54 protein-coding genes, 1 pseudogene and 1 riboswitch (2 of these 56 running past the window's edge) are annotated in these 56,233 nt (G+C 64.3%); of the genes and pseudogenes, 33 read left to right on the top strand and 22 right to left on the bottom strand.

The features are described from left to right. Positions 1-549, top strand: partial view of a TetR/AcrR family transcriptional regulator gene (locus CK227_RS07715; protein WP_095772032.1) — the 3' portion only. 81 nt of this gene lie to the left of the window's left edge; 549 of the gene's 630 nt are visible here — the last part of the coding sequence; the start codon falls outside the window, past its left edge; it ends in the stop codon at positions 547-549. A gap of 238 nt (positions 550-787) precedes the next feature. Here the strand turns inward: CK227_RS07715 and rpmE are convergent, their stop codons facing one another. Then, the gene (rpmE, locus tag CK227_RS07710; protein ID WP_010912060.1) at positions 788-1,009 is read right to left on the bottom strand and encodes a 50S ribosomal protein L31; all 222 of its coding nucleotides are present in this window, start codon (positions 1,007-1,009) and stop codon (positions 788-790) included. A 203-nt stretch (positions 1,010-1,212) separates the two neighbouring features. Between rpmE and CK227_RS07705 the strand changes: the two genes are divergently transcribed. After that, positions 1,213-3,015: an ABC transporter transmembrane domain-containing protein gene (locus CK227_RS07705; protein WP_095772033.1), complete on the top strand. Its 1,803-nt coding sequence runs from the start codon at positions 1,213-1,215 to the stop codon at positions 3,013-3,015. 36 nt (positions 3,016-3,051) lie between these two features. Here the strand turns inward: CK227_RS07705 and CK227_RS07700 are convergent, their stop codons facing one another. Beyond that, positions 3,052-4,539 carry a carboxypeptidase M32 gene (locus tag CK227_RS07700; RefSeq protein WP_095772034.1) on the bottom strand — a complete coding sequence of 496 codons (1,488 nt, stop codon included), beginning with the start codon at positions 4,537-4,539 and terminating at the stop codon, positions 3,052-3,054. A 141-nt stretch (positions 4,540-4,680) separates the two neighbouring features. Here CK227_RS07700 and CK227_RS07695 point away from each other — a divergent pair, with 141 nt between their 5' ends. Then, positions 4,681-5,034, top strand: coding sequence for a DUF1304 domain-containing protein (locus CK227_RS07695; RefSeq protein WP_095772035.1), 354 nt, complete (start codon positions 4,681-4,683; stop codon positions 5,032-5,034). A 92-nt stretch (positions 5,035-5,126) separates the two neighbouring features. Here CK227_RS07695 and CK227_RS07690 read toward each other — a convergent pair whose 3' ends face one another. From CK227_RS07690 to CK227_RS07660, 7 genes are all read right to left on the bottom strand, one after another. Next, complete coding sequence (locus CK227_RS07690; protein ID WP_095772036.1) at positions 5,127-5,552, bottom strand: hypothetical protein; 426 nt, start codon at positions 5,550-5,552, stop codon at positions 5,127-5,129. Between the two features lie 248 nt (positions 5,553-5,800). Further along, positions 5,801-6,829, bottom strand: coding sequence for a peptidoglycan -binding protein (locus tag CK227_RS07685; protein WP_095772037.1), 1,029 nt, complete (start codon positions 6,827-6,829; stop codon positions 5,801-5,803). Position 6,830: 1 nt separating this feature from the next. Continuing rightward, entirely contained in the window at positions 6,831-7,856 is a 1,026-nt protein-coding gene (locus CK227_RS07680) for a MotA/TolQ/ExbB proton channel family protein (RefSeq protein ID WP_095772038.1), read from the bottom strand. Between the two features lie 103 nt (positions 7,857-7,959). Continuing rightward, a complete protein-coding gene (locus tag CK227_RS07675) occupies positions 7,960-8,646 on the bottom strand; it encodes a hemolysin III family protein (protein ID WP_095772039.1) in 687 nt (228 codons plus the stop codon). A gap of 101 nt (positions 8,647-8,747) precedes the next feature. Beyond that, on the bottom strand, positions 8,748-9,548 hold the full coding sequence (locus CK227_RS07670) for an inositol monophosphatase family protein (protein ID WP_095772040.1): 801 nt from the start codon (positions 9,546-9,548) through the stop codon (positions 8,748-8,750). A gap of 24 nt (positions 9,549-9,572) precedes the next feature. After that, on the bottom strand, positions 9,573-10,139 hold the full coding sequence (gene efp / locus CK227_RS07665; protein ID WP_032932086.1) for an elongation factor P: 567 nt from the start codon (positions 10,137-10,139) through the stop codon (positions 9,573-9,575). Positions 10,140-10,255: 116 nt separating this feature from the next. Beyond that, the gene (locus CK227_RS07660; RefSeq protein ID WP_095772041.1) at positions 10,256-11,113 is read right to left on the bottom strand and encodes a LysR family transcriptional regulator; all 858 of its coding nucleotides are present in this window, start codon (positions 11,111-11,113) and stop codon (positions 10,256-10,258) included. A 106-nt stretch (positions 11,114-11,219) separates the two neighbouring features. On the opposite strand from CK227_RS07660, the gene CK227_RS07655 reads away from it, so the two are divergent. Continuing rightward, a complete protein-coding gene (locus tag CK227_RS07655; RefSeq protein ID WP_095772042.1) occupies positions 11,220-12,236 on the top strand; it encodes an NAD(P)-dependent alcohol dehydrogenase in 1,017 nt (338 codons plus the stop codon). 14 nt (positions 12,237-12,250) lie between these two features. On the opposite strand, the gene CK227_RS07650 is transcribed toward CK227_RS07655, so the two are convergent. The 3 genes from CK227_RS07650 to CK227_RS07640 all read right to left on the bottom strand — a co-directional run bounded on the left by CK227_RS07650 (position 12,251) and on the right by CK227_RS07640 (position 14,979). After that, entirely contained in the window at positions 12,251-13,291 is a 1,041-nt protein-coding gene (locus CK227_RS07650; RefSeq protein ID WP_095772043.1) for a tetratricopeptide repeat protein, read from the bottom strand. 1 nt (position 13,292) lies between these two features. Then, entirely contained in the window at positions 13,293-13,940 is a 648-nt protein-coding gene (locus tag CK227_RS07645; protein WP_095772044.1) for a thiamine phosphate synthase, read from the bottom strand. 133 nt (positions 13,941-14,073) lie between these two features. Further along, entirely contained in the window at positions 14,074-14,979 is a 906-nt protein-coding gene (locus tag CK227_RS07640; protein ID WP_095772333.1) for a DMT family transporter, read from the bottom strand. Positions 14,980-15,112: 133 nt separating this feature from the next. On the opposite strand from CK227_RS07640, the gene CK227_RS07635 reads away from it, so the two are divergent. From CK227_RS07635 to CK227_RS07625, 3 genes are all read left to right on the top strand, one after another. Next, positions 15,113-15,571 (top strand): Lrp/AsnC family transcriptional regulator, encoded by a 459-nt coding sequence (locus CK227_RS07635; RefSeq protein ID WP_095772045.1) that lies wholly within the window; start codon positions 15,113-15,115, stop codon positions 15,569-15,571. A gap of 82 nt (positions 15,572-15,653) precedes the next feature. Continuing rightward, positions 15,654-16,382 carry a class I SAM-dependent methyltransferase gene (locus CK227_RS07630; protein ID WP_095772046.1) on the top strand — a complete coding sequence of 243 codons (729 nt, stop codon included), beginning with the start codon at positions 15,654-15,656 and terminating at the stop codon, positions 16,380-16,382. A 114-nt stretch (positions 16,383-16,496) separates the two neighbouring features. Next, entirely contained in the window at positions 16,497-17,267 is a 771-nt protein-coding gene (locus tag CK227_RS07625; RefSeq protein ID WP_095772047.1) for a sulfite exporter TauE/SafE family protein, read from the top strand. 41 nt (positions 17,268-17,308) lie between these two features. On the opposite strand, the gene CK227_RS07620 is transcribed toward CK227_RS07625, so the two are convergent. Continuing rightward, positions 17,309-17,860 carry a DUF2269 family protein gene (locus tag CK227_RS07620; RefSeq protein WP_095772048.1) on the bottom strand — a complete coding sequence of 184 codons (552 nt, stop codon included), beginning with the start codon at positions 17,858-17,860 and terminating at the stop codon, positions 17,309-17,311. 322 nt (positions 17,861-18,182) lie between these two features. Here CK227_RS07620 and CK227_RS07615 point away from each other — a divergent pair, with 322 nt between their 5' ends. From CK227_RS07615 to CK227_RS07590, 6 genes are all read left to right on the top strand, one after another. Continuing rightward, positions 18,183-18,563, top strand: a complete 381-nt coding sequence (locus CK227_RS07615) for a hypothetical protein (RefSeq protein ID WP_095772049.1) — start codon at positions 18,183-18,185, stop codon at positions 18,561-18,563. 369 nt (positions 18,564-18,932) lie between these two features. Next, positions 18,933-19,466, top strand: a complete 534-nt coding sequence (locus tag CK227_RS07610) for a DUF1465 family protein (protein ID WP_095772050.1) — start codon at positions 18,933-18,935, stop codon at positions 19,464-19,466. A gap of 93 nt (positions 19,467-19,559) precedes the next feature. Continuing rightward, positions 19,560-20,072, top strand: coding sequence for a crossover junction endodeoxyribonuclease RuvC (ruvC, locus tag CK227_RS07605; protein ID WP_095772051.1), 513 nt, complete (start codon positions 19,560-19,562; stop codon positions 20,070-20,072). Positions 20,073-20,085: 13 nt separating this feature from the next. Continuing rightward, positions 20,086-20,706, top strand: coding sequence for a Holliday junction branch migration protein RuvA (gene ruvA, locus CK227_RS07600; protein WP_095772052.1), 621 nt, complete (start codon positions 20,086-20,088; stop codon positions 20,704-20,706). Between the two features lie 43 nt (positions 20,707-20,749). After that, complete coding sequence (gene ruvB, locus CK227_RS07595) at positions 20,750-21,787, top strand: Holliday junction branch migration DNA helicase RuvB (protein ID WP_010912034.1); 1,038 nt, start codon at positions 20,750-20,752, stop codon at positions 21,785-21,787. A 158-nt stretch (positions 21,788-21,945) separates the two neighbouring features. After that, complete coding sequence (locus CK227_RS07590) at positions 21,946-22,842, top strand: metallophosphoesterase (RefSeq protein ID WP_095772053.1); 897 nt, start codon at positions 21,946-21,948, stop codon at positions 22,840-22,842. A 15-nt stretch (positions 22,843-22,857) separates the two neighbouring features. On the opposite strand, the gene CK227_RS07585 is transcribed toward CK227_RS07590, so the two are convergent. Then, the gene (locus tag CK227_RS07585) at positions 22,858-24,108 is read right to left on the bottom strand and encodes a cellulase family glycosylhydrolase (protein WP_095772054.1); all 1,251 of its coding nucleotides are present in this window, start codon (positions 24,106-24,108) and stop codon (positions 22,858-22,860) included. Between the two features lie 134 nt (positions 24,109-24,242). On the opposite strand from CK227_RS07585, the gene ybgC reads away from it, so the two are divergent. The 9 genes from ybgC (at position 24,243) to ftsH (ending at position 34,339) form a co-directional block, all read left to right on the top strand. After that, on the top strand, positions 24,243-24,713 hold the full coding sequence (gene ybgC, locus CK227_RS07580) for a tol-pal system-associated acyl-CoA thioesterase (protein WP_095772055.1): 471 nt from the start codon (positions 24,243-24,245) through the stop codon (positions 24,711-24,713). A gap of 417 nt (positions 24,714-25,130) precedes the next feature. Next, positions 25,131-25,841 carry a protein TolQ gene (tolQ, locus tag CK227_RS07575; protein WP_019861737.1) on the top strand — a complete coding sequence of 237 codons (711 nt, stop codon included), beginning with the start codon at positions 25,131-25,133 and terminating at the stop codon, positions 25,839-25,841. A gap of 10 nt (positions 25,842-25,851) precedes the next feature. Beyond that, positions 25,852-26,304 carry a protein TolR gene (tolR, locus tag CK227_RS07570; RefSeq protein ID WP_027023582.1) on the top strand — a complete coding sequence of 151 codons (453 nt, stop codon included), beginning with the start codon at positions 25,852-25,854 and terminating at the stop codon, positions 26,302-26,304. A 7-nt stretch (positions 26,305-26,311) separates the two neighbouring features. Then, positions 26,312-27,469 (top strand): TonB family protein, encoded by a 1,158-nt coding sequence (locus CK227_RS07565; protein WP_019861736.1) that lies wholly within the window; start codon positions 26,312-26,314, stop codon positions 27,467-27,469. 92 nt (positions 27,470-27,561) lie between these two features. After that, the gene (gene tolB / locus CK227_RS07560; protein ID WP_245318095.1) at positions 27,562-28,821 is read left to right on the top strand and encodes a Tol-Pal system beta propeller repeat protein TolB; all 1,260 of its coding nucleotides are present in this window, start codon (positions 27,562-27,564) and stop codon (positions 28,819-28,821) included. Between the two features lie 234 nt (positions 28,822-29,055). Next, complete coding sequence (gene pal / locus CK227_RS07555) at positions 29,056-29,562, top strand: peptidoglycan-associated lipoprotein Pal (RefSeq protein WP_013892538.1); 507 nt, start codon at positions 29,056-29,058, stop codon at positions 29,560-29,562. Between the two features lie 212 nt (positions 29,563-29,774). Then, positions 29,775-30,887, top strand: coding sequence for a tol-pal system protein YbgF (gene ybgF, locus CK227_RS07550; protein ID WP_095772334.1), 1,113 nt, complete (start codon positions 29,775-29,777; stop codon positions 30,885-30,887). A gap of 33 nt (positions 30,888-30,920) precedes the next feature. Next, complete coding sequence (tilS, locus tag CK227_RS07545) at positions 30,921-32,288, top strand: tRNA lysidine(34) synthetase TilS (RefSeq protein ID WP_095772057.1); 1,368 nt, start codon at positions 30,921-30,923, stop codon at positions 32,286-32,288. 122 nt (positions 32,289-32,410) lie between these two features. After that, positions 32,411-34,339 (top strand): ATP-dependent zinc metalloprotease FtsH, encoded by a 1,929-nt coding sequence (gene ftsH / locus CK227_RS07540; protein WP_019861731.1) that lies wholly within the window; start codon positions 32,411-32,413, stop codon positions 34,337-34,339. Positions 34,340-34,425: 86 nt separating this feature from the next. Here the strand turns inward: ftsH and CK227_RS07535 are convergent, their stop codons facing one another. Together CK227_RS07535 and CK227_RS37185 are read right to left on the bottom strand one after the other, a co-directional pair. Further along, on the bottom strand, positions 34,426-34,884 hold the full coding sequence (locus tag CK227_RS07535) for a hypothetical protein (protein WP_095772058.1): 459 nt from the start codon (positions 34,882-34,884) through the stop codon (positions 34,426-34,428). A 295-nt stretch (positions 34,885-35,179) separates the two neighbouring features. Beyond that, entirely contained in the window at positions 35,180-36,016 is an 837-nt protein-coding gene (locus CK227_RS37185; RefSeq protein WP_095772059.1) for a hypothetical protein, read from the bottom strand. 369 nt (positions 36,017-36,385) lie between these two features. Here CK227_RS37185 and glmM point away from each other — a divergent pair, with 369 nt between their 5' ends. From glmM to serA, 5 genes are all read left to right on the top strand, one after another. After that, entirely contained in the window at positions 36,386-37,738 is a 1,353-nt protein-coding gene (glmM, locus tag CK227_RS07525) for a phosphoglucosamine mutase (RefSeq protein ID WP_095772060.1), read from the top strand. Positions 37,739-38,022: 284 nt separating this feature from the next. Then, positions 38,023-38,856 (top strand): outer membrane protein, encoded by an 834-nt coding sequence (locus tag CK227_RS07520; RefSeq protein ID WP_095772061.1) that lies wholly within the window; start codon positions 38,023-38,025, stop codon positions 38,854-38,856. A 241-nt stretch (positions 38,857-39,097) separates the two neighbouring features. Further along, complete coding sequence (locus CK227_RS07515; protein WP_095772062.1) at positions 39,098-39,862, top strand: outer membrane protein; 765 nt, start codon at positions 39,098-39,100, stop codon at positions 39,860-39,862. Between the two features lie 201 nt (positions 39,863-40,063). After that, positions 40,064-41,239, top strand: coding sequence for a phosphoserine transaminase (locus CK227_RS07510; protein WP_095772063.1), 1,176 nt, complete (start codon positions 40,064-40,066; stop codon positions 41,237-41,239). A gap of 63 nt (positions 41,240-41,302) precedes the next feature. After that, entirely contained in the window at positions 41,303-42,904 is a 1,602-nt protein-coding gene (serA, locus tag CK227_RS07505; protein WP_095772064.1) for a phosphoglycerate dehydrogenase, read from the top strand. Between the two features lie 56 nt (positions 42,905-42,960). Here the strand turns inward: serA and CK227_RS07500 are convergent, their stop codons facing one another. Next, on the bottom strand, positions 42,961-43,872 hold the full coding sequence (locus CK227_RS07500) for a DMT family transporter (protein ID WP_095772065.1): 912 nt from the start codon (positions 43,870-43,872) through the stop codon (positions 42,961-42,963). Positions 43,873-44,085: 213 nt separating this feature from the next. On the opposite strand from CK227_RS07500, the gene CK227_RS07495 reads away from it, so the two are divergent. Together CK227_RS07495 and CK227_RS07490 are read left to right on the top strand one after the other, a co-directional pair. Continuing rightward, a complete protein-coding gene (locus CK227_RS07495) occupies positions 44,086-45,384 on the top strand; it encodes an adenylosuccinate synthase (RefSeq protein WP_095772066.1) in 1,299 nt (432 codons plus the stop codon). Between the two features lie 75 nt (positions 45,385-45,459). Next, positions 45,460-47,175, top strand: coding sequence for a hypothetical protein (locus CK227_RS07490; RefSeq protein ID WP_095772067.1), 1,716 nt, complete (start codon positions 45,460-45,462; stop codon positions 47,173-47,175). A 26-nt stretch (positions 47,176-47,201) separates the two neighbouring features. Here the strand turns inward: CK227_RS07490 and CK227_RS07485 are convergent, their stop codons facing one another. The 4 genes and pseudogenes from CK227_RS07485 to CK227_RS07470 all read right to left on the bottom strand — a co-directional run bounded on the left by CK227_RS07485 (position 47,202) and on the right by CK227_RS07470 (position 50,267). Then, on the bottom strand, positions 47,202-47,504 hold the full coding sequence (locus CK227_RS07485) for a CcdB family protein (RefSeq protein ID WP_095772068.1): 303 nt from the start codon (positions 47,502-47,504) through the stop codon (positions 47,202-47,204). Then, positions 47,501-47,743 (bottom strand): annotated as a pseudogene (locus CK227_RS07480) (type II toxin-antitoxin system CcdA family antitoxin). Before CK227_RS07480 ends, CK227_RS07485 begins: the two are co-directional and overlap by 4 nt. Before the next feature lie 57 nt (positions 47,744-47,800). Continuing rightward, complete coding sequence (locus CK227_RS37795) at positions 47,801-49,621, bottom strand: ABC-F family ATP-binding cassette domain-containing protein (protein WP_095772069.1); 1,821 nt, start codon at positions 49,619-49,621, stop codon at positions 47,801-47,803. A 1-nt stretch (position 49,622) separates the two neighbouring features. After that, positions 49,623-50,267 carry a thiamine diphosphokinase gene (locus CK227_RS07470; RefSeq protein ID WP_095772070.1) on the bottom strand — a complete coding sequence of 215 codons (645 nt, stop codon included), beginning with the start codon at positions 50,265-50,267 and terminating at the stop codon, positions 49,623-49,625. Positions 50,268-50,355: 88 nt separating this feature from the next. Next, positions 50,356-50,470, top strand: a riboswitch (TPP riboswitch). Between the two features lie 43 nt (positions 50,471-50,513). On the opposite strand from CK227_RS07470, the gene thiB reads away from it, so the two are divergent. The 4 genes from thiB to CK227_RS07450 all read left to right on the top strand — a co-directional run bounded on the left by thiB (position 50,514) and on the right by CK227_RS07450 (position 55,872). Further along, entirely contained in the window at positions 50,514-51,512 is a 999-nt protein-coding gene (thiB, locus tag CK227_RS07465) for a thiamine ABC transporter substrate binding subunit (RefSeq protein ID WP_095772071.1), read from the top strand. A 246-nt stretch (positions 51,513-51,758) separates the two neighbouring features. Further along, the gene (thiP, locus tag CK227_RS07460) at positions 51,759-53,375 is read left to right on the top strand and encodes a thiamine/thiamine pyrophosphate ABC transporter permease (protein WP_179296391.1); all 1,617 of its coding nucleotides are present in this window, start codon (positions 51,759-51,761) and stop codon (positions 53,373-53,375) included. Then, entirely contained in the window at positions 53,368-54,144 is a 777-nt protein-coding gene (thiQ, locus tag CK227_RS07455) for a thiamine ABC transporter ATP-binding protein (protein WP_095772072.1), read from the top strand. Before thiP ends, thiQ begins: the two co-directional genes overlap by 8 nt. A 258-nt stretch (positions 54,145-54,402) precedes the next feature. Then, positions 54,403-55,872 (top strand): M48 family metalloprotease, encoded by a 1,470-nt coding sequence (locus CK227_RS07450; protein ID WP_095772073.1) that lies wholly within the window; start codon positions 54,403-54,405, stop codon positions 55,870-55,872. A 17-nt stretch (positions 55,873-55,889) separates the two neighbouring features. Here the strand turns inward: CK227_RS07450 and CK227_RS07445 are convergent, their stop codons facing one another. Beyond that, positions 55,890-56,233, bottom strand: partial view of an RNA polymerase factor sigma-32 gene (locus CK227_RS07445; RefSeq protein WP_095772074.1) — the end only. Its footprint extends 520 nt past the window's final position; only the last 344 of its 864 coding nucleotides appear in the window; its start codon lies off the right edge, out of view — the gene reads right to left on this strand; its stop codon occupies positions 55,890-55,892.

Here is a 56,233-nt window from a genome sequence, read left to right as displayed (position 1 = left end):
CGCATGCTGGCCGCGGCCTCAACGCTGATCACCGAGCAAGGCAGCGACGCCATGCGCATGGGCGAGGTCGCGGAACGGGCAGGGGTGTCGATCGGCTCGCTCTACCAGTTCTTCCCCGACAAGCGGGCGATCATCTGGGCACTGGCCGAGCGCTACACGGCCGAAAGCCAGGCCTGTATCTCGGCGGCGCTCAGGGATGTCAGCGACGCCGAAGGCCTGCGGCAGGCTTTCTCGGAGCTGGTCGATATCTACTACGGGCTGTTCCTGGCCGAGCCGGTGATGCGCGACATCTGGTCGGGCACGCAGGCCGACAAGGCGCTGCGCCAGCTCGAACTCGCCGACAGCCGGGCCAATGCGGAGTTCCTGGTCGCGGTGCTGAAGCGCTTGCGGCCCGGCGCCGACCCCCTCGCCCTGGAAACCACGGCGCTTCTCGTCTGGCAAATGGGCGAGGCCGCGGTACGGCTGGCCATCTCGGTCGAGCGGCAGGAAGGCGACAGGCTGGTCGCCGCCTACAAGCGCATGGCGCTGCGGGAGTTGGTGGACGGGTAGAATGCCTCCCATCCTCCCCCGCGTGGGGTCGAAGGAAGGGCAAGCCCCGTGGCTCGCCCCGACAAGTCGCTGCGAAGCAGCAGGGTGGGGCCGGCGCCAGACCCCCACCCGGACCTTCGGTCCGACCTCCCACAAGGGGGAGGTAGGGGTGGGCGCCAGCTCGAGGCGCGTCATCTCATCGCAACAAAAAACCCGCCACAAGGGCGGGTTTTTGATCTGCGACAATGCCGAAATGGGCTTAGAGGCCGAAACCTTCGAAACGCTTCTTGAACTTGGAGAGGCGGCCGCCGCGGTCGAGCAGGGTCTGCTGGCCGCCGGTCCAGGCCGGGTGGGTGGTCGGGTCGATATCGAGGTTCATCGTATCGCCTTCCTTGCCCCAGGTCGAACGGGTCGTGTATTCGGTGCCGTCGGTCATGACGACCTTGATGGTGTGGTAGTCGGGATGAATAGCGCTCTTCATGGTTCGGTTCCTGGCTTGCCGGCGCGGCTGACGGGCATGAGCCTGCGTCGATGCGCCTCTTTTTAAAACTCGAAGCCGTAGCTATTGAGGAGCCACGGCTTCTAAAACGGTCGGCGAGCCTATACATCAGCCGAAATTGAATCACAAGGCCGCGTCAAACGCATATTGATGGCGCGCACGAAAAGGGCCAGAGGAAAACGGTCATGGCGGACATCAGTGGCGATGCGGACGAGCGTCGGCGCTCGCTCAAGCCGCTCAGGCGCCTGTTCCCCTATCTTGGCCGCTACCGGAAACTGGTCATCGGCGCCGTGATCTCGCTGACGGTCGCGGCGGCGACGACACTGGCCCTGCCGCTGGCGGTGCGGCGCATGATCGACCACGGCTTTTCGGCATCGGATTCCCGCTTCATCGCCGAATATTTCGGCATGCTGGTGGTGATGGCCGCCGTGCTGGCGGCGGCGTCGGCCTGCCGCTACTATTTCGTCATCACGCTCGGCGAACGTGTTGTTACCGACATCCGCAATGACGTGTTCAGCCATGTGACGACCCTCTCGCCATCCTTCTTCGATACGTCGCAGTCGGGAGAGATCGTATCGCGGCTCGCGGCCGATACGACGCAGGTCAAGTCGGCCGTGGGGGCGACCGCCTCGGTTGCGCTGCGCAACGTCATCCTCGGCCTCGGCGCCGTGGCAATGATGGTCTTCACCAGCCCGAAACTGTCCGGCCTGGTCATCGCGGCCATCCCCGTCATCGTCTTGCCGCTGGTCGCCTTTGGGCGCTCGGTGCGTCGCAAGTCGCGGCTGGCGCAAGACACGCTGGCCAATGCGACCGCCTATGCCAGCGAGCAGATCGGCGCGGTGCGGACGCTGCAGGCTTTCACCAACGAAAGACTGGTCACCGGTCGCTTTTCGTCCGCCGTGGAGGCCGCCTTCGAGGCGGCGCGCGCCTCGATCTTCGCTCGCTCCTTCCTCACCTTCTTCGCCATCTTCATGATCTTTTCCTCCGTCGTGGCGGTGCTGTGGTTCGGATCGCGCGACGTGCTCGAAGGCACGCTGTCGCCGGGCACGCTTGGCCAGTTCCTGCTCTATTCGGTGTTCGCCGCAGGCGCGCTCGGCGCGCTGTCGGAGGTCTGGGGCGAACTTGCCCAGGCAGCGGGCGCGGCCGAGCGGCTGACCGAGATCCTGGCCGAAAAGCCGGCGATCCAGGCGCCGGCCGAGCCGAAGCCGCTGCCGGCGGTCGCCAAGGGCGCGATCGTCTTCGACGACGTCTCCTTCTCCTATCCGGCGCGGCCCGACCGGGCCGCCGTCCACGGCCTGAGTTTCCATGTCATGCCCGGCGAGACAGTGGCCATCGTCGGCCCTTCGGGGGCGGGCAAGAGCACGGTCTTTTCGTTGATCCTGCGCTTCTACGATCCCGAAACCGGCAAGATCATGATCGATGGCGTCGATGTGCGCGAAGCCGATCCGGCTTCGGTGCGCGAACGCATAGCCATCGTGCCGCAGGACGTCACCATCTTCGCGGCGAGCGCGCGCGACAATATCGGCTTCGGCCGGCCGGGCGCAGGCAATGCCGAGATCGAGGCGGCGGCGAAGGACGCGCTGGCCGACGAATTCATCCTCAAGCTCGAGAACGGCTATGACAGCCAGGTCGGCGAACGCGGCGTGACGCTGTCCGGCGGCCAGCGCCAGCGCGTGGCGATCGCCCGCGCCATCCTGCGCGACGCGCCGATCCTGCTGCTCGACGAAGCCACCTCGGCGCTGGATGCCGAAAGCGAGACACTGGTGCAGACGGCGCTGGAGCGGCTGATGCAAGGCCGCACCACCATCGTCATCGCCCACCGGCTGGCAACGGTGCTGAAGGCCGACAGGATCCTGGTCATGGATGGCGGCCGCATCGTCGAGGAAGGCACGCATCAGAGCCTGGTCGCCAAGGGCGGCATCTATGCCAGGCTTGCCAAGCTGCAGTTCGAGACCGGCGCCAGCGCCTTCAGAGGGGCGGCGGAGTAGACAGGCGCTTCTGCCCTGTCGGTTCCCTCGATGGCTTCACGCGGTTCCATACCGTTTGCGCAGGTGATCGACGAAATACACGGCGTTGAGCTTTTCGCCGGTGGCGCGTTCGAGCAGGTCCGGCGTCGACCAGCGCGAGCCCTGCGACCATATCTTCTTGCGGCGCCAGTCATTGATATCCGTGAAATTCCCTTTCGCCAGGTCGTCATCTGCGGAAGGATGTTCGCGCGTCAGCGCGGCCCATTGCTGCGCCGCCATCATCGCGCCCAGCGTGTAGGACGGGAAGTAGCCGAAGGCGGCACCCGGCCAGTGCACGTCCTGCATCGGCCCGTCGGCCGGATTGTCCAACGTGGAGAGGCCGAGATAGTCGCGCATCTTGGCGTCCCAGGCTTCGGGCAAATCGGCAACCTCCAGCCTGCCCGAGACCAGCTCCTGCTCCAGCTCGTAGCGCAGGATGACATGCAGGGGATAGGTCACCTCGTCGGCATCGACGCGGATCAGGCCGCGCTCGACGCGATGCACATGCGGCAGGAGATCGTCGAGCGACCAGGCCTCGCCGAGATGCTTTTCCACCACCGGTAGCGCCCAGCGCCAGAAGGCGGGATTGCGGCCGATCTGCTTTTCGACGAACAGGCTCTGGCTTTCATGCACGGCCATGCCGCGCGCCTTGCCGAGCGGCCAGTGCGACCACGCCTTCGGCAGGTTCTGTTCATAGAGCGCATGGCCGGTCTCGTGCAGCACGCCCATCAGCGCCGACAGGAAATCCGATGTCTTGTAACGGGTGGTGATGCGCACGTCGCTGGGCACGCCGCCGCAGAAGGGATGGTGCGATACCGACAGCGAGCCGTGCGTCAGGTCGAAACCGACGGCCGCCATCATGGCAAGGCCAAGCTCGCGCTGCTTGTCGATCGCGTAGGTGCCTGAGAGCGGCTTCAGCGGATGCTTGCGCAGCCGCGCCTCCTGGATTGCCAGCGCCTCCGGCACGAATCCCTTGAGGAAGGCTTTCAGGTCGGCGAAGACGGGGGTGATGTCGGCGGTACGGTTGCCGGGATCGAATTGCTCCATCAGCGCATCGTAAGGGGCGAGGCCGAGCACGTCGGAACGCAGGGCCGCCTCTTCGCGCACCAGCGCCACCACGCCCTCGAGCGCCGGCTGGAAACCCGCCCAATCGTTCTTGGCGCGCAGGTCGCGCCACAGCTGCTCGCAACGCATGCGCGCCGTCGTCTGGCGTTCGACGAATTCGACCGGCAGGCAGGTCAGGTTGGTGTATTGCCGCCGCAGTTCGCCGAGCGCCGCACGCTGCTGGTCGTCGAGCGCCTCGCCTTCGGCGGTGGCGATCCAATCGGCGATTTCCGGGGCGGTCGCCCTGATGTGGTACATGCCGGCCAGTGCCGCCATCGCCTCGGCGCGCTTCTCGCCGCCGCCGACGGCCATATGCGTGGCTTCGTCAGCGCCGAGGATGGCCAGCGCATGCTCAAGCGCTTCGAGCTTGTGGCCGAGGTCGTCGAGTTTCTGAAAGGACATGGCGGCTTCCGTGATTGAGGACGGCGCGAAAAGACACCAACGCAAAAGCGTTGGCAACCCTCAGATGCCCTCCGGCGGATGCATCTTGCGCAGGCGATGCCACACATGAAATGCTGCCGGCAACGCATGAAGGGGGAGCAAATGATCGGCAACATCCTGGTCGGGCTGGTGGCCTTGATCCATGTCTACATCGTCTATCTCGAGATGGTGCTGTGGGACACGCCGCGCGGGCACAAGACATTCCGCCTGACGCCGGAATTCGCCAGGGCGTCGAAGGTGCTCGCCGCCAATCAGGGCCTCTACAACGGATTTCTCGCCGCAGGCCTGATCTGGGGGCTGTATCTCGGCGCCGCCGGTTTTCAGGTCAAGGTCTTCTTCCTGTTGTGCGTGGCCATTGCCGGCCTTTACGGCGCGGCAACGGCCGGCCGCAAGATCCTGTTCATCCAGACCGTGCCGGCGGTGGTCGCCCTGATCGCGGTCTGGCTCGGTTGGTAGGCAGGCCGGGCTGGTGAGGAAAAAGGACGCCCGCGGGATTGGGGTCCCGAAGGCGCCAGGTGGTCCCTTCCTCTTGGACCTTGCCGGAGGCCTCAGCCGTTCGGATAGGCTCCGCCGTCGGCGCCGTCACCCATCAGGAAACCGCTGCCGGTATCGACCCGCAGCCGCTGGTCCACATTGTCGAGGCGGCGCAGCAGGTCATGGTATTGCGCTGCCGGTATCCTGCCGTGATCGGACGCGGCTATCTTTTCGGCCGCCTGCCTGATGCGGGCGGTGCGCATTTCCAGGCGCTCCGCCACCGCCGGGGTGATGTTGTTGGCCCGCCTGGCGTCGACTATGCCGTGGCGGATGCCCTGAACCTGCTCGAAGAGAGCCTCGACACGCGGGCCGGTCATGTCTGTCGGGTCCGTCGCCTCGAGAGCGCCCTTGTGATGGCCTGCGGCATAGGCGCCGGCGAGCGGGGCGACAATGAGAACCGTGGCAAGCGTTGCCGTCTTGAGAGGTGCTGATGTGCGCATGGGGCGCTTCCTCCTGCTGGGAAGGGGGCGGTCGCGCCGCCTCGCCTTCCGACTGTTTGGGTCGTCCAGTTCCGTCGCGTCGCGATGGGAGGCATCGCCGGCGGTTCTCGGCCCTGAGCGGCAAGCTAGGAGCGCTCCGGCGCGAAGTGTAATTAAAAAAAGATAATCTTTTCAGGCCTTGCCGGCTACACTCTGCGCCCTAGAGTTGAGCCGGCGAACAAATTCGCGTGAGTTCGCGTGATGAGAAATCAACGTTCGGTGAGCTTCAGTTCAATGCGGCGGTTTTTGTTGCGCGCTTCGTCGGTGTCGGCGGGGTCGAGCGGCTGGAACTCACCGAAGCCGGCGGCGACCAGACGGTTGGCCGGCACGCCGTTCTCGATCAGGAACTTGACCACCGAGGTCGAACGCGCCGTCGACAATTCCCAATTGTCGCGGTAGCGGCCGGTGCCGGAGAGCGGCTTGTTGTCGGTATGGCCGTCGACGCGCAGCACCCAGTTGATCTCGGGCGGGATTTCCTTCTGCAACTCGATGATGGCGTCGGCGAGCTTCTTCATCTCGACCTTGCCGGCATCGTTGATCACCTCGGAGCCGGTCGGGAACAACACTTCCGACTGGAAGACGAAGCGGTCGCCGACGATGCGGATATTCTCGCGGTCGGCGAGGATCTCGCGCAGGCGTCCGAAGAAGTCGGAGCGGTAGCGGTTCAATTCCTGCACGCGCTGCGCCAGGGCGACGTTCAGCCGGCGGCCGAGATCGGCGATCTTGGTGTTGGAATCGCGGTCGCGGGCTTCGGACACGTTGAGGGCGTCTTCAAGCGCGCCGATCTGCTTGCGCAGCGCGGCGATCTGCTGGTTGAGGATCTCGACCTGGCTCAGCGCCTGCTGGCTGATCTGGCGCTGGCTGTCGAGTTCGCCCGAAAGCGCCGCGGCGCGCTGGTTGGCCTGGTCGCCGGCGCCGGCGCCTTGCGCCAGCAACTGTTCGAGCCGGCTCTTCTCGGCCTCGGCCGCCGACAGCGACGCCTGCAGGTTGGCGAGCGAGTCCTCCTTGTCCTGCGCTGTCGAGCGCTCCAGCGCCAGAAGTTGCGTCAGTTCGTTGATCTGCGAGTTGAGGCGGTTGAGCACCGTGTCCTTGCCGGAAATCTCGCGGCCGAGCAGGAACTGGGCCAGCACGAAGACGGTGAGCAGGAACATGATGGCGAGCAGCAGCGTCGACAGCGCGTCGACGAAGCCCGGCCAGTAGTCGATGCGGCGGTCGGCGCGCCGTCTTGCTAGCGCCACGTCAGTGGACCCCTTGCTTCTTCAGCGCGTCGGCGATCTTCTCCAGCGTGTTGCGCATCGCCTTCTGCTCGTCGGACTGGGCCTCGACCCAGTCACGCATGATCTGTTGTTCCGAACGCATGTTCTTGACCAGGCCGGAAATGCCGTCGGCGAGATTGGCCATGGCGGTGGCGACGCGCGGATTGGAGCCGCCGCCATTCTCCTGCATGCTGCGCAGGCGCTCCGACAGCAGACGGATTTCGTCGGATGGTTCGCTCTTGGCCTGATCGGAGACGACGATGTCGGAGGAGAGATCGGTGACCGAGGACAGCCAGTTCTCAAGCTCGGTGTAGAAGCGCGTCTGGGCGCGGCCCGCCTGCAGGTCGAGGAAGCCGAGCACGAGCGAGCCGGAGAGGCCGAACAGCGAGGACGAGAAGGCCGTACCCATGCCGGCCAGAGGCGCTGCAAGCCCTTGCTTCAGCGAATCCAGCACGGCGGCGGCGTCGCCGCTGCCGGGATCGAGCGCTTCGATGGTTTCGCGAATCGAGCCTATCGTGTTCAGCAGGCCCCAGAAGGTGCCGAGCAGGCCGAGGAACACCAGGAGGCCGACCAGGTAGCGCGAGGTGTCGCGGCTTTCGTCCAGGCGCGTGGCGATGGAATCGAGCATGGTGCGCATCGAGGAGGTCGAGAATGCCATGGTCGAGGAGCGGCCGATCATGGCTTTCATCGGCGCCAGCAGCACCGGCTCGGTGGTCTCCGAACCGGCGCGGAAGGAGTTGAGCCAGCGCACTTCGCGAAACAGCCGCCCGACCTGGGCGAAGGCAAGCAGGATGCCGACCGCCAGCACGCCGATGATAAGACCGTTGAGCCCGGGATTGGTGACGAAAGCCGTCGAGATCTGTCGCGTCAGGATGGCGGCAATGAAGGCGACGATGGCCAGGAAGATGACCATGGTCAGCAGGAACACCTGCGGACTCGACAGTTTATGCGGATCGTAAATCAGTACGTCGGAGCGCCTGCCCATGCCGAAGGATCTGAGAAAAGCCATCCGTGCCCCGTTTCGCTGCCGCTGCCGCCGATCACGTCGTTCGCGACTCTAAACGCAATTGTGACCAAATTGAATGGCGCTTGGCAATATTGCCACGAGCGGATCAGAAACGGTTTATCACCAGACAGTCGACCATGGCCGCCAGATGCAGGCCTGCGCCGGTGACGACGAAGCCGTGCCACAAGGCGTTGTGAAAGCGCAGACCCTTCCAGGCGAAGAAGATGACGCCGCAGGAATAGACGACGCCACCGGCAACGATGAGCACGATCGACGTCGTCGGCAGCGTCGCGACAAGCGGCTTGACCAGGACGATGCCGCTCCAGCCGATGGCGAGATAGAAGACGATCGCCAGCCGGTCAAAACGGCCGGGAAAGCCCACCTTGATGGCGATGCCCGTCGCCGCCGCGATCCAGACCAGCACGATCATCCAGCGGGCCAGCGGCGACGCGTCGAGCTGGGCCAGAAAAGGCGTGTAGGTGGCGGCGATGAGAAGATAGATCGCGGCGTGATCGAAGCGCCGCAGAACCCATTTGGCCGGCGACGTCACCGGCCACAGATTGTAGGCCAGCGACACCGAGAGGACGGTTAGCAGCGAAACGACATAGAAGGCGGCGGCGATGTACTCGCCAGGTCCGACGCGAAACGCCGCCAGCGCCAGCAACGCCGAGCCGGCCGCGATCGCCAGCACGATGCCGACAGCATGGACAATGCCGTCGGCGATCATCTCCGCGCGGGAGTAGTGCCAGCGCCCGACAAAGGGGATTTCGATTTGCGGCGGGATGTTGGTCATCGATCGTCCTGCATCACCCCATATCTGGGCAACCGCCGGACAGTATTTCAAGCTCAGGTGACGGTTTTGCGACCGCGGCCGTTCAGCGCGGCGGGAGGGCTTCAGCGGGGTGCCAGGGGCTTTTTCACCGTCTTCAGCAGCGCACGCTGGATGACCTCGTTGCCGGCAACGACGGAGCCGTTGTCCAGCATGTCCTGCCCGCCATCCATGTCCGAGACGAAACCGCCGGCTTCGCGGATCAGGAGCAGGCCGGCGGCGATGTCCCAGGCCGACAGGCCGGTTTCCCAGAAACCGTCCATGCGGCCGGCAGCGACATAAGCGAGATCGAGCGCGGCGGAACCGAGACGGCGCACGCCCGAGACCTCGGCCATGACGTTGCGCAATTCCACGAGGAAATTGCCGTGGTGGCCGCGTCCCAGATGCGGCATGCCGCAGCCGATCACCGTGTCAACCAGCTTGGTGCGGCCGGCCACGCGCAGCCGGCGGTCGTTCATGAATGCGCCGCCACCGCGCTCGGTCGTGTAGAGCTCGTCCATGGCCGGGTTGTAGATGACGCCGGCTACGATCTGGCCCTGGCGCTCCAACGCGATCGACACGGCGAAAAGCGGAATGCCGTGCAGGAAATTGGTGGTGCCGTCGAGTGGATCGACGATCCAGCGGTGCTGGCTGTCTTGGCCTTCCACCGCACCGCGCTCTTCCATCAGGAAACCGTAGCCCGGACGCGCCTTCGACAATTCGGCAAAGATGATGTCCTCGGCCTTGCGGTCGGCCTGGCTGACATAGTCGCCGGGTCCCTTCAACGAGACCTGCAGGTTCTGGACCTCGCCGAAGTCGCGCGACAGCGAGCGGCCGGCCTTCATTGCGGCCTGGACCATGACGTTGAGAAGGGCTGAGCGTGCCATCGTATGTCTTCCTGCTGCAGCGCGTCAGTCGGCGCGGCGCACGTAAGTGATTTCGTTGGTGTCGACGATGATGCGTTCGCCGGCGCCGATGAAGGGCGGCACCAGCACGCGAATGCCGTTCTCCAGCACCGCCGGCTTGTAGGAGGATGCAGCCGTCTGGCCCTTCACCACCGGGTCGGCTTCGGTGATGGTCAGGGTCACCTGATCGGGCAGCGAAATGCCGATCGGCCTCTCCTCATAGAGCTGGACAGTCACCATCATGCCGTCCTGCAGGAACGCGGCGCGGTCGCCGACGAAATCCTTGTTCAGTTCGAGCTGTTCGTAGCTTTGGGTGTCCATGAACACCAGCGCGTCGTCCTGCTCGTAGAGAAAGGAAAAATCCTTCAGGTCGAGGCGGATCTGTTCGACCGTCTCGGCCGAGCGGAAGCGCTCGTTGAGCTTGGTGCCGTTGATGAGGTTCTTCAGTTCGACCTGGTTGTAGGCGCCGCCCTTGCCGGGCTTGACGGTGTTGGTCCTGACCGCCACCCACAGGCCGCCATCATGCTCGATGACGTAGCCGGGACGGATTTCGTTGCCATTGATCTTGGCCATGATGGGGTGATCCGGAATGAGATTTTCGCCGGGACTGGCGATTTAGGGGCTCCCAAGACCACAAATCGTCCGGAGAGGCAAGGGACGCCGGATCGGCCCCAACCGGTCAGTCGGTATCAAGCCTCGATCTTGATGGCTTCGCCGACGGTCTTTGCAATGGCCTCAACGACCTTCGCCAGCCGGTTGAGATGTGGCGAGCGCAATGCCACGACCTGCAATGAAAGGTCGACACCTTCGAGATCGACAAGCGCGAGGCCGTCGGGAAGTCCACGCGTCGCGAGCCGCAACGGCATGAGGCCGAGGCCGTGTCCCCGACGGACCCATTCCATCTGCATCGCCGGATCCTGAATTTCCGCCGCCACAATGAGCGGATGCCGTTCACCGCCCAAACTGGAGAGGAGTGTCTGACGCGCGTCGCAAGGCTCGGGGCTGAGAACCCAGGGCATGCTGGTCCGAGCGTCCGCGAGATGGGCGCCGGCTTGCGCTATGATGCAAAGACGTTCGGTGCCAAGCGCGTCTGGGCCTTGATGACCGGCAGGTCGCAGAACGATCGCCATATCGAGTTGACCGCGTTCGAACTGCTCGACCAGCTCAGCGCTCCAACCGGTCTTGAGCCGCAACGATATCTTTGGAAACGCAGCGGCGGCGCCGGCGACAGCGCCCGCAACGCTTGCATCGGACAAGCCATGCGCCAGGCCGACACGCAGCACGCCCTGCGGCTCGGCGTCGGCGGCGAACGCTTTCAGAGCCTCGACCGAAGCCAGTATGTCCTTTGCCCGCGCCAGCACCTCCAATCCCGCCGCGGTCAGCCGCGGCGGCTTCTGCCGGCGATCGAGAAGCGTTGTCGCGAGCATATCCTCCAGCCGCTGCATCTGCCGGGTGACGGCCGGCTGCGTCAAAGGCAGGCGGCGGGCCACATTCTGGATCGAGCCTTCCTCGGCAAAGAGGACAAGCGTGCGCAATTCTTCCAGCATCCTTTGGTCCTCAAATGCATAATCATTTTGATTATTATGAATTTGAAATCAAGGTGCCGGCAAGCGATTTTCCTTTCGACGGACTTTCAAAAGGAAAGGGAAGACAATGAAGGCAATCGAATTGCAGGCCCCCGGCGGCATCGACAATCTCAGACTGGTCGAGCGGCCGATGCCAGAACCGGGCCGCCAGGAGATGATCATCAAGGTCAAGGCAACAGCGCTCAACTACCGCGATGTGGAGATCGCCCGTGGCAGCTACCACACCGCCTTTGCGCTGCCGCTGATACCGCTTTCGGACGGTGTGGGCGAAGTGGTCTCGGTTGGCGCCGAAGTGACCCGGTTCAAGGTCGGCGACCGCGTTTGCGGCACGTTCTGGCAGCGCTGGGTCGGCGGCAGTTTTGCCATGGCCGAGCCGTCCTATCAGCGTGGCGGCCCCATCGACGGTTTGCTCAGCGAGTTCGCGCGGCTGGACGAACAGGCGGCCGTGCTGGCGCCGCCACATCTGAGTGATGTCGAGGCGGCGACATTGCCTTGCGCCGCGGTCACTGCCTGGCATGCGTTGTTCACCGAAGGCCGGTTGAAACCGGGCGAGACGGTGCTGAGCCTGGGCACTGGCGGCGTCTCGTTGTTTGCCGTGCAGTTCGCCGCGGCAGCCGGCGCACGGGTCATCGTCACGTCAAGCAGCGACGACAAGCTCACGCGGGCAAAGGCGCTTGGCGCGCATGACGGCATCAACTATCGCGACAATCCCGATTGGTCGTCAGCCGTGCTGGCGCTGACCGGAGGCGGCGGCGCGGACCATATTATCGAGGTCGGCGGGCCGCAAAGCTTCACCCAGTCGCTGAAGGCTTCCGCGCGTGGCGCCCAGATCAACGTCATCGGCTATCTCGGCGGCAACGAAGGGTCCATCAATCCCCTCGACATCTTCCGCCGCCAGGTCAAGGCGCGCGGCATACCCGTGGGCTCACGCGAATCCTTCGAGGCAATGAACCGAGGCCTGACAGTCAACCGGATAAGACCCGTGATCGAGAAGGTATTTGCCTGGAAGGACGCGGCGGCAGCATTCCGGTACCTCGAACACGCCTCGCCCTTCGGCAAGGTCGTCCTCGATCACACGCAATGATCCACCAACCGCCGTCACGGCAAACGATTCGCCTTCTGCAGGGCCTGTTTGGTCTGGTCGTCGCTCAGTCCTTGCAGGAAATCATCCATGTCGGGGTCGATCAGACCGGCGCGGCGGGCGGCGATGTACCAGGCGCCGGCGAGCACCAGGTCGGGGTCGGTACCGATGCCTTGCATGTAGAGTTTTGCCAGCCGGTTCCGCGCGGCGACGTTGCCGCCCTCGGCTGCCTGCTTCGTCCAGCCGAAAGCCGATTTCAGGTCGCGGACACCGCCGCGGCCCTCGATCATCCAGGCGGCGAGATCGATCTGCGCGGTGTCGTAGTTCTGCCGCGCGGCCTGGGCGAGGAAGCGTCTTGCCTGCGCGTCGTCGCGCGGCTTGCCGCCGACGCCATTGGCATAGATCTGGGACATGGCGTATTGCGCGTCGGCGAGGCCGGTCGCGGCGGCGCGCTCATAATAGGAAACCGCCTTGGCCAGGCCCGCATCGCCGGGATCCTGCTGAACCAGCATCTGCGCGAAATTGAACTGCGCCAGCTGGTTGCCGGCTTCGGCGGCAGCCTGCATCAGGGCGTAGGCCTCTTTCGGGTCCTTCTTGACGTAACGGCCGTCGAGCAGCATCAGCGCATACTGGAACTGCGCCTCAGGCACACCCTGTTCGGCGGCAAGCGCATACCATTTCGAGGCTTCCGCCGCATTCAGCGGCACGCCGAGCCCGCGCGACAGGATCTCGGCCACCAATGTCTGCGCCGCCGGGTCGCCATTCTGGGCGCGGGTCAGCGCCAGGTTATAGGCCGTTTTGTAGAGCCCGCGCTGGAAGGCGCCATAGGCCGCATCCGCCGGCTTGGCGCCGAAGCGGTCGGGATTGATGCTGTCAACTGAGGGCAGCGGTGCCGGCTCCGCCGTGGTGGCGGGCTGCGGCAACTGCTTTTCGATCGGCTTGTCGGTGTGCAGGCCGGTTTCAGGCTTGGGCTGCGGCTGGGGTATGGGTTCGGCGGCGGCGGCCTGGATCATGACCGCTGCAAGCAAGGCCTGAAGGGGAAGCCTTACCGGAGTCACATCAGTCCTCGAAGCGCGGCGCGGTTTCGTCGAGCAACGCGTTGGCACGGGCCACGGCGGTTTTCGGATCGACGCCGTCGGCGAACACCGCGCTCGACAGCGCGACGAACTCGGCGCCGGTGGCGGCCACGTCCTCGACGGAAGCCAGATCGGATCCGGCCATGACGATGCAGGGGATCTGGATCATCTGCGCCCACCACTCGCCCAGCGACAGGTTGCGCGGATGCGGCTCCGGCTTGTTGTCGTAGCCGAAACGGCCGAAGAAGATATAGTCGGGCCTGACCTCGCCAAGCTCGAGCGCGTCGTCGCGCTTCTTGGCGCCGCCGGCGCCGACCATCATCTTCGCCTGGAAATGTTCGATCGTTTCGGCCAGTTCGGCCTTGGACGCCTCGACATGGATGCCGTCGGCCTGGACACGGCCGGCGATGCGGGTGTCGCCGGCGATGATCACGGCCACGCCCGCCGCCTGCGCCGTCGGCACGATCTGTTCGGCGAAAGCCTGGAAGGAGGCCTCGTCCATGCCGTTTTCGGGCAGGATCAGCGAAGCGACGTCGCCGCCGTCGAATGCGGCGGCGATACGGGCGGCCGGCACGCCGGGCGGCGCGATCAGCACGATGCGGCAACGATTTGGGGGTGTGGCGTCGTTCATGGTTCTTCGATCCCGGGTTTCGCCTATGCCGGGCGAAGATGGTTGGATTGCGGCATAGAGCAAACTGCCCGCTTTGAACAGGCGGGCAGTCGGGATCGCGTTTCCTGGCCGTCGGGCGGCAGGAATGCCTGCCCTACTTGACCGGCTCAGGGCTCACGGTGACCGGTTTCGATTTCCACAAGGACCAGCCGAGGTTCATGCCGGCGGCAGCCACCAGGATGGCGGCGGCGCCGGCGACCTGGCTGAGATGCAGCCGATGGCCGAAAGCCACGACATCGACCAGGATGGCGACGACCGGATAGATGAACGACAGCGATCCCTGCAGATGCGTCGGCAGCTTCTGGATGGCGCCGTACATCAATATGTACATCAGGCCGGTGTGGACGATGCCGAGCGTCGCCAGCATGGCCCAGCTCCACGGGTCGGCGGGAAGACGCGAGAGATTGGCGAAGGGCGCCAGCATGACGACGCCGACGCAGACCTGGATCAGCGCGATCAGATGCGGCGGCGTGCCCTTGAGCTTCTTGGTGACGATGGCCGCGACGGCCCAGAAAAAGGCCGCGGCCAGCGCCATGAGGATGCCGGCAAAATAGTTGGTGCCGACATCGCCGGCGTTAGGGGCGGCCTCGACGATCAACACCATGCCGGCAAAGGCTATTGCCAGCCATGTCAGCTTGGTCAGCGTCAGCCGTTCGGCGAAGAAGAGCGCGCCGAAGCCGACCAGCATGAAGGGCTGGGTGTTGTAGACGGCGGTGGCGATCGAGATCGACGCGCGGGAGAAGGCGCTGAACAGGAGCAGCCAGTTGATGACGATGGCCGCGCCGCCAAGCGCGGCGAGGCCGATGACGCGCAGCGACAGCCTGCCGCGCAACAATCCCAGGCAAGCGCAGATGATCAGCAGCGTCACCGCGCCGAACGCGCAGCGCCAGAACACCACGTCCATGATCGGCTGGCCGGACATGACGACGAACCATCCGATCGTCCCGAGGATCGCCATTGCGGCCGACATTTCGACCGTGCCACGTACCATATCGTTCATGATAATCTCCGAGCCGATTTTGACGCGGCATAATCTCATGCGAGATGGGCGCTTTCCACCTGATTGGAAAGGTTGTATGATTGTATGACCTAATTATATTAGGCTACTTCCGCGAATTTGTGAGAAATCTGAAATGCTTGACGATCTCGACCGAAATCTCCTCGAAATCCTGGTACGGGATGCGCGGACTTCACTGAAGGAACTGGCTGCCAAGGTCGGGCTGTCGTCGCCGAGCGTTTCGGAGCGGCTGCGACGGCTCGAGGAGCGCGGCGTCATCCGGGCGTTCACAGTCGAGATCGATCCGCTGGCGCTCGGCTATACGCTGCAGGCGATCGTTCGCATCCGGCCTTTGCCGGGCAAGCTGCACATCGTCCAGAAACTGATCGAGGAGATCGCCGAGTTCGGCGAATGCGACAAGGTGACCGGTGACGACTGTTTCGTCGCGCGGCTGTTCGTGCGCTCGATCGGCGACCTCGACGGCATTCTCGATCGCATTGCCGACAAGGCCGAGACCAGCACCGCCATCATCAAGGCGCAGCCGATCCGGCGGCGGCCGCCACCGCTCGGGGTTCCATCTTCGTCTTCGTCTTGACTCCGTATGGCAGTGGTGGACAGGCGCGATCAGTCCACTAAATGTCAGCCCGCCAGATGATTTGCCGAGAGACGAGGAAGACATGGCGCAGAATATCTACGACCAACCGGATTTCTTCGCTGGCTACAGCCAGCTTGGCCGGTCGATCGAAGGCCTTGGCGGCGCCGCCGAATGGCCGGCGCTGCGCGCCATGCTGCCGGACCTCGGCGGCTTGCGGATCGTCGACCTCGGCTGCGGTTTCGGCTGGTTCTGCCGCTGGGCGCATGAGCATGGGGCGAGCCATGTCCTGGGGCTGGACCTGTCGGAGAAGATGCTGGCCCGGGCGAGGGCCGCCGGCCCGGACACCGGCATCATTTATGAGAGGGCCGACCTCGACCAGCTCAGCCTGCCGCGAGCCGGCTTCGATCTCGCCTACAGCTCACTTGCGCTGCATTATGTCGAGGATGTCGCGCGGCTGTTCAGGACGGTGCACAAGGCGCTGTCGCCCGGCGGGCATTTCGTCTTCTCGACGGAGCATCCGATCTACATGGCTCCGACCAGGCCCGGCTGGGCGGTCGATGCCGAAGGTCGCAGGACATGGCCTGTCGACCGCTATCTGGTGGAGGGTCCACGCAAGACCGACTGGCTGGCCAAGGGCGTGGTGAAACATCATCGCACCATCGGCACGACGCTGAACGCGCTGATCGTGTCCGGTTTCGCGATCGAGCATGTCGAGGAGTTCTGTCCGACAGACGCGCAGATCACGGCCAGGCCGGAACTGGCGGAAGAGCTCGATCGGCCGATGTTCCTGCTGGTCTCGGCCCGGCGATAGGCACGAGTCGGACATTGGCAGGTGTTCGGCAACCTGTCGGGATTTACAGTCGCCCCAAGCGCAATTCTGGGCTATTCAGGCGTTGACGCCTTCCCTCCAGACCAGCTCCTCCCCATGTCAGGCCTGCTTCTCGATCCGTGGTTCTACGCGGCCGCCATTCCGGCGGTCATTCTGGTCGGCCTGTCCAAGGGCGGCTTCGGCGGCGCCGTCGGTTTCGTCGGCGTGCCGCTGATGGCGCTGACCATGCCGCCGGTGCAGGCAGCCGCCATCCTGCTGCCGATCCTGTGCCTGATGGACATTGTCTCGGTGTGGACATGGTGGGGCGTCTACGACCGCAAGATGCTGGTCGACATGATGCCGGGTGCCATCATCGGCATCGGCCTTGGCTGGCTGACGGCGGCTTTGGTCACCGAGGAAGCGGTGCGGCTCATCGTCGGCGCCGTTGCCATCATCTTCGTGCTGCGCTGGCTTTATCTGCAGTTCCGCCATGGTGCCGACCACGCCGCCGAACCCAACCGCGTGGCTGCGGCGATCTGGGGAACGGTCGCCGGCTTCACCAGCTTCGTAGCCCATGTCGGCGGCCCGCCCTTCCAGGTCTATGCGCTGCCGATCCGGCTCGACCCCAAGGTCCTGTCGGGCACCGCCGCGATCTTCTTTGCCGCGACCAATGCGCTGAAGCTCATCCCCTATTTCGCGCTCGGCCAGTTCGACACCGCCAACCTGACGGCGTCGGCCGTGCTGATGCCGCTGGCGCCGCTTTCGACGATCGCCGGCGCCTGGCTGGTGCGGCGCATGCGGCCGGAGATTTTTTATCCCTTCACCTACGCGACCGTGGCGGTCGTGGCGCTGAAGCTTTTGTGGGATGGCCTTGCCGGCTTGATGTAACAGGCGAGGCGGCTCGTCAGCCGCTCTCACCGTCAGGGAGATCAGGCGGCGCTCGGCACGAGGCGACGGTTGCCGCCAAAGGCCAGTATAGCGCCCGCTGCCATGACCAGCGCCATGCCGGCGAGGATGCCGATATCATGCGTGGTCGGCTTGAGCACCATGTCGGCGACGATCACCAGCATCACCGCATAGTCGAAGCGTGCCGCGCTCATCATGCGCTGGCCGATGGCCAGAACAGCCGGCGTGATGCCCTCGTTGGCGATCATCGCGCCCATGCGCTCGCCGGTCGGCTTGAAGATTAGCATGCCGATCGAGAAGGTCGTGGCGTAGCCGGCCAGGCCGATGATGATCCACAGGTCGGAGAAGCCGACCCAGAAGCCACACATGATGAGGCCGAAGATCAGGGTCAGCATCGACATCGGCGCGAAGAAACGCCCGCCCAACTGCCCGCTGGCCCGTATCGCCTGAAGCTTGTCCTCGATGTTGCCGGCGCGCTCGGCAAGCACGCCGAGGAGGAACAATACGAAGCCGCCTCCGACCCACAAAATGGCCGAGGTGACGTGGAGGAATTTGACGATCGAGTACCAGTCCATGGCTTGCTCCGGGTAGGTTTGCGGTGGAGCGGATTTGCGCCAGCCGTCAGAGGAGCGGGCGTTTAGCGCGGCGCGTGTTTCGGAACGATGTCGCGGAAAACCCGGCTCTGTTTCGGCTACCTTTTTCGCGGGCATAAGCTGCAACGACCGCAGATGCCCAGATTCGTTTCTGCTAATATACGAAGTGTCGGGAGGGGTTTGGCGCGACATCGTCCGGAAACATTGCCAATGCTAGTGCGCCGACGCCGGGAGCCGGTGGCGACAGGAATCGCCTGACAATCAACCCATTCCCGCAGACGGGAAGAGGCAATCGAGGGGACATATGCAAGGGGTAGCACGGAATTTCTTCACGCTGGCCATCATCTATGCGCTGTGCGGCATGGCGCTCGGCCTGTCCATGGCGATCAGCCAGGACCATGGCCAGATGCCGACTCACGCCCACACGATGGTGGCCGGATGGCTGATGTCGGCGGTCTTCGCCTTCTTCTACCATCTGTTTCCGGCGGTCGGGCAAAAGACGCTCGCCGTCGTCCATTTCTGGCTGACGGCGATCAGCGGCATCGGCCTGCTGATCGGGCTCTACTTCCTGCTTGCCGGCAATGCCGCGATCGAACCGATGGTGGCGGCGTCCTCGATGGGGTTCTACGCGGCCATGCTGCTGTTTGCCTTCATCGCCTTGCCGGCCGTCTGGAAGAAGGCCTGAATGAGCTTCGGGGCTGTGCTGTTACGGCACAGAAAGGGGGCATTCGGTCAAAAAACATCGGGGCCGTTAAAGGTTCATTAAGCTTTACAGGCGTTTACTATGCGCATCCAGTGATCTGGATTCTTACCGAGTGGTTGGAGCCACTTTGTTTGACGCCTCCCTGTTAAACTCCTGAGAGCCGCCTTATCCGCGGCTCTTTTTTTGTCCGCATTCCAGGGACCCTGACGCAACGGCTCGCCGTTAACCTTCTGTTAAACATGTGCTTGCCTTCACCCCGTGCAAAGCGCATTTTCAAGCTTCAGTCAGATAGGGTGCCGGGTGTATCGGCAGAGAACCGAATCGGCCGGTTGCAAGTGCAGGGGCGTATCAATGAACGAGCCTTCGAAGGGCAGTGCGAACACCGTCAAACTGGCGGAGCGTCGGGTTTTTTCGCACTCCTTCAAACCGCTCTACCAGGAAGGCATGGGGCTGGTCGAACAGGCGGCCGAGTATCTCGACGGCAAGGGCCGCGCCGAGGCCAAGAAGCTGTCGCGGCTGGCGGCCACGCTCTACGCGGCCGAATCGATGCGGCTGACGACCAGGCTGATGCAGGTGGCCTCATGGCTGCTTTTGCAGCGCGCGGCCAATTCCGGCGAGATGACCCGCGACCAGGTCGCTTCGGAAAAGTCCAAGGTGCGCCTCGATACCGCTTCCGCGCATGATGAAGCCGCCGGCTGGGCCGAATTGCCCGAGGAGTTCCTCGACCTGGTCAACCGCTCGCTTCGCCTGCAGGCATTGGTGCGCCGCATGGACGACGAGATCTACGGCGCCGGCGCCGTGGTCGACATGCAGCCGATGGGCCGCCGGCCCAATCCGGTTTCCGACCAGATCAGCCTGCTCAACACGGCGTTCGCCCGCAACTGAGCGGCTTCGGACTATTTCCCGCCGGATAGGCCTCCGTTTCCGGTTTGTTCACATTTCGCTGGCATCGCTGTCCCCCGGAGGTAAAGTGACCGGATGGGGGACGCGATTCGCATCATCGGCATCGATCCGGGGCTCAGGCGCACCGGCTGGGGCATCGTAGAGAGCCTCGGCAATTCCTTGCGCTTCGTCGCGTCCGGCACGGTGCGCTCCGAGGACAAGGCGGCGCTGGCGACGCGGCTCTGCCAATTGCATGACGGGCTCGCCGAAGTCCTGCATGCGGCAATGCCGCATGAGGCGGCCGTCGAACAGACCTTCGTCAACAAGGATGCTGTGGCAACGTTGAAGCTCGGCCAGGCGCGCGGCATCGCTATGCTGGTGCCGGCGCGTGCTGGCCTTGTCGTCGCCGAATACGCGCCCAATGCGGTGAAGAAGGCGGTCATCGGCGTCGGCCATGGCGACAAGAAGCAGATCCACATGATGGTGAAAGTGCTGCTGCCCAAGGCGACCTTCGACACCGAACATGCCGCCGACGCGCTGGCCATCGCGATTTGCCACGCGCACCACCGGCAGAGCGCTGCCTATCGGATGGCGGCATTGGCATCGTGAGGAATTGTTGGGCATGATCGGCAAGCTCAAGGGCACGCTGGACGAGATCGACGAGGATCATTGCCTCGTCGACATTCATGGCGTCGGCTATGTCGCCTACTGTTCGGCGCGCACACTGGCAGCGCTGCCTTCGCCCGGCGAGGCGGTGGTGCTGTTCATCGAGACCTATGTGCGCGAGGACATGATCCGGCTTTACGGCTTCCAGTCGGCGCTGGAGCGCGAATGGTTCCGGCTGTTGATGAGCAATGTGCAGGGCGTCGGCGCCAAGGTGGCGCTCGCCATCCTGTCGACGCTGGCGCCCGCCGATCTGGCCAATGCGATCGCGCTGCGCGACATCGCCATGGTTTCCCGCGCGCCTGGTGTCGGCAAGAAGGTGGCCGAGCGCATCGTCACCGAATTGAAGAACAAGGCGCCGGCCTATGCGGGCGCGGCCTCGGGCACCATCGGCCTGAAACAGGAGCTCGGTGAAGGTGTCGCCCCGGCCCCGATCACCGACGCGGTCTCGGCGCTGGTCAATCTCGGTTATTCGCGCGACACCGCCGCCAATGCGGTGGCCGCGGCGCTGAAGACGGCGGGCGAGGACGCGGATGCCTCGAAGCTTATCCGCTTCGGGCTGAAGGAACTGGCGCGGTGAGGGCTCGCTTGCCCCTCCTCTTGCCATATGCAAGGAAGACAGCATGAGCCTGTCGCCCCGTCTCATAGCTCCGGAAAAACGCGGCGAGGATGCCGATCAGACCTTGCGGCCGCAAACACTCGCCGATTTTGTCGGCCAGGCGGCGGTGCGGGCCAACCTCAAGGTCTTCATCGAGGCCGCCAAGGGCCGCAACGAGGCGCTCGACCATGTGCTGTTCGTCGGGCCGCCGGGGCTGGGCAAGACGACGCTGGCGCAGATCATGGCGCGCGAACTCGGCGTCAATTTCCGCTCGACGTCCGGACCGGTCATCGCCAAGGCCGGTGATCTCGCCGCACTGCTCACCAATCTCGAAGAAGGCGACGTGCTGTTTATCGACGAGATCCACCGGCTCAACCCTGCGGTGGAGGAAATCCTCTATCCGGCGATGGAGGATTTCCAGCTCGACCTGATCATCGGCGAGGGGCCGGCGGCGCGCTCTGTCAAGATCGACCTCGCCCGCTTCACCCTCGTCGCCGCCACCACGCGGCTTGGCCTGCTCACCAATCCGCTGCGCGACCGGTTCGGCATTCCGGTGCGGCTCAACTTCTATACCGTCGAGGAACTGGAGCAGATCGTCCGGCGCGGCGCGCGCATCCTGCAAATGCCGCTCGGCGACGACGGCGCGCTGGAGATCGCGCGGCGCGCGCGCGGCACACCGCGCATCGCGGGGCGGCTGTTGCGCCGCGTGCGCGACTTCGCCTCGGTCGCCGGCGACGGCCATGTCGATCGCCTGATCGCCGACGAGGCATTGACCCGGCTGGAGGTCGACGCGCTCGGCCTCGATGCGCTCGACCGCCGCTATCTCTCGATGATCGCCCGCAATTTCGGCGGCGGGCCGGTCGGTATCGAGACGATCGCCGCCGGCCTGTCCGAGCCGCGCGACGCCATCGAGGACATCATCGAGCCCTATCTGATCCAGCAGGGCTTCATCCAGCGCACGCCGCGCGGGCGCATGCTGACGGCCAATGCCTGGCGCCATCTCGGCCTCGATGCGCCGAAGGATTTGGCGCAGCAGCAGATCAACCTGTTCCAGGAAGAATAGCCGCCAAGCGTTCAGGCGCGTGTTCCCAGACCAGTGATCAAGGATATGTGACCCATCCTGCGCAAAATCTGCGCGTCTTTGCCGATTTGCCGGCGTAATCGTGGATTTTATCGGACGCGTGCGGGGAATCGCGCGATCGAAGGGCTGGGAGCCAATCCATGATAACCAGACGCGGGTTCCTGCGTTTCATCGGCGGGTCGTTCCTGACGGCTGCCGCGCTCGGCGCCTATGCGGTCGGCATCGAGCCGATGCTATTGACCCATGTGAAGCGCTACGCTCTGGCGCCGCCGCACTGGCCTGATGGCCTGAAGCTGCGGGTTGTCGCGCTCGCCGATATTCATGCCTGCCGGCCGTGGATGACGCCGGAACGTATTGCTTCGCTCGTCGAAGACGCCAATGCGCTGCAACCGGACCTCATCGTGCTGCTGGGCGACTACATTGCCGGCATGCCCCTGGTGACGGGACCGGTGACGCCGTCGCAGTGGGCCTCCGCCCTGTCGGGCCTCAAGGCGCCGCTCGGCGTTCTGTCGATCCTTGGTAACCATGATTGGTGGAGCGACGGCTTTGCGCAGCGCGCCGGCGCGGGTCCAATCATCGCACGCAAGGCCCTGGAGAAGGCCGGCATCCCGGTGCTGGAGAACGATGTCGTGCGCCTGGAAAAGGATGGTCATGGCGTTTGGATCGCCGGCCTTGCCGACCAGCTGGCGCTGCTGCCGGCCAGGAGGGGCGACGACTGCAAGGGGCTCGACGATCTCGACGGCACGTTGGCCAAGGTCGGCGATTCCGCGCCGATCATCCTGCTCGCCCATGAGCCCGATATTTTTCCGACCGTCCCGTCGCGGGTTTCGCTGACCCTGTCGGGCCACACGCATGGCGGGCAGGTGCGGCTGTTTGGCTATTCGCCCGTCGTGCCGTCGCGTTTCGGCAACCGCTACGCCTATGGCCATGTCGTCGAGAACGACCGCAATCTGATCGTCTCCGGCGGGCTCGGCTTCAGCATCATGCCGGTGCGTTTCGGCGTGCGCCCAGAGGTCCTGCAGATCGACCTTGGCTGATTTGAACAACATTGCTCAGTGAAGCGAGCGGATCACGTCCATCACATCCGGCTCGGCCTTGTCGCCATTGAAGGCATCGACGATGCCGAAAGCGCCGCCATAGCTCCACACCGACCATGAGAAACCATGTGCCTCGGCGCGGGCGATCATGTCCTTGACGTAAGCGGCGCGGTACTGCGCCGGCATTAGATAGGCATTGCCGTATTCCTGGCGGATCATGCCGAACTCACCAAGCGTGATGTTTTCGGGCTTGATGCCGTTGGCCTTCGCCCATGCCTCGACCCTTTTGAACGGCGCGTCCATCAGGCCGAGCAGCTTGCCGGGGCCATCCATGCTGGCGATCTGTTCGTCGAGATAGGCAAGCAGCCCGCTCTGCCGTGTCCACGGCGCTTCGGCCTTGATCCGGGCGCGGATGGTGTCGAGCGTGACGTCGAGCTGCGCCTTCGGCACGGCGTCGAGCGGATAGGGCAGGCCGGTCACATAGGGGATAAAATCGCCGGCCCAGGTCGCGCCCTGGTGGGTGAGCAGGAATGGATCATAGGAATGGAAGGTCCAGATGACATTGTCTTCGGGGATCGCCTTGGGATCGATCTTCTCCAGGGACGAAGCGGCGGAATAGCAGCCGCCGGTCAGCACCAAGGTCAATTTCGTCGCCGAGGATCGTGCCGCGGCGAACAATTTGCGCTGGCGGTCCGGCCACAGGCTGGTGCCGTCGCTGCCGCAGTCGACGATCGGTTCGTTCATCAATTCGAAGGCGACCTGGCTCGGATCTTCGCCGGCCAGGGTGCGGGCCACCTTGCGCACCATGTCGACATAGCGGTCGAAGGTCTGGGGATCATCCATCACCTGCGCCATGCCGATCTTCCGGCTGCCGCCGGCCGGAACCAGGTGCATGTCGACGATCACCTTCAGGCCGGCGCGGTTGATCATGCGCACGGAGTCCAGCACGCTGTCATAGAGGTCTCCACGCAACGCCGTTGTCTGGTCGGACAGGAAAGGCGACGGGTCGACCGGCATGCGCAGGAAATCGAAACCCGCTTCCTTGAGCGCTCTGAGATCGTCGGCCTTGAGGAATTTGCGCCATTCCGGATAGGGCAGTATGGTCTTGGCGTCGCCCCACTGATCCTCGCCGGGCCAGGTGACCCACTGGTCGAGATTGAGGCCGCGCTTCATCGCAAAAGTAGCCGCCTGACCAGGCAGCGCCAAGGCCATCAGCAACAGCAGCGCCGCCATCAAGCTCTTGATCATCGCCCTCAACAGTGCCATCCGATGTTTCTGGAGCATGATCTCTGGCCAAACGGAAACCCGTTTGACCGAGAAAACCGGTTCCCACTTTTCGGGATCATGCTCTAGGTCACGCGCGGAACAGGTGCCTCGCGGCGACTGAAAAAGGAAGCGCAATGGACGATCATGGTGAATCGGCGACGCTGCTGGCCGGGCTTTCCGGCGCGCTGACGGCGTTCGGCCACCGGCTGATGGCGCGGGTCTATTATGCCGACACCGATTTCTCCGGTGTCGTCTACCACGCGCGCTATCTCGAATTTCTCGAGCGCGGCCGCTCCGACTATCTCAGGCTCACCGGCGTGCATCACACGGAACTCGCCGACGGCAAGCATGGGGAGAAGATCGTCTGGGTGGTGCGCCGCATGGAGATCGACTTCCGCAGCCCCGCCCGCATCGACGACATCCTGACCGTCGACACCCGCACCGACACCATTTCCGGCGCGCGCATCTTCATGGCGCAGCAGCTCAAGCGCGGCGACGAGGTGCTGGTCGAAGCCAAGGTCGAGGCGGCGATCATCGGCGAGAATGGCCGGCCGAGGCGTTTTCCCAAGGAGTGGGTCGCGGCGTTCATGCCCAAGGTGGGCTGATATTCAGGTGATGCCGGCCGGCAAACGGCGGCTTCCTGCGCTTCTACTGCGACGCAGTAGAACGGCGCTCCCACAAGTACGTTCCGCTCCGGTTCTCGGAGCCCACCGTTTTCGACTCGGCCTAGCCTGAATCTCACCCACCTTTGACCGGCGCATGAGTTGACGCAGGCCCGGTTCGGGGACTGGCAGGCGCGGCAATGCGCCGCGCCTTATTCACTAACCCATCCTTAACCATAACGGTTCATGAAGAGATTGGTGAAGATTGGCGCTACCGAGCGCCTTCCTTTCACCAATATTTGCCCTGAAAAGGCCGCTAACGGCACGGTTTGGGGCGTCCGGTAGCTTCGTGCGAACCGACCACAAGGGATGCCAGGGGCCAGCCGCCAGCTTCGCCCGGAAAATCTTAAGGACGTAACGATGGAAAATATCGCACTCGCCGAACCGGGCGCGCAATTGTCGATTTGGGCGCTGTTCATGCAGGCCAGCTGGGTGGTCAAGCTGGTCATGATCGGGCTGCTCTGCGCCTCGGTCTGGACCTGGGCGATCATCATCGACAAGCTGGTTGCCTATGGCCGCATGCGGCTGGCGCTGAACCGCTTCGAGCAGGTCTTCTGGTCCGGACAGTCGCTGGAAGAGCTCTACCGCACGCTCGCCGACCGCAAAACCTCAGGCATGGGCGCCATTTTCGTCGCCGCCATGCGCGAGTGGAAGAAGAGCTTCGAGAAAGGCGCCAAGACGCCGCTCGGGCTGCAGACCCGCATCGACAAGGCAATGGACCTGGCGCTGACCCGCGAGATGGAGAAGCTGGAGGGGCGCCTCGGCTTCCTCGCCACCACGGGCTCGGCGGCCCCGTTCATCGGTCTGTTCGGCACGGTCATCGGCATCATGACCTCGTTCCAGGCCATTGCCGGGTCGAAGAACACCAGCCTTGCGGTTGTCGCACCCGGCATCGCCGAGGCGTTGCTGGCGACGGCCATCGGCCTGCTCGCCGCCATCCCGGCGGTCATCGCCTACAACAAGCTGTCATCGGATGCGAGCAAGCTCGCGGTGCGCATGGAAGGGTTCTCCGACGAGTTCTCCGCCATACTCTCGCGCCAAATCGATGAAAAAGTCGCGCCGAAGGCCTGAGGAGTAGCTGATGGGTATGTCCGTAGGCATGGCGGGACGCGGCGGGCGCGGCCACAGGCGGCGCGGCCGTCACCATGGGCTGATGTCGGAAATCAACGTCACGCCGATGGTCGACGTGATGCTGGTGCTTTTGATCATCTTCATGGTCGCCGCACCGATGCTGACGGTCGGCGTGCCGATCGACCTGCCCGACACGCAGGCCAAGGCGATGAATGCCGACACGCAGCCGATCACCGTTTCGATCAACGCCACCGGCCAGATCTATCTCCAGGAAACCGAGATCCCGATCGAAGAGCTGGTGGCCAAGCTGCAGGCGATCTCGAAGACCGGTTACGAGGAGCGCATCTTCATCCGTGGTGACAAGTCCACCGACTACGGCACGGCGATGAAGGTGATGGCCCGCATTTCGGCCGCCGGCTACAAGAATATCGGCCTGGTTTCGCTGCAGGAACAGGATCAATAGACGCGCGATGAAGACCGGCCTCACCACATCGGTGATCTTGCACACGGCGGTGCTGGCCTTCGGCCTGTTCACGCTGTCGGCGCCGGCCGCGCTTCCGTCCGCCGATGTCGAGTCGGTCGCGGTCGACATCGTGCCGATGGAAGCCATCGCGCAGACGCTGCAGGGCGACAAGAAGGCCGTGATGCATGAAAAGCCGGCGCCGCTGCCGACCCAGCGCCCGGATATCGTGCCGGCTTCGCAGAAGGTCGGCGAGAACAGCGTCGACACCGACAAGCCGATAACGCCGGAGGCCAAGCCGAAGCCCGTCGACATGACATCGGCCCCGCCGCCCGCGCCGACTCCCAAAGAGACGCCGAAGACCGAGGACGTGCCGAAGCCGCAGGAAAAGCCGAAGCCCATTCCGGCGACGGAAGTGGCGCCTGCGCCGACGCCCAAGGAAGAGGTCAAGCCCGAGCCGGTCAAGCAGACCGAGCCGAAGCCGACGCCGGCCAAGCCGGCGCCGACCCCGCCGCCGCAGGACAAGACCGCCGCTATCGATCCGACGCCCGAGGTCAAGCCGGATGCCGTCGCCGAGGCCATAGCCAAGGATCCGCCGACCGAAGAGACGCAACTGCCGAGCTCGGCACCCGCGCCGGAAGCGCGGCCGAAGCCGCAGCCGGCACAGGCTGAAAGCGCCAAGGCGCCGGAACGCAAGGATGCCGACAAGCCGGTCAAGGAAGCGTCGTCGAAACCGAAATCAGACGACAAGCAGTTCAACGCAAACGAGATCTCCGCGCTCCTCGACAAGCAGAAGCCGTCCGGCGGCGGCGCCAAGCGCTCGACGCAGCAGGCCTCGCTCGGCGGTGACAAGGACCAGGGCCAGAAGCTGTCGAAGTCGGAACAGGGCGCCCTGGAAAGCCAGTTGGGTGGTTGCTGGACATTGCCTGTCGGCCTCGAGGGCTCGGAGAATTTCGTCGTGGTCGTGCGCTTCAACCTGGACAATTCCGGCAAGCTCGATGGCCGTCCGTCCGTTGAAAAGTCGAGCGGCAACCGGCAGTTCGATGAAAGCGCGGTTCGTGCGGTTCAGAAATGCGACGTGGCCGGCCTGCAGGTTCCTGCCGGCAAGCAGGACATCTGGAACGACATCCGGGTCACTTTCGATCCAAGGGAGATGCTCGGCCTCTAGGCCTGGCGCCCAACCAATCAAAAGAAGAGAAGCGAGAAGATATGAGATCCTTCCTCAAGCCGCTCCTGACGATTGCAGCCGTGGCGCTGGGCATGACGGCGGTAGTCCCCATGCCGGCGTGGGCGCTCGTCGAGCTCAACGTCAACAAAGGCAATGTCGAGCCGCTGCCGATCGCCATCACGGATTTCCAGGGCGGCGACGCGCTTGGCGCGCAGATCTCTCAGATCGTCACGGCCGACCTGAAGCGCTCGGGCCTGTTCGCGCCGATCGACAAGAGCGCCTTCATCGAGAAGATCTCGAACCCGGATGCCGCACCCCGCTTCGACGACTGGAAGGTGATCAACGCGCAGGCGCTGGTCACCGGCAGCGTCAGCAAGGAGGCCGATGGCCGCATCCGTGCGCAGTACCGGCTTTGGGACACTTTCGCCGGACAGCAGATGTCGGGTGAGCAGTTCTTCGCCAACGACGCCAACCAGCGCCGCGTCGCCCACATCATCGCGGACGCCATCTATGAGAGGCTGACCGGCGAGAAGGGCTACTTCGACACGCGCGTGGTGTTCATCGACGAATCCGGCGCCAAGAACGCGCGCAAGAAGCGCCTGGCCATCATGGACCAGGACGGCGCCAATGTCCGCTATCTCTCGGACGGCCGGTCGATCGTGCTGACGCCGCGTTTCTCGCCGAACCGGCAGGAAATCACCTACATGTCCTATGAGAGCGGCCAGCCGCGGGTCTATCTCCTGCAGATCGAGACCGGGCAGCGCGAACTGGTCGGCAATTTCCCCGGCATGACGTTTGCGCCGCGCTTCTCGCCCGACGGCCAGAAGGTGATCATGAGCCTGCTGCGCGACGACGGCAATTCCAACATCTTCGCCATGGACCTGCGCAGCCGCTCGACGACGCGGCTGACCAACTCGACCGCCATCGACACCTCGCCCTCCTATTCGCCCGACGGCAGCAAGGTGGTGTTCACTTCCGACCGCGGCGGCCGCGCGCAGATCTATGTGATGGGCGCCGACGGCTCGGGCCAGACCCGAATCTCCTTCGGCGACGGCGTCTATTCAACGCCGGTGTGGTCGCCGCGCGGCGATCTCATCGCCTTCACCAAGCAGACCGGCGGCGAATTCCAGATCGGCGTCATGAAGACCGACGGTTCCGGCGAGCGCATTCTGTCGTCCGGTTTCCAGCAGGAAGGACCGACCTGGGCGCCAAACGGCCGCGTGCTGATGTTCTTCCGCGACTCCAATGGCGGCCCGAAGCTGGTTTCTGTCGATCTCACCGGCCGCAATGAGCAGCCGATCCCGACCGCGAACTTCGCGTCGGATCCGGCCTGGTCGCCGCTGCTGGAATAGCGTCGGCCGAATTGCCACACATGCTGAAAAGGGGCCGTTTCGGCCCCTTTTCCATGCCTTCGTCGCGTTTTGGCCGCATTTCCGCCTAGGGTCCGCGCCAACTGTGACCCCGATCAAAAGGTTGCGGACGGGCAGCCTAAACCAAATTTTAACCGTGTTTCTTGAATGCCGGTTAACCCAAACGTGGTTACTGGGTGATCAACGAAATCACTCGAAATGCGAAGGAGAGGCGGCATGGGCCGTATCGCAGCACTTACCAGAAACCCGGTCATGATCGCGCTGGTGGCGATGCTCGCCATCGCCGGTTGCGCTTCGAAGAAGACGCCCAACAGCGCCGCCGATCTTGGCCTCAACGGTGCCGGCGCCGCAACGCCCGGCTCGGCGCAGGACTTCACCGTCAACATTGGCGACCGGATCTTCTTCGATACGGACTCGTCCTCGATCCGTGCCGATGCGCAGACGACGCTGGCCCGCCAGGCGCAGTGGCTGAACCAGTACAAGCAGTACGCCATCGTCGTCGAAGGTCACGCCGACGAACGCGGCACGCGCGAATACAATCTGGCGCTCGGCGCCCGCCGCGCCGCCGCCGCCCGCGACTTCCTCGTTTCCAAGGGTGTCGCTTCCAGCCGCCTGAAGACCATTTCCTACGGCAAGGAACGTCCGGTCGCGGTGTGCGACGACATCTCCTGCTGGTCGCAGAATCGCCGCGCCGTCACCACGCTCAGCGGCGCCGGTTCCTGAGTTGGCCGCGCGTCGGGAGACGCGATCGCGCCGACTGGCAAAAATGCAACACAGCTTCGCGAAAGGCGGCCTCCGGGCCGCCTTTTTCATATCCGGGTGACCGAAACAAAATTTGGCCGAAGTCTCGCGTCCTGCTATGAGCCGAGGGCGCCTGGCTGGTCCCATCCTGATTGGAAGGCGCGAACAGACAAACGACACACGGCGAGAGGCACATGCATTTGAGATCGGTTCTGAGCGGCACGCTTGCGGCGCTGCTCCTATCAGGCTTCACCGCCCTGGCAAGCGGTCCGGGGGCAAGCGGCCCAGGGCAGTCAACCGACAGCGGCTTTTCCTTCCATCTGCCGAGCCTCGAGTTGCCGAGCCTCTTCGGCGACAAGAAGAAACCCGACCAGGTCCAGCTCGCGCAGCAGTCGAACGGCGCCGGCGCCACCGGGCTCGAGGACCAGCTGCGCCAGATGAACGGCAAGATCGAAGAGCTCAATTTCCAGATCCTGCAGATGCAGGAACAGATGCGCAAGCAGCAGGAAGACAACGAGTTCCGCTTCCAGCAGCTTGAAGGCGGCGCGCAAGGCGGACAGCCTCCGGCGCAGAAGAAATCCGATGCCACCACCGACACCAACGCCGACGTGGCGGCGGCCCCGGCAACCCAGGCTCCGGCCGATGCCGGCGCCGCGCCCGGCGGCAATCAGTCCGCGGGCGGCAAGACGGTCGAGGACGTCATCGTCGAATCGCCCGATGGCGACCCCGGCAAGGTGATCCCCGGCACGGGAGCCCCGGAAAAGACCTTTGGTTCCATCACCGTCGACAAGAACGGCAATGTGATCGATGCCGGCGGCAACACCCAGTCGACCGCGCCGGCGCAAGATGGCGCCCCGACCACCGGCGCTCCGGCCAAGGCCGGCAAGTCCAATGGCACGATCGTCGCGGCGCTGCCCTCGACCAAGGACCCGGAGGAACTCTACCGCAATTCCTACCAGTTCATCCTGTCGGGCGACTACAGCACCGCCGAACAGGGTTTTCGCGATCATATCTCGCGCTTCCCGCGCGATGCGAAGGCGGCGGACGCGCATTACTGGCTGGGTGAATCGCTGCTTGGCCAGCAGAAATACCGCGACGCGGCCGAAGTCTTCCTCGCCGCCAGCAAGGACTACCCCAAGGCCAAGAAGGCGCCCGACATGCTGTTGAAACTCGGCGTGTCGCTGGTAGGCCTCAAGCAGCACGACGTCGCCTGCGCCACCTTCAGCGAAGTCGGCAAGCGCTACCCCGACATCTCCAGTGCACTCAAGGAACGCGTCAAGCAGGAGAAGGCCCTGGCTGCGTGCTGATGGACCGCGACCGCTTTTGGACGACATGCGTTGATGCTCGACACCGAGCCTGATCTTTCGACCAGACTTTTTTCGCCTATCGATTTTACCCGCGGCGCCATTGCGGCCGTGTCCGGCGGCAGCGACTCGACCGCCCTGCTTCTCCTTCTCAAACAGCATCTCGACCGAACCGCATCGTCAGCGAAGTTGCTGGCCGTGACGATCGACCATGGCCTGCGTCAGGGTTCGGCGGCCGAGGCGCAAGCCGTGGCGAAGTTGTGCGCCGAGCGCGGCATTGTCCACCGCACCCTGACGTGGTCCGGGCGCAAGCCATCGACCGGCCTGCCGGCGGCGGCGCGCGAAGCGCGCTATCATCTGCTGGCCGAGGCGGCGCGCGCGGAAGGCATCGGCCTGATCGTCACCGGTCATACCGCCGACGACCAGGCCGAGACGGTGCTGATGCGGCATGCACGCGACCGGGAGCTTGCCGACAAGGCAGGCCGTGGGCTTTCCGGCATGGCGCCGGCCACCCTCTATGATTGGCGCGAGTGGATCGTTCGCCCGCTTCTGGGGGTGCGGCGCTCGGCGCTTCGCGATTTCCTGCGGCATGAACATGTTGGCTGGGCCGATGACCCGACCAATATCGACGAGGCCTTCGAGCGGCCGCGCGTGCGCGCAGCACTTGCCGGCGAAAGTGCCGGCCACATGGAGAATGCGCTGCGGCTCGCTGGCCAAGCCGCCGTCGAGCGCAGGCAGCTTGGCGCCAGCGCTGCCGATCTGATCCATCGCTTCGCCAGCCAGCCGTGCACGGGTCTCGTCCGGCTCGATCCGGCAATGCTGACCGCGGACGACGGCCGGGCGGCCATCTATGCGTTGCGCATCCTGCTGGCCACCGCCGGAGGCGGTGCCTTCCTGCCGGACCAGGCGCGCAGCGAGGCGCTGTTGGGCCGGCTGAAGGCCGGATTTCTTTGCGCCACATTGTCGCGGACGGTGGTCGATTTCCGGCGAACCGGTCTCTTCCTGCGCCGCGAGGCGCGGGGTTTGCCGCCCGCCGCAACCGCTGTCGACAACACCATCTGGGACGGCCGCCGCCACATCACATTGAACGACAGGTCCGGCGCATTGTTGATCGCACCGTTGGGCGTGACAGCTGCGAGGCGGCTGGCGATCGATGATGGAGAAACCCCGGCAAGCCTGATGCGCGCCGCAATGGCCGCGGAACCGACATTGCGACAAGCCCTTGAAAAGCCTGGTTCGCCGCAGGGCGGGCCGGGGTCGCCGGCGTTCGCGGCGCGACCGGTCGTGTCGCCTTTTTCGCGCTTTCTGCCGTCCTTCGATCTGGCGCCGGCGCGGGCCGTCGCCGAACTGATCGGCGCATCACCGCTTCCCGCTTCGCCATTGGGCGGCCACAGTGCCGATTGATGGTGGCCGAAAGCTTAACCCAGACGTGCTGTTCTGCTTGGCAAGGGGAGACGCTCTCCCTATGTTAGGCTCAAGTTTCCTCTCATGATGCCGTCCGTGCGCGGACGCCAACGGGACAATTGATGAATCCGAACTATCGCAACCTCGCGCTCTGGGCGATCATAGCGGTCCTGCTCATCGCTCTCTTCAATCTGTTCCAGACGCCGCAGACGCGCGGGGCTTCGAGCGATGTGCCTTATTCGCAGTTCCTGCAGGATGTCGCGGCCGGCCGGGTCAAGACGGTGACCATTGCGGGCGCCCGCATCACCGGCACCTACACCGACAATTCCACCGGCTTCCAGACCTATTCGCCCGGCGATCCCCAGCTGGTCTCGCGGCTGCAGGACAAGAACGTCACCATCAATGCGCGGCCCGAGACCGACGGTTCCAATTCGCTGTTCGGCTACCTGATCTCCTGGCTGCCGATGATCCTGATCCTCGGCGTCTGGATATTCTTCATGCGCCAGATGCAGTCTGGATCAGGGCGCGCCATGGGTTTTGGCAAGTCGAAGGCCAAGCTTCTGACGGAGGCGCATGGCCGCGTCACGTTCCAGGACGTCGCCGGCGTCGACGAAGCCAAGGAAGATCTGGAAGAGATCGTCGAGTTCCTGCGCGATCCGCAGAAGTTCCAGCGTCTCGGCGGCAAGATTCCGCGCGGCGTGCTTTTGGTCGGCCCTCCCGGCACCGGCAAGACGCTGCTCGCCCGCTCGGTCGCCGGCGAAGCCAACGTGCCGTTCTTCACCATTTCGGGTTCGGACTTCGTCGAGATGTTCGTCGGCGTCGGTGCAAGCCGTGTGCGTGACATGTTCGACCAGGCCAAGAAGAACGCGCCCTGCATCATCTTCATCGACGAAATCGACGCGGTCGGGCGCCACCGCGGCGCCGGCCTCGGCGGCGGCAATGACGAGCGCGAGCAGACGCTGAACCAGCTGCTGGTCGAGATGGACGGCTTCGAATCCAACGAAAGCATCATCCTGATCGCCGCCACCAACCGTCCCGACGTGCTCGATCCGGCGCTGCTGCGTCCGGGCCGTTTCGACCGCCAGGTGGTGGTGCCGAACCCCGATATCGTCGGCCGCGAGAAGATCCTCAAGGTGCATGTGCGCAACGTGCCGCTGGCCCCCAATGTCGATCTCAAGGTTGTCGCGCGTGGCACGCCGGGCTTCTCCGGCGCCGACCTGATGAACCTTGTCAACGAATCGGCGCTGATGGCGGCGCGGCGCAACAAGCGCCTCGTCACCATGGCCGAGTTCGAGGACGCCAAGGACAAGATCATGATGGGCGCCGAACGCCGCTCATCGGCCATGACCCAGGCCGAGAAGGAGCTGACCGCCTATCACGAAGCCGGCCACGCCATACTGGCGCTCAACGTGCCGTCAGCCGACCCGCTGCACAAGGCCACCATCATTCCGCGTGGCCGCGCGCTCGGCATGGTCATGCAGTTGCCGGAAGGCGACCGCTATTCGATGAGCTACAAATACATGATCTCGCGCCTTGCCATCATGATGGGCGGCCGCGTTGCCGAGGAGTTCAAATTCGGCAAGGAGAACATCACTTCGGGCGCCTCTTCCGACATCGAGCAGGCAACCAAGCTGGCGCGCGCCATGGTCACGCGCTGGGGCTTTTCCGACAAGCTCGGCCATGTCGCCTATGGCGACAACCAGGAAGAAGTGTTCCTCGGCCATTCGGTGGCGCGCACGCAAAACATCTCGGAAGAGACCGCGCAGATCATCGACGCCGAAGTGCGTCGCCTGATCGACGAGGCCTATTCGACAGCAAAGTCCATCCTGACCAAGAAGAAGAAGGAATGGATCGCGCTGGCGCAGGGGCTGCTCGAATACGAGACGCTGTCGGGCGACGAGATCAAGCAGCTGATCGCCGGCGAGAAGCCCGCGCGCGATCTCGGCGACGACACGCCGCCCAGCCGCGGCTCGGCCGTGCCGAAGTCCGGCGGCCGCCGCAAGAAGGGTCCCGAGCCCGAAGGCGGCATGGAGCCACAGCCGTCAAGCTGAGCCGGGGCGGACAGCAGATCCTCGGGACAAGCCCGAGGATCACAGCTCAACGTCTGCGTGACCGCTTTATCCGCCGTATTCCATTTTTATGATTCAGCTTTCAGCCGCGCATTGCACAGGCTGTAATAACCGCCGCCCTTCTGGATCCAGCGAAGGCCGTTCAACGTACCCGCGTCCTTGTTGCCGTGGTAACCCTGCAGGCAGGTCTTCATCCGCGCCTTCGCGGGCTTTTCGGTCTTGAACTCGGCGGCGAGGGTGGTTGGGAATGTCACGCCTGCCGGCGCTACAGTGGGGGCGACCGCCGCGTCGGATTCCTTTTTCGGCTGCGGCGCGGTTTTGACGGTATCCCCGCTGACACTCTCCGCGGCGGGCGTCGCGCATTTCTCCTTGCGGAAAGCGGCCCAGTCCATGCCGTTCAGAGTGCCGCCTTCTTTGGCCGTCCGATAGGTCTCGCCGCATTCCTTCATCGTCAGTGCGCTTGCAGGGGCGACGCTCCAAGCAACCGATGCCGTCACAGCCAATACCGCCAATTTCAAATTGGGCATAAGATCCTCCCGGTTGATAACAAGTTAGACATCCTTTTGTATACTGTTTGTTCCTGATATGTTCAATTAGAATCTTTGGGAGCTCGCGATAAGGGCCGGCGGTGGGCAGTGTGGGCGAATTGATGCCGACAGCTCCCGCGATAGATGCGAGCAAGGCCGCGGGCGTCGTCGCGAGCAACAAAAGGCCCGCGAAGCAGATGCATCGCGGGCCTTTGCCTGTCCTTGCCAGACTTTCCGTCTAACTCAATTCGATCTCAACCGGCTCATGCCTCATCGATCCGGGGGAATGCGTAGCTTAGCCCTTCAGCTTGGCATTGCACAGGCTGTAGAAGCCGCCGCCCTTCTGGATCCACTTCAGGCCGCCAAGCGCATTGGCGTCCTTGAGGGCATAGTACTGGTCGAGGCAGGTGTGCATGCGACCCTTTCCGGGGGTCTCGCTGGCATATTTCGGCGAGATCGCGGACGGGAAGGTGACGCCCTTGGGCGCAACCGTCGTCGGCTTCGCCGGCTCCTTGGTGTAATTTGCTTCACTCGGCGCAGGCACGGTGTCGTCATCCGAGGCGCTGGCGCCGCATTCGGCCTTGCGGAAGTCGTTCCACTTCATGCCCTTCAGGGTGTTCGCCGTCTTGGCAGCCTGGTACTTGGTGCTGCACTCGGCCATGGTGAGGCCCTTGCCGCCGGCGGGAGCCGCGGCTGCCTTGGTGGTTGCCGGCTTGGTGGTGTCAGCGGCGGCGGATGCGCCGCCGGCGCATTCGGTCTTGCGGAAGTCGTTCCACTTCATGCCGTTCAGCGTGCCGGCGGCCTTCGCCGCCTGGTACTTGGCGCTGCATTCCTTGGCCGTCAGCCCCTTCGCGGCGCCCGCGTCGGCGGCCGCTGCCTTGGCTGCCTTGGCCGGCTTGGTTTCGGCGGCCTTCTTGGTATCGGCCGGCTTGGTGTCCGTGGTGGCGGCGGCATCGGTGCCGCATTGCGCCTTGCGGAACTGGTTCCAGGTCTGGCCGGCCAGTGTCCCCGCATCCTTGGCGGCGTTATACTTCGTGCTGCACTCGGCCATCGTCAGTGCGTTGGCTGGCGCGGCCAGGAACAACGTCACTACGGCGAGGCCGGTCAAAGTGGCAAGTCGGTGGATGAGCATAGCGTTTCTCCATTGCAGCAGCCCATTATACGTCCCTGCGAATCAATAACGCTCAACGGTCGGTTGCGCCAGATGCTAAGTGGCGTATATATCGCCCAAAGCTTGCTCCTCCCGATAAGGTGATGAAATCATTGTGCCTTACCGGGTCAAAAACAAGATTTTCCGCGTGCAGCTGCGGCATATAGCTCGCAGAACTGGTATATTGCAGCGCCGCGGTGCCATCATGTTGGGCCGCTGCCTTGTTGTGTGCAGCGCACAACAATGATTTTCTAAGGATTGGTAACATATAATCACACAATGTGATCATGGCTCGCCGGTCAATTATGGCATTAAAGCGCCGGCAAAGAACCTTCAGGGAATTGAACTCGCATGGCAGGGAATTACTTCGGCACGGACGGCATTCGCGGGCGCGCCAACAAATTTCCGATGACCGCGGAGATCGCCATGCGGGTCGGGATGGCCGCTGGCCTTTCGTTCCAGCGCGGCAGCCACCGCCATCGCGTCGTTCTGGGCAAGGACACCAGGCTTTCCGGCTACATGATCGAGAATGCGATGGTGGCGGGTCTCTGCGCCGCCGGCATGGACGTGTTCCTGCTCGGTCCGATCCCGACCCCGGCCGTCGCCATGCTGGTGCGTTCCCTGCGCGCCGATATTGGCGTCATGATCTCGGCCTCGCACAATCCCTATTACGACAACGGCATCAAGCTGTTCGGTCCGGATGGCTACAAGCTTTCGGACGAGATCGAAGAGCGCATCGAGAGCATGCTCGACAAGGATATCGAACTGACACTCGCCGATTCCGACGGGCTCGGCCGCGCCAAGCGTGTCGATGGCGTGCATGACCGCTATATCGAGTTCGCCAAGCGTACATTGCCGCGCTCAATGTCGCTTTCGGGCCTCAGGATCGTCGTCGATTGCGCCAATGGCGCGGCCTACAAGGTGGCGCCCGAGGCGCTGTGGGAGCTCGGCGCCGAGGTCGTGGCCATCAATGTCGAACCCAACGGCTTCAACATCAACAAGGAATGCGGCTCGACGCATCCGGCCGGCCTGCAGAAGAAGGTGCATGAAGTGCGCGCCGATATCGGCATCGCGCTCGATGGCGATGCAGACCGCGTCGTCATCGTCGACGAGAATGGCGCTATCGTCGACGGCGACCAGATCATGGCGATGATCGCCGAGTCCTGGCACCAGAGCGGACGGCTTGCCGGCGGCGGCGTGGTATCGACGGTCATGTCCAATCTCGGCCTCGAACGCTTCCTCGGCGACATGAAACTGCAATTGCACCGCACCAAGGTCGGCGACCGCTATGTCGTGGAGCATATGCGCGCGCATGGGCTCAATGTCGGCGGCGAACAGTCCGGTCACATCGTGCTGTCGGATTTCTCGACCACCGGCGACGGCCTAGTGTCGGCGCTGCAGGTGCTGGCCTGCATCAAGCGCCAGGGACGCCCGGTCAGCGAACTGTCGAAGAAATTCGAGCCGGTGCCGCAACTCTTGAAGAATGTCCGTATCGCCGGCGGCAAGCCGCTCGAGGAAGCTCCGGTCAAGGCCGCGATCGAGGATGCGCGCAACCGTCTCGGCAAGGCCGGGCGTCTGGTCATCCGTCCGTCCGGCACCGAGCCGCTGATCCGTGTCATGGCCGAAGGCGACGATCCGCAACTGGTCGAGGCCGTCGTCAACGACATTGTCGAGGTCATTTCGGAGACCCGCAGCGCAGCCTGATCTCCAGGGCGCCCTCAGCGTGTTTCACCGGTTCACGGAATTGCTCTGGGGGTCACGTCACTGCTCCGGTTGCATATCAGGCCCGCCATTTCGGCGGGCTTTTTTATTGGCCGGAGAGCGACCCCCTTACTATCGAAATCATGCCCGGATTCCTCGAATTTTAGAGATTCGTGGTTAACCGACAGGGTTAAACGCCTTTTAACTTTTCCAATTCATTATCCACGCCTGAAAGCCAATCTCGTTCGGACGCGATCGCGTTCCGAGGGTTCCTAGGGGTGACAAGCATGTTCAATACAGCAAGAAAGGCCCTGTTCGCGTTGCTGTTCGCGGGCCTGGCCTGGCCGGTGTTCGCGGCCGACCTGCCTGAGCCGCAGGTAGAAGAGGCACCGCCGCCGGTCTACGAACAGCCGGTCGACGTCGGCGGCTGGTATATCCGCGGCGACATCGACTATCACAAGTCCGATGTGCGCGGCATCGACTACATGACCTACGGCATCGATCCCTGTAATTGTACGGTCATACCGGGCGGCAAGAGTTTCGACTACGGCAAGCTCAAGGGCGGCTTCTCGCTCGGCGGCGGTGTCGGCTACAAGATCAACGATTACCTGCGTACGGACGTGACCGCCGACTACTGGTTCAAGTCGAACTTCAACGGCGGCACCTCGGATCTCGTCTCGACGTCGACCGAAGTGTCGAAGATGAGCGCCCTGCTGCTGCTGGCCAATGCCTATGTCGATATCGGCACCTGGCACGGCATCACGCCTTATGTCGGCGCCGGTATCGGCGGCGCGCACGTCAAGTGGGATACCGTCTACGACCCGAACACCACCGAGACCAACCCCGGAGCATCCAACTGGCGCTTCGCTTATGCCCTGATGGCCGGTGCCTCCTACTGCTTGACCGACAAGATCATCCTCGATGCGGGCTATCGTTTCTCCCATATTCAGGGCGGCCGCATGTTCGAATGGGATGCGAGCAGCACCGGCCCGGGTTTCGACCGCGGCTTCAACACCCACGAGGTGCGCGGCGGCCTGCGCTATCAGTTCGGTGGCAACAATGGGTGCGCGGCACCGGTGGTGGCCTACCAGCCCGAACCTGAGCCGGTCTACACCAAGTAAGAAATCTACAGCTTCCAATATACACGAACCGCCCGGCTTGACCGGGCGGTTTTCGCTTGATCTGTCGCCAATGAAGCGCCCTGACAGGGAGGGCAATTTAGGCGCTATGTATTAGCTGAGATGAATTCGCTAACGCTCTATTAGCCTTAACCGTGACTTAACCACTATGGTTAACAATGCTCCCTGAAACGATGGCTGCCGTGTTGATCGCAGGTGTCGTCAAATCCGGGAGTCGGGGACTATGACACTCACATCGCGTACTGTGCTGGCGCTTGCCGGACTCGGTCTCTTGCCGCTGACGCCGGCAATCGCTGCCGACTACGATCCGCCGATCTATACCGATCAGGCGCCCGACTATGTGCCGGTCGAGGTCGGCTCCGGCTGGTATCTGCGAGGCGACGTCTCCTATCTGGTGCAGAAGAGCTTCAAGAACGATGATTTCGCCTTCACGCCGGCGAGCTTCGACGAAAAAGAAGATCCGATCTTTGCCAGCATCGGCTTTGGCTACCACTTCAACGACTATCTGCGCGCCGATCTCAATCTCGGCTATCTGCCCGGCAACAAGATCGGCGTTGGCTATGATGATTCGGGATCCACGATCGCGTATACCCAAGCGTCGGCTGACCTGAAGAATTACGCCTACTCGCTCATGCTCAACGGCTATGTCGACCTTGGCACTTATGTCGGGATCACCCCTTATCTGGGCGGCGGCGTCGGAATCGTACAGAGCACGCGCAAGCTCTCGGCCAGCTATTTCACCAACAATTTCGATCCCACCGACGATTTCGAGCAGACCGACGACAAGACGAAGTACTCCTTGGCCTATACGCTGAATGCCGGCCTTGCCTACCAGGTGTCGAAGAACGTTTCGGTCGACCTCGGCTATCAGTATTTCTCCGCCCCGGATGCCGAATATGTCACGGCCGCAAGTCTGACCTCCTTCCCCGTCCACAAGGGAATCAGCAATCACCAGATCAAGCTCGGACTGCGCTACGATCTCTGGTAGGCCAGGGACCGGGCGAGACTTTAGCGGCGGATCCCAGCGGTCCGCCGTTCGCGTTTGAGATCACGCGATCCTGATCACGGATCGCCGGTATCCCGGCAGCGACAAAAACTTTCCTCTTGACGCCCGAGGCCTGAACGCATATCGCCGTCCGTGGGCCACCCCTCCCCAACGAGGGGCCACTATCTGGAAGGATAGACCACGATGACGACGCATACGAAACCCGGACTCCGTCCGGCAAACCCCAATTTCTCCTCAGGTCCTTGCGCAAAACGCCCCGGCTGGTCGGTCGAGGCGCTCAAGAATGCCGCGCTCGGCCGTTCCCACCGCGCCAAGATCGGCAAGACCAAGCTCGAACAGGCGATCGAGCTGACGCGCGAAATCCTCCGGGTTCCGGCCGACTACCGCATCGGCATCGTGCCGGCGTCGGACACAGGCGCCGTCGAGATGGCGCTGTGGTCGCTGCTCGGCGAGCGCGGCGTCGACATGGTCGCCTGGGAAAGCTTCGGCTCCGGCTGGGTCACCGACGTGGTCAAGCAGCTGAAGCTGCCCGACGTGCGCAAGCTCGAGGCCGGCTATGGCGAGTTGCCGGATCTGGCCAAGATCGATTTCGACCGCGACGTTGTCTTCACCTGGAACGGCACCACGTCGGGCGTGCGCGTGCCGAATGGTGACTTCATCCCGGCGGATCGCAAGGGCCTGACCATCTGCGACGCCACTTCGGCGGCTTTCGCGCAAAGGCTCGATTTCGAAAAGCTCGATGTCGTCACTTTCTCCTGGCAGAAAGTGCTGGGCGGCGAGGGCGCGCATGGCATGCTGATCCTGTCGCCCCGCGCCGTCGCGCGGCTGGAGAACTACAAGCCTTCATGGCCGCTGCCGAAAATCTTCCGCCTGACCTCCGGCGGCAAGCTGATCGAGGGCATTTTCAAGGGCGAGACCATCAACACGCCGTCGATGCTGTGTGTCGAGGACTATCTCGACGCGCTGCACTGGGCGAAGTCGATCGGCGGCCTCGATGCACTGGTCGCCAGGGCGGATGCCAATGCTGCCGTGCTCGACGGATTTGTCGACAAGTCCTCCTGGCTCGGCCATCTCGCCGTCCAGCCGGCGACGCGGTCGAACACCTCGGTCTGCTTGTCCTTCACCGATGCCGATGTGGCGGCGCTCGACGCCGACGGTCAGGCGGCTTTCGCCAAGGGCCTGGTCTCGGCGCTCGACAAGGAAGGTGTCGCCTACGACATCGGCTCCTATCGCGACGCGCCTCCCGGCCTGCGTATCTGGTGCGGTGCGACGGTCGAGACATCGGATCTCGAGGCGCTGCTGCCCTGGCTCGACTGGGCCTTCGCCGCGCAGAAGGCGTCGCTGAAAGCGGCGGCCTGAGACTTTCCGTGGCGGCCCGCGGGCCGCCCGTTCCCGGATCAATCCCATTTCAAGGAGGCCGCAATGGCGCCCCGCGTTCTCGTCTCTGACAAACTCTCTCCCACCGCCGTGCAGATCTTCAAGGATCGCGGCGTCGAGGTCGACTATCTGCCAGACCTCGGCAAGGACAAGGAAAAGCTGCTCGAAGTGATCGGCCAGTATGACGGCCTCGCCATCCGCTCGGCAACCAAGGTCACCGAAAAGCTGATCAACGCCGCCACCAGGCTCAAGGTGATCGGCCGCGCCGGCATCGGCGTCGACAATGTCGATATCCCGGCGGCGAGCCGCAAGGGTATCATCGTGATGAACACGCCCTTCGGCAATTCGATCACGACAGCCGAGCATGCCGTGGCGATGATCTTTGCGCTGGCGCGCCAGATCCCGGAAGCCAACGCCTCGACCCATGCCGGCAAGTGGGAGAAGAACCGCTTCATGGGTGTCGAGATCACCGGCAAGACGCTGGGTGTCATCGGCTGCGGCAATATCGGCTCGATCGTCGCCACACGCGGCGTCGGCCTGAAGATGCATGTCATCGCCTTCGACCCGTTCCTGTCGGACAAGCGCGCCGAGGAGCTCGGCGTCGACAAGGTCGAGCTCGATGAGCTGTTCGCGCGCGCGGACTTCATCACGCTGCACACGCCACTGACCGACAAGACGCGCAACATCATCGACGCCGGGGCAATCGCCAAGATGAAGAACGGCGTGCGCATCATCAATTGCGCGCGCGGTGGGCTGATCGTCGAGGCCGATCTGATCGCGGCGTTGAAGAGCGGCAAGGTGGCGGGCGTCGGCATCGACGTGTTCGAGGTGGAGCCGGCCGAGCAGAACGCCCTGTTCGGCATGGAAAACGTGGTGGCGACGCCGCATCTCGGCGCCTCGACGGCGGAAGCGCAGGAGAATGTCGCGCTGCAGGTCGCCGAGCAGATGTCGGACTATCTGATCAAGGGCGCGGTCTCCAACGCCATCAACATGCCGTCGATCACGGCGGAAGAAGCGCCGCGGCTCAAGCCCTTCGTCAAGCTCGCCGAAGTGCTCGGCGCCTTTGTCGGCCAGGTCACCGAGGATCCGATCACGGAGGTCGAGATCCTGTTCGACGGCTCGACCGCGACGATGAACACGCGCGCGCTGATCAGCGCGACGCTGGCCGGGCTGATCCGGCCGCAGGTCTCCGACGTCAACATGGTTTCGGCGCCGATCATGGTGAAGGAGCGCGGCATCATCGTCGCCGAGGTCAAGCGCGACAAGTCGGGCGTGTTCGACGGCTACATCAAGCTGACGGTCAAGACCGAGCACAGGACGCGCTCGATCGCCGGCACCTGCTTCTCGGACGGCAAGCCACGCTTCATCCAGATCAAGGGCATCAACCTTGACGCCGAGGTCGGCCAGCACATGCTCTATACCACCAATGCCGATGCCCCCGGCATCATCGGCCTGCTCGGCACGGTGTGCGGCGAGAATGGTGTCAACATCGCCAACTTCCAGCTTGGCCGCAACCGGCCGGGCGGCGACGCCATAGCGCTGCTCTATCTCGACGCGCCGTTCCCGGAAAAGGTGCTGGAGCAGGTGCGGGCGCACAAGTCGATCGATTCGGCCAAGCGGCTGCAGTTCGACGTCGGCGGGATCTGACCCCCGGCTTTTCGCCAAGATCAGAAGGCGCGGCGTCTGTCGCGCCTTCCTGCTGCTCAGCGCGCCCTGGCCTGCCGGGTCATCGCGCTCTTGCGCCCGCTATGTTCGGCAAGCCCGATGCCGCCCAGCACGAGCACAAGCGCCAAGGCCTGATAGAGCTGGAACGTCTCGCCGACGATCAGCACCGAAAGCAGCGTGCCGAAGATCGGCACCAGGTTGATGAACAGGCCGGCGCGGTTGGCGCCGATCAGCTCGTTGCCCCTGATGTAGGTTATCTGCGAGACGACCGAGGCGCCGATGGCGGTGTAGACGATGACCGTCCAGCCGCGTGCGTCGGGCGCGATGGCCTTGCCGGCGGCGACCTCCCACAGCAGGAAGGGCAGCGAGGTGATGAGCGCGGCGATCGACATGGCCAGCATCAGGCTCTGCCAGCGCAGCGCCGGCTTCAGCCGCAGCCCGACCGAATAGCCGCTGTAGAGGACGACCGCCACCAGCATGATGGCGTCGCCGAAATTGAGCTCCAGCGTCAGCAGCCGGCGCGGATCGCCGTGGCAAGCGGTCAGGATCACGCCGGCGATGGTCAGCACGACGCCGGCGATCTGCGCCAAGTTCACGCGCAGCCGGAAGAAGACGAAATTGGCCGTCATGATCAGGATCGGCATCGCCGCCTGTTCGATCGAGACGTTGATCGCCGTCGTGTAGTTGAGTGCCGTGTAGAAGATCACGTTGAACAGCGTGAAGCCGCTGGCGCCGAGTGCCGCCAGAACGAGCCAGTGCCGGCGCACCACCGGCCAGTCCTCCTGGATCGTGCGCCAGCCGAGCGGCAGCAGGATCGCCACCGCCAGCAGCCAGCGCAGGAAAACCAGCATCATCGGCGAGACGTGATCGACCGCCAGCTTGCCGGCCACCGAATTGCCACCCCACAGCAAGGTGGTGAGCAGCAGGAATAAGTAGGCGCTTCGATGCATCGCAGGATTCCGGCCGCGACGGATGCGTTGCGGTGTTTGCCGGCCTATTGCCCCTCTCAGCCCAAGTAAATGATGTCAAAGCCGAAAATTGTTGTGCCTCAGGGCATTTTCGGCGGCAAAGAAAGGTCGCGCTCGCGAGGTCTTGACGCTATAGAGGCCTGTCGTTTCGAACCATATCCAAGCCGCTCGGCGGCGTCTCAAGGGAAAAGAAACATGGCCAATGTGGTGGTCGTCGGCTCGCAGTGGGGCGACGAAGGCAAGGGCAAGATCGTCGACTGGCTGTCGGAGCGCGCCGATGTCGTGGTGCGTTTCCAGGGTGGCCACAATGCCGGCCACACGCTGGTCGTTGACGGCAAGGTCTACAAGCTGTCGCTGTTGCCGTCCGGCGTCGTGCGGCAGGGCAAGCTGTCCATCATAGGCAATGGCGTGGTCTTCGACCCGCATGCTTTCGTGGCCGAAGTGTCAAAGCTCAAGGCGCAGGGCGTCGAAGTGACGCCGGATCGCCTGAAAATAGCCGAAAACACAGCGCTTATCCTTTCGCTGCACCGGGAGCTGGACGGATTCCGCGAGGACGCCGCGTCAAATTCCGGAACGAAGATTGGCACGACCCGCCGGGGCATTGGTCCGGCCTATGAGGACAAGGTGGGTCGGCGCGCGGTGCGGGTGATGGATCTGGCGGATTTGGAAACGCTGCCCCTGAAGGTCGACAGGCTGCTGACGCATCATAATGCGCTGCGCCGCGGGCTTGGCCATGGCGAAGTCACGCATGACGCGATCATGGCCGAATTGACCTCGGTTGCCGACGAGATCCTGCCCTACATGGACCGTGTCTGGAAGATCCTCGACGACAAGCGCCGCGCCGGCGAGCGCATCCTGTTCGAAGGCGCGCAAGGCACGCTGCTCGACATCGACCACGGCACCTATCCGTTCGTCACCTCGTCCAACACGGTGGCCGGCCAGGCCGCCGCCGGCTCGGGCGTCGGTCCAGGCGCCATCGGTTATGTCCTTGGCATCACCAAGGCCTACACGACGCGCGTCGGCGAAGGTCCGTTCCCGACCGAACAGAAGAACGAGATCGGCGAATTCCTCGGCACGCGCGGCCATGAATTCGGCGTCGTCACCGGACGCAAGCGCCGCTGCGGCTGGTTCGACGCGGTGCTGGTGCGCCAGGCTGTCGCCGTCAACGGCATCAAGGGCATCGCGTTGACCAAGCTCGACGTGCTCGACGGGCTGGACGAGATCAAGGTCTGCACCGGCTATCGCCTCGACGGCGAGATGATCGATTACCTGCCTGCGAGCCAGGGCGCGCAGGCCCGTGTCGAACCGGTCTATGAGGCGCTGGAAGGGTGGAAAGGCACCACTGCCGGCGCGCGCAGCTGGAACGACCTTCCGGCCCAGGCCGTCAAATATGTCCGATACATAGAGGAGTTGATCGGCGCGCCGGTGGCCCTCCTCTCCACCAGCCCGGAACGGGACGATACGATACTTGTGACCGATCCGTTTCAAGACTAGTTTCTGAAGCCTTTCCGGGCATCACGGCTGATTTGCGGGGGCCGGCGCGGAAGCAAAATACAGGTCGACTGAAGCATGGCAGATTTTGTTGCTGTTCTGAAAAAGGCGCTCGACAAACACGGTGACGAGACGCCTGAAAAGCGTACGCGCATCTATGACAGCGTTCGTTCCATGCTGGCCAAGAAGCTCGCGGAATATTCGCCGCCGCTGGCCACCGAAGCCATAAGCGCGCAAAAGCGCTCACTGGAAAACGCCATTACGAGCGTCGAGCGCGAGTACGCCAAGAGCGTGCCGGAAACGGACCCGCTCGCGGAGCTGGAGCACATCTTTTCCTCGATCGACCGCAACAAGAACCAGCCGAGCCACACGCGCCAGCCGGTGAAGGCGGAGCCGGCGTGGCCGGCACCGCCAGCCGCCAAGGCCGAGCCTTACCGTCCCGCGCCGCCGCCTGCCGCTACGCCGGAACCTTACCAGTCCGCGCCTTCGCCCGTGGCCAAGGCCGAGCCAGGCTGGCAGAAACCCATGCCGGTGCAACCGGTGGCCCCCGATCTCGCCGATCCTGCCTTGCCGGGCATGGATGCGGACCAGGACGATGATCGCGCCGACGTCTTCCCGGACGATGAGGAACCGGCGGCAGCCGATACTTTCCGCCTGCGCCCTGCCGAGCGCAAACGCAGCTATGGCGGACTGATCGCCGCCGTCGTGGCCGTGCTGGTCGTTGCCGGCGGCGGCTATGGCATCTGGCTCAACAAGGACGCCTTCAGCAAGATGCTGGGCCTCGACGGCAGCAAGGTCGTCGCCAAGACCGAACCCGTGAAACCGGCGCCGGCCAAGCCGGCGACCGACGCCCCGGCGGCGCCAGCGCCCGCGGCAGGTGCCGAGGGGACGAAATTCACGCAGCGGCTGACGCCCGAAGGCGGCGAAACCGACCCCGGCCCGGCCGCTGGCCAAACCGGCATAGGCGAGGGTGAATCCGTCGCAGCGCTGACGACACCGCCATCGGCGACGAATGCCCCGGCCAATCCGCCCCCGGCCGCAGCCGCGCCCGCGCCAGCCGCGGCGGCGCCTGCCGCGACCGCACCCGCACCCGCGGCTGGCACCGCGCCCCCCGCGACCCCGCCTGCCGACAGCGCCGCACCAGCCGCGCCGGCCAATGCCGCCGCCACGCCACCGCCCGCCCCGGCGGGCGCCACGCCCGCGGCACCGGCGGCTGCCCCAGCGACGCAGACCTCGGTGCCGGTCGGCCAGAAGGCGATCTTCTATGAGGAGCGCACCAGCACCGCGCAGGGTTCGGCCGAGCCCGGCAGCATCGTCTGGTCGCTGGTGCAGGAATCGCCCGGTGGCGACCTGCCGCCCGAGCCGGCGATCCGCGCCGAGGCGACCATACCCGGCAAGGATATCCAGCTGCGCATGACCATCCGCCGCAACACCGACCAGACGCTGCCAGCCAGCCATATCATCGAGATGATCTTCCTGACGCCCGACGGTTTCGAGGGCGGCGGCGTCGACAACATATTGCGCGTGGCGATGAAGAGCTCCGAGCAGGATGCCGGCAGCCCGCTGATCGGTATACCCGCCAAGATCGCCGACGGCTTCTTCCTCGTCGCGCTCAACGACACCAAGGCCGACGAGGATGCCAACATGACCTTGCTGCGCGGCCAGGACTGGATCGACGTGCCGGTCGTCTACAAGACCGGGCGCCGGGCGCTGCTGACCATGGAAAAAGGCATTCCCGGCGAGAAGGTGTTCGACGAGGCGATCAAGGCCTGGCAGGCGAAGACGGCGGGCTGAGAAGGCGGCGCAACGGTCGCCCTCACTCAGAAACCCTGGAACAGCATGTCGAGCGCGGCGGCGATGTCGCCATGATGGTTGCAAAGGTTTCCTTCCGGGCTCTGCAATTCAGAGGCACTGAAGGCTGACAAAAACTGTGTGACCATTACATGATCTTTGCCGTTTATAGCGAAGGTCGGGTTCAGTCGGCGGCCGGGAACCGGCGCTGTCTCTGGCGGCATCAAGGGAATGATGACCCTCGTGCTCAGCCTTTCAAGAAGGTCTGACTGCACATCCAGCAGATAACCATCGCCCTCGGCATTCCGATAAAAGTCGTAACGCGCCGTCAGAACGGCCGGTGTTTGGCCAATGGCAGTCCGTTGCGGCTGACATATTCATTGGAGCTTTCGATGGCTTCCTTGTTTTCTTCCTGCCATCAGCGCGATTTTTCCGCCGCTATCGCTTTCGCGATACCTGCCTCGGCAGCGCGGGAGATGTCGACGCCCAACGCCTTGGCGTCTTTGATCAATTGAGAGTCAATGGACGTGTTGACGGACGTCCTCTGAGGTTTTGGTGCCGATTGAAGCATGGAGACGTCTTTCTTTATGCGCACAATATGCGCGCACAAAAGGCCGCATACAATCGTTCACCCCTCCATCTCCTCGCGCAGCATCTCCAGTTCCAGCCACTCTTCCTCGAGCGCGGCCAGCGTTGCGCGTTCCTTGTCGAGGGCGGCGATGGTCTTCTGGAAGGAGGCCGGGTCGCGCTCGTAATAGGCCGGGTCGGCGATGTTGTTCTCCAGCCGCGAGATCGAAGCGGTCACCGCCTCGATTTTCTTGGGCAGCGATTCCAGAGCGAATTTCTGCTTGAACGACAGTTTCTTCGCCGGCCCTTTCGGGGCTGCCGGTTCGCTCCTGTCCGTCGCCGGCGCATCGGCGGCTTCAGCCCTGGCGCGCGCCTTGCGGTCGTCGAGCCGGGTGCCGCCGCGCTGCGCCAGCATGTCGGAATAGCCGCCGGCATATTCGATCCAGCGGCCGCCGCCGTCCGGCGCGATGATGCTGGTCACGGTGCGGTCGAGAAAATCGCGGTCGTGGCTGACCAGGATGACGGTGCCGGCGAAGCCGGCGACCAGTTCCTGCAGCAGTTCCAGTGTCTCCATGTCGAGATCGTTGGTCGGCTCGTCGAGCACCAGGAGGTTCGCCGGCCGCGCCAGCACGCGCGCCAGGATCAGCCGCGCCCGCTCGCCGCCGGACAGTTCGCGCACCGGTGTGCGGGCCTGCTCCGGCTTGAACAGAAAATCCTTCATGTAGGAGACGACATGACGCTGCTCGCCATTGATGACCAGATTCTCGCCACGCCCGTCGGTGAGGTACTGCGCCAGCGTCTCCTGCGGATCGACCGCCTCGCGCTTCTGGTCGAGCGTGGCGATTTCCAGATTGGTGCCGAGCCGCACCGAGCCGGCATCCGGCGCCAATTCGCCGGTCAGCATCTTCAAAAGCGTCGTCTTGCCGGCGCCATTCGGTCCGACGAGGCCGATGCGGTCGCCGCGCTGGATGCGGGTCGAGAAGCCCTTGACCACGGTGAGGTCGCCAAAGCTCTTCTCGATGTTCTTCGCTTCGATCACCAGCTTGCCGGATTCGGCGGCGTCGCTCGCCACCATGGTCGCGGTACCTTCGGCGCCGCGATGGCCGCGAAAACGCTGACGCATGGTCTGCAGCTCGCCCAAGCGGCGCATGTTGCGCTTGCGCCGTGCGGTCACGCCATAGCGCAGCCAGTGCTCCTCGCGCACGATCTGGCGGCCAAGCTTGTGCTGCTCGCGCTCTTCCTCTTCCAGCACCTGGTCGCGCCATTCCTCGAAATGGCCAAAGCCCTTGTCCAGCCTGCGGGTCTGGCCACGGTCGAGCCAGACAGTGGCGCGCGACACGCGCTCGAGAAAACGGCGGTCGTGCGAGATGACGATGAGCGCCGAGGAGGTGCGCACGAGCTCTTCTTCCAGCCATTCGATGACCGACAGGTCAAGATGGTTGGTCGGCTCGTCAAGCAACAGAATATCAGGCTCCGGCGCCATGACACGGGCCAGGGCTGCGCGCCTGGCCTCGCCGCCTGAGAGATCGCTCGGCCGTTCCTCGCCGGTGAGACCAAGATGCTCCATCAGATAGGAGGCGCGGTAAGGATCGTCGGCTGGCCCAAGCCCCGCCTCGACATAGGCGCGCACGGTGGCGAAACCTTCCATGTCGGGCATCTGCGGCAGATAGCGGACGGTTGCCGAGGGCTGGCGGAACACCTCGCCATCCTGCGGCTCGATCAGGCCGGCGGCGATCTTGAGCAGCGTCGATTTGCCGGACCCGTTGCGGCCGACCAGCGCGATCTTGTCACCAGCCGAAGCGGTCAAGGCGGCGCCGTCGAGCAGCGGTGCGCCGCCAAAGGTCAGTTTTATCCCGTCGAGATTGAGAAGGGGCGGGGCCATGTCAGCTTTCAGGTAGTGGATAGGGATGAGCGAGCAGCAGCGCGCGGCCGTGGCCGAGCGCGATGTCGAGGCGGCCCTTGACCTCGTTGGAGATGGTCAGCGACGAACCGAAGGCCACTTCGACCTGGTCGAGCGGCCATTTGGCGCCCGTGACGGTCAGGCCGACAAGCTCGGAAAAGCCGAGGATCGAAAACAGCGTGCCGTCGGCATAGTCGAAGCCGGCCGTTCCCAACGCCAAGGGTACGCCTTCCTGGGCGCCGCTGGTCAACAGCACCTCCGTTCCGGCCTCGGCCAGGCGCAGGGCGAGCGCCAGATGCAGGAAAGCGTGGTCGGCGCGCTTGCCGCCGAACGCGCCCGCCAGCACCAGGCTGGTCGCGCCGCGCTCGAGTGCGGCCGCGATGGCCAGTTCGCCGTCGGTCTTGTCCTTCTCCGCCGGAAAGGTCCGGCGCGGCACGGCGGCGAGATCGTCAGGCAGGTCGGCCGGCACGGAATCGAAATCGCCCACCCACAATTCAGGCACAAGACCCAGAAGCCGCGCATGGCCGATGCCGGCGTCGGCGGCGATGACGCGCGAGCCTTCGACCTGGCGGTCGAGCCGGGGCGTGCGGATGAGATCGCCGCCAAGCAGAATGGTGAATGTGCTCATATCCGGTGGCCTGTACCAGCCCGGCAGCGGAAACGGAAGGCCGGCAAACTGCCACTTGCGCGGTTCCCCGGCCCGGCCTATGTGTCAAAACGCTCTAACGGGGTGCCGGACGCGATCTTCGCGGACCGGCTGAGAGGCAGTCTCGCCAACCCGCTGAACCTGATCCGGTTTGTACCGGCGGAGGGATTAGACGTTTCGGATAGTCCGACGCCTCAATTCCTTTCAATTCGAACGAAGGAGGCGCCGATGCGCACGCTTTTATACGCTCTTGTCTCGACCATGGTCGTGGCGCTGTCCGGGCCGGCCTTGGCCAAGGACAAGCTCACCGTCTACACCTATGAGAGCTTCACCGCCGACTGGGGTCCAGGCCCGGTGGTGAAGAAGGAATTCGAGGCCGAATGCGGCTGCGACGTCGAGTTCGTCTCGGTCGCCGATGGTGTGGCCCTGCTCAACCGCGTCAAGCTCGAAGGCGCGTCGACCAAGGCCGATATCGTGCTCGGCCTCGACACCAATCTCACCGCCGATGCCAAGGCCAGCGGGTTGTTTGCCCCGCATGGCGCGGTCTCCGATATCAACGTGCCGGGTGGCTGGAGCGACGATACTTTTGTTCCCTTCGACTACGGCTACTTCGCCGTCGTCTATGACACCGAAAAACTGAAAACGCCGCCGAAGAGCCTGAAGGAACTGGTCGAAGGCAGCGCCGACGACAAGATCGTCATCCAGGATCCGCGCACCTCGACGCCGGGTCTCGGCCTGCTGTTGTGGGTGAAGTCGGTCTATGGCGACAAGGCGCCGGAAGCCTGGGCCAAGCTCAAGACGAAGGTGCTGACCGTGACGCCGGGCTGGAGCGAGGCCTATGGCCTGTTCACCAAGGGCGAGGCGCCGATGGTGCTGTCCTACACGACCTCGCCGGCCTATCACATGGTCGCCGAGAACACGCAGCGCTACCAGGCCGCTTCCTTCGAGGAAGGCGAATATCTGCAGATCGAAGTCGCGGGCATCACCACGACCGGAGCCAAGAACCCGCTGGCTGCAAAATTCATCGCCTTCATGACCGGGCCGAAATTCCAGGATGCCATTCCCGAGACCAACTGGATGTTCCCGGCAGGCAAGACCGACAAACCGCTCAACCCGGCCTTCGACAAACTGGTCAAGCCGGCCAAGACCCTGCTGTTCAGCCCCGAGGAGGTTGCCGCCAACCGCAAGGCCTGGGTGGATGAATGGCTGGCGGTGATGAGCAAATAGTTTGGCCATATGATCGAAAGATGAGTGCTCTACGGCGCCCCCCCCTGTCCTGCCGGACATCTCCCCCACAAGGGGGGAGATCGAATGCTATCGGTGATTTCGCCAATCGCCGACGCTATAGGTATGAGCGAGGCGCTGAAACAGCCAATCTCCCCCCTTGTGGGGGAGATGTCCGGCAGGACAGAGGGGGGCGCCAAGGAACGCAACCTTCTATAAGTGTCGCTATGCGGAGACTGGCGGTCGATCGTGCAACGCGCTGATCCCCGCGCCAGCGCTGGCATCATTGCGCTCGGCGCGATCACGCTGCTGATCGGCGGCGCGTTTGCCGGGCTGCTTGTCGAAGGCGCTCACGATTTCTCGGGAGCCTGGGTGGCCTTCGATCCCTATCTGCTGCGCGTTGTGCGCTTCACGCTCTGGCAGGCCACCCTCTCGACCCTGCTTTCGGTTATCCCGGCGCTGGTGGTGGCGCGCGCCCTGTCGCGGCATCCGCGTTTCTTCGGCCGCGCCTTCATCCTGCAGCTCTTCGCCGTGCCTCTGGCGCTGCCGGCGATCGTCGCGGCGCTTGGCATACTGGCGCTGTACGGCCGTGCCGGCTATTTCGCCGGGCTGTTCAGCGCCGTCGGCGGCCAGGGTTGGCCAGGCATCTATGGCTTGTCCGGCATTCTCGTGGCCCACGTCTTCTTCAACCTGCCGTTGGCGACCCGGCTATTCCTCGAGGCGCTGCAGACCATTCCCGCCGACCAGTGGCGGCTGGCAAGCCAGCTCGGCATGGCGGCGCGGCCGGCCTTCCGGCTGATCGAATGGCCGACGCTGCGCGCCGCTCTGCCGGGTGTCGCCGGGCTGGTCTTCATGCTCTGCATCACCTCCTTCACCATCGTGCTGACGCTCGGCGGCGGCCCGGCCGCGACGACGCTGGAGGTCGGCATCTACCAGGCACTGCGCTTCGATTTCGACCCGGCGCGGGCGGTCGCCCTGACCTTGCTGCAGATCGCGCTGACCTTTGTCATGGTGCTGGCATTGACGCGGCTTGGCGCCAATGTCGTCGGCGACACCAACCTGCCGGTGGCGGCGCGCCGTTATCTCTCCGTCAATACGACGGAGGCGTCACTCAACGCCGTGCTCATCGTGCTGGCGCTGCTGTTCGTTGTCGGACCGATGGCCGCGACCGTCTCGGCAGGCTTGGGCGCCGATCTCGGCCGGCTCGCCGGCGAGGCCACAGTCCGGCAGGCGACGCTGACCAGTGCGGTGCTGGCTTTCCTGTCGGCGCTGCTTTCGGTGATGCTGTCGCTGGCGCTGACCATGGCGCGGCGGGCACTCGCGTTGAACCGCCGCGCCGGTCCACGAACACTGCTCGAACATGCCACGGATACCGGCGCCGGTTTTGTGCTGGTCGTGCCGCCGATCGTCATCGGAGCCGGCTGGTTCCTCCTGCTGCGCCATGCCGGCGATGTCTTTGCCATCGCCCCGGTCATGGTCGTCACCGTCAACGCGGTCATGGCTATGCCTTTCGCGCTGCGGGCCGTCCGTCCCGCCTATGACGCGGCGAGCGAGCGCCACGAACGGCTCTGCGCGCAGCTCGGCATTTCCGGGTGGGCGAGGCTGCGGCTGGTCGACTGGCCGTCATTGCGGCGGCCGCTCGCCACCGCCTTCGCCTTCGCCATGGCGCTGTCGCTCGGCGATCTCGGCGTCATCGCACTGTTCGGCAGTGATTCCGTGCAGACCTTGCCTTACCTTCTCCTGGCGCGCATGGGCAGCTACCGCACCGAGGACGCCGCCGGCCTGGCGCTGTTGCTTGGCCTCGTTTGCCTCGCCCTGGTGCTGGCGGCGGACTGGCTGGGACGAGACAAGGTCTGCAATGTCTGACGGGGCGATGAGAGGGAAGGGTGTTCCGGTGCGGCTGGACAAGGTCTCGTTCAGCTATGGCGAGGTGCCGCTCACCTTCGATGTCGCCTTCGCGGCGGCGGAAATCACCGCCATCATGGGGCCGAGCGGTTCGGGCAAGTCGACCCTGCTCAACCTCGTCGCCGGCTTCGAGACGCCGCGGTCAGGCCGTGTGCTGATCGGCGGTGTCGATGTCGGCGCCGATCCTCCGGCTGCGCGGCCGGTGTCGATGGTGTTTCAGGAAAACAACCTTTTTGCGCATCTCTCCGTCGAGCAGAATGTCGGGCTCGGCCGCTCGCCATCGCTGCGGCTGACCGAAGCCGATCGAACCGCCATTGCCGAGGCATTGGAACGCACAGGCCTTGGCGGCAAGGACAAGCGGCTGCCGCGCGAACTCTCCGGCGGCGAGCGCCAGCGGGTCGCCCTGGCGCGCGTGCTGGTGCGCGATCGCCCGGTGCTGCTGCTCGACGAGCCCTTCGCTTCGCTCGGGCCCGCCTTGCGTGACGATATGCTCGACCTGGTTGCCGGTGTGCATGCGGAGCGCTGCATGACGGTGCTGTTCGTCACGCACCAGCCACAGGACGCCCGCCGCATCGGCCAGAATGTGGTGTTTCTGGACGATGGCGCCGTTGCCGCCACCGGCAGCGCGGACGATTTCTTTGCCGGGGCTGGTCCGGAGGCGTTCCGGCGCTATATCGGTGCAGGTGCCGGCAATGCCGTATCACGAGATATTGCCCGGAAGCGGACATAATTTACGGTCAAACCGGTATCAGGCGAAGGGGCGCTTGCTTGCCATGGCAGAAGTAGTGTGGCTAGGTCCGCCCTACTGGTCCGGCACAGGCCGTGATTTGCCTACTGCATCCGCCGCGCGCCCCAGGGGACGCGCATCGGGTGCCGTAGAAATTTGTATTTGCGCATGACAGGTTCCGAAGATCGCTCCCGATTTTCTTGGTCATGCGCCGGGACCTGAAAGGAAGCCGCTCTGGCGATCGGCGTCGACAAGCTACGAATGAACCCGCTAGCGCGCTTTCTGGCGCTGGCCGGCTTTGCCGTGACGCTCGCAAGCTGCCAGATGTTCACGCCTCCGGAAGTCCAGGAATCCGGCTTCCAGCCGTCCGACAAGCCGATCACGGTCGACAATGTCAGTGCCAACAACAAGCTCGCCGAACTGGCCAAGGCGCAGCATCCGCGCATCCTGGCGACCTATGGCGGCGAATATTCCGATCCCAAGCTCGAGCGCATGGTCGCCAAGGTCGTCGGCAATCTGACCGTTGTGTCGGCGAACCCGACCCAGACCTACCGCATCACCATCCTCAATTCGCCCAACGTCAACGCCTTCGCGCTGCCGGGCGGCTATCTCTACATCACGCGCGGTCTGCTGGCGCTGGCCAATGATTCGTCCGAACTCGCCGCCGTCATCGCGCATGAGATGGGCCACGTCACCGCCAATCACGGCCTGCAGCGTCAGCAGCTGGAGGCCGAGGAAGGCCTGGCGACCAAAGTGGTTTCCGATGTGCTCGGCGACAGCCCGACCGCCAAGGCTGCCTTGATCCGCGGCAAGCTCCGGCTGGCGCAGTTCTCGCGCAACCAGGAGCTCGAGGCCGACGCCATCGGCATCAAGTCGATCGGCGAAGCCGGCTACGACCCCTATGCCGCCGGCCGCTTCCTGCAGTCGATGTCGGCCTATACCGATTTCCGTTCGATCAGCGGCGCCACCGACGCCAGCCTCGACTTCCTGGCGACGCACCCCAACACGCCGCAGCGCATCGACCTGGCGCAGCGCCATGCCCGCCAGTTCGGCGCGCCCGGCGTCGGCACCCGCGACCGCGATTCCTTCCTCGCCGGCATAGACGGCCTGCTCTATGGCGACACGCCGGAAGAAGGCTATGTGCGTGGCGAGACCTTCCTGCATCCGGGTCTCGGCGTGTCGTTCACGGTGCCGGACGGTTTCATCATCGACAATTCGGCGGCGGCGGTGACGGCGACCGGGCCGGGCGACATTGCGATCCGCTTCGACGGGGTTTCGATCGACAAGAACCGCGCCCTGACCGACTACATCAGAAGCGGCTGGGTGGCCGGTCTCGATGACAGCAGCGTCAAGCAGGAAACCATCAACGGCAACGAGGCCGCGACCGCGCATGCCAGTGCTGAAGGCTGGCAGTTCGACATCGCGGTGATCCGTGCCGGCGGCCAGGTCTACCGGTTGCTGACCGCGGCGCCCTCGGCCAGCACCTCGCTGGAGGCGGTGGCGCGTTCGGTCAGCGGGTCGTTCCGCATCCTGAGTGCCGCCGAAAAAGCGGCTCTGAAGCCGCTGCACATCCGCGTGCTCACCGTGCAGCCGGGGCAGACCATGGGATCGCTCGCCGCGCAGATGGTCGGCGTCGACCGCAAGCTCGATCTGTTCCGCGTGCTCAACGCGCTGTCGCCGGGGGCCGCGGTTTCGGCCGGCGACAAGGTCAAGATCGTCACCGACAAATAGGATCCCGCTGCGCGGAATCAGGCGGCTGTCGCCAGAAATTCCGGGTTCTGCTTCACCAGCGCCACTTTGAGCTTTTCCATGGCGCGGGCCTCGATCTGGCGGACGCGTTCCTTGGAAATACCGAGCGTCTCGCCGAGCGCCTCGAGCGTGGCGCCCTCGTCGTTCAGCCGGCGTTCCTCGATGATCCTGAGTTCACGGGCGTTCAGCGCGTGAAGCGCCTCCCGCAGCCAAAGCGAACGGCGCGCGACATCGATCTTGTCGCCGACGATCTCGTCGGGCAGCGGATCGTCGGAAACCAGGAAGTCCATCCGCTCGGTCGCGCCCGCATCGTCGGCAAGCGGCATGTTGAGTGAGGAGTCGG

This window comes from Mesorhizobium sp. WSM4308 (assembly GCF_002294905.1).
In the GTDB taxonomy this organism is placed as follows: domain Bacteria; phylum Pseudomonadota; class Alphaproteobacteria; order Rhizobiales; family Rhizobiaceae; genus Mesorhizobium.
Note: the sequence above shows the minus strand (reverse complement) of the source record. Positions and strands in the feature narration are given on the sequence as shown.

Bases quoted from the DNA above. Each gene is read 5' to 3' on its own strand.
- rpmE (WP_010912060.1), bottom strand. From the start codon at position 1,009: ATGAAGAGCGCTATTCATCCCGACTACCACACCATCAAGGTCGTCATG.
- CK227_RS07705 (WP_095772033.1), top strand. From the start codon at position 1,213: ATGGCGGACATCAGTGGCGATGCGGACGAGCGTCGGCGCTCGCTCAAG.
- CK227_RS07700 (WP_095772034.1), bottom strand. From the start codon at position 4,539: ATGTCCTTTCAGAAACTCGACGACCTCGGCCACAAGCTCGAAGCGCTT.
- CK227_RS07695 (WP_095772035.1), top strand. From the start codon at position 4,681: ATGATCGGCAACATCCTGGTCGGGCTGGTGGCCTTGATCCATGTCTAC.
- CK227_RS07690 (WP_095772036.1), bottom strand. From the start codon at position 5,552: ATGCGCACATCAGCACCTCTCAAGACGGCAACGCTTGCCACGGTTCTC.
- CK227_RS07680 (WP_095772038.1), bottom strand. From the start codon at position 7,856: ATGGCTTTTCTCAGATCCTTCGGCATGGGCAGGCGCTCCGACGTACTG.
- CK227_RS07675 (WP_095772039.1), bottom strand. From the start codon at position 8,646: ATGACCAACATCCCGCCGCAAATCGAAATCCCCTTTGTCGGGCGCTGG.
- CK227_RS07670 (WP_095772040.1), bottom strand. From the start codon at position 9,548: ATGGCACGCTCAGCCCTTCTCAACGTCATGGTCCAGGCCGCAATGAAG.
- efp (WP_032932086.1), bottom strand. From the start codon at position 10,139: ATGGCCAAGATCAATGGCAACGAAATCCGTCCCGGCTACGTCATCGAG.
- CK227_RS07660 (WP_095772041.1), bottom strand. From the start codon at position 11,113: ATGCTGGAAGAATTGCGCACGCTTGTCCTCTTTGCCGAGGAAGGCTCG.
- CK227_RS07655 (WP_095772042.1), top strand. From the start codon at position 11,220: ATGAAGGCAATCGAATTGCAGGCCCCCGGCGGCATCGACAATCTCAGA.
- CK227_RS07645 (WP_095772044.1), bottom strand. From the start codon at position 13,940: ATGAACGACGCCACACCCCCAAATCGTTGCCGCATCGTGCTGATCGCG.
- CK227_RS07640 (WP_095772333.1), bottom strand. From the start codon at position 14,979: ATGAACGATATGGTACGTGGCACGGTCGAAATGTCGGCCGCAATGGCG.
- CK227_RS07635 (WP_095772045.1), top strand. From the start codon at position 15,113: ATGCTTGACGATCTCGACCGAAATCTCCTCGAAATCCTGGTACGGGAT.
- CK227_RS07630 (WP_095772046.1), top strand. From the start codon at position 15,654: ATGGCGCAGAATATCTACGACCAACCGGATTTCTTCGCTGGCTACAGC.
- CK227_RS07625 (WP_095772047.1), top strand. From the start codon at position 16,497: ATGTCAGGCCTGCTTCTCGATCCGTGGTTCTACGCGGCCGCCATTCCG.
- CK227_RS07620 (WP_095772048.1), bottom strand. From the start codon at position 17,860: ATGGACTGGTACTCGATCGTCAAATTCCTCCACGTCACCTCGGCCATT.
- CK227_RS07615 (WP_095772049.1), top strand. From the start codon at position 18,183: ATGCAAGGGGTAGCACGGAATTTCTTCACGCTGGCCATCATCTATGCG.
- CK227_RS07610 (WP_095772050.1), top strand. From the start codon at position 18,933: ATGAACGAGCCTTCGAAGGGCAGTGCGAACACCGTCAAACTGGCGGAG.
- ruvC (WP_095772051.1), top strand. From the start codon at position 19,560: ATGGGGGACGCGATTCGCATCATCGGCATCGATCCGGGGCTCAGGCGC.
- ruvA (WP_095772052.1), top strand. From the start codon at position 20,086: ATGATCGGCAAGCTCAAGGGCACGCTGGACGAGATCGACGAGGATCAT.
- ruvB (WP_010912034.1), top strand. From the start codon at position 20,750: ATGAGCCTGTCGCCCCGTCTCATAGCTCCGGAAAAACGCGGCGAGGAT.
- CK227_RS07590 (WP_095772053.1), top strand. From the start codon at position 21,946: ATGATAACCAGACGCGGGTTCCTGCGTTTCATCGGCGGGTCGTTCCTG.
- CK227_RS07585 (WP_095772054.1), bottom strand. From the start codon at position 24,108: ATGGCACTGTTGAGGGCGATGATCAAGAGCTTGATGGCGGCGCTGCTG.
- ybgC (WP_095772055.1), top strand. From the start codon at position 24,243: ATGGACGATCATGGTGAATCGGCGACGCTGCTGGCCGGGCTTTCCGGC.
- tolQ (WP_019861737.1), top strand. From the start codon at position 25,131: ATGGAAAATATCGCACTCGCCGAACCGGGCGCGCAATTGTCGATTTGG.
- tolR (WP_027023582.1), top strand. From the start codon at position 25,852: ATGGGTATGTCCGTAGGCATGGCGGGACGCGGCGGGCGCGGCCACAGG.
- CK227_RS07565 (WP_019861736.1), top strand. From the start codon at position 26,312: ATGAAGACCGGCCTCACCACATCGGTGATCTTGCACACGGCGGTGCTG.
- tolB (WP_245318095.1), top strand. From the start codon at position 27,562: ATGACGGCGGTAGTCCCCATGCCGGCGTGGGCGCTCGTCGAGCTCAAC.
- pal (WP_013892538.1), top strand. From the start codon at position 29,056: ATGGGCCGTATCGCAGCACTTACCAGAAACCCGGTCATGATCGCGCTG.
- ybgF (WP_095772334.1), top strand. From the start codon at position 29,775: ATGCATTTGAGATCGGTTCTGAGCGGCACGCTTGCGGCGCTGCTCCTA.
- tilS (WP_095772057.1), top strand. From the start codon at position 30,921: ATGCTCGACACCGAGCCTGATCTTTCGACCAGACTTTTTTCGCCTATC.
- ftsH (WP_019861731.1), top strand. From the start codon at position 32,411: ATGAATCCGAACTATCGCAACCTCGCGCTCTGGGCGATCATAGCGGTC.
- CK227_RS07535 (WP_095772058.1), bottom strand. From the start codon at position 34,884: ATGCCCAATTTGAAATTGGCGGTATTGGCTGTGACGGCATCGGTTGCT.
- CK227_RS37185 (WP_095772059.1), bottom strand. From the start codon at position 36,016: ATGCTCATCCACCGACTTGCCACTTTGACCGGCCTCGCCGTAGTGACG.
- glmM (WP_095772060.1), top strand. From the start codon at position 36,386: ATGGCAGGGAATTACTTCGGCACGGACGGCATTCGCGGGCGCGCCAAC.
- CK227_RS07520 (WP_095772061.1), top strand. From the start codon at position 38,023: ATGTTCAATACAGCAAGAAAGGCCCTGTTCGCGTTGCTGTTCGCGGGC.
- CK227_RS07515 (WP_095772062.1), top strand. From the start codon at position 39,098: ATGACACTCACATCGCGTACTGTGCTGGCGCTTGCCGGACTCGGTCTC.
- CK227_RS07510 (WP_095772063.1), top strand. From the start codon at position 40,064: ATGACGACGCATACGAAACCCGGACTCCGTCCGGCAAACCCCAATTTC.
- serA (WP_095772064.1), top strand. From the start codon at position 41,303: ATGGCGCCCCGCGTTCTCGTCTCTGACAAACTCTCTCCCACCGCCGTG.
- CK227_RS07500 (WP_095772065.1), bottom strand. From the start codon at position 43,872: ATGCATCGAAGCGCCTACTTATTCCTGCTGCTCACCACCTTGCTGTGG.
- CK227_RS07495 (WP_095772066.1), top strand. From the start codon at position 44,086: ATGGCCAATGTGGTGGTCGTCGGCTCGCAGTGGGGCGACGAAGGCAAG.
- CK227_RS07490 (WP_095772067.1), top strand. From the start codon at position 45,460: ATGGCAGATTTTGTTGCTGTTCTGAAAAAGGCGCTCGACAAACACGGT.
- CK227_RS37795 (WP_095772069.1), bottom strand. From the start codon at position 49,621: ATGGCCCCGCCCCTTCTCAATCTCGACGGGATAAAACTGACCTTTGGC.
- CK227_RS07470 (WP_095772070.1), bottom strand. From the start codon at position 50,267: ATGAGCACATTCACCATTCTGCTTGGCGGCGATCTCATCCGCACGCCC.
- thiB (WP_095772071.1), top strand. From the start codon at position 50,514: ATGCGCACGCTTTTATACGCTCTTGTCTCGACCATGGTCGTGGCGCTG.
- thiQ (WP_095772072.1), top strand. From the start codon at position 53,368: ATGTCTGACGGGGCGATGAGAGGGAAGGGTGTTCCGGTGCGGCTGGAC.
- CK227_RS07450 (WP_095772073.1), top strand. From the start codon at position 54,403: ATGAACCCGCTAGCGCGCTTTCTGGCGCTGGCCGGCTTTGCCGTGACG.